Source organism: Streptomyces sp. RGM 3693 (assembly GCF_050471125.1).
Lineage (GTDB): Bacteria > Actinomycetota > Actinomycetes > Streptomycetales > Streptomycetaceae > Streptomyces.
This window is the reverse complement of sequence record NZ_JBMPPQ010000001.1, coordinates 167,565-224,125: the sequence shown is the minus strand read 5'-3', so window position 1 is coordinate 224,125 and position 56,561 is coordinate 167,565. Positions and strand designations below refer to the sequence as shown.

The 56,561-nt window shown below is 72.6% G+C and carries 49 protein-coding genes and 1 pseudogene (2 of these 50 cut by a window edge); 25 read left to right on the top strand and 25 right to left on the bottom strand.

The window, feature by feature from the left end:
- Together ACO0M4_RS01040 and ACO0M4_RS01035 are read right to left on the bottom strand one after the other, a co-directional pair.
- Nucleotides 1-968 carry the 5' portion of a zinc-binding dehydrogenase gene (locus tag ACO0M4_RS01040; RefSeq protein WP_430367610.1) on the bottom strand. Its footprint begins 37 nt before the window's first position, so 968 of the gene's 1,005 nt are visible here — the first part of the coding sequence; its start codon is at nt 966-968; its stop codon lies beyond the left edge, outside the window.
- A 140-nt stretch (nt 969-1,108) separates the two neighbouring features.
- Nucleotides 1,109-3,181, bottom strand: a complete 2,073-nt coding sequence (locus ACO0M4_RS01035) for a thioredoxin domain-containing protein (protein WP_430367609.1) — start codon at nt 3,179-3,181, stop codon at nt 1,109-1,111.
- A gap of 217 nt (nt 3,182-3,398) precedes the next feature.
- On the opposite strand from ACO0M4_RS01035, the gene ACO0M4_RS01030 reads away from it, so the two are divergent.
- Nucleotides 3,399-6,680: a tetratricopeptide repeat protein gene (locus tag ACO0M4_RS01030; protein ID WP_430367608.1), complete on the top strand. Its 3,282-nt coding sequence runs from the start codon at nt 3,399-3,401 to the stop codon at nt 6,678-6,680.
- 180 nt (nt 6,681-6,860) lie between these two features.
- Here the strand turns inward: ACO0M4_RS01030 and ACO0M4_RS01025 are convergent, their stop codons facing one another.
- Both ACO0M4_RS01025 and mca read right to left on the bottom strand, forming a co-directional pair.
- Nucleotides 6,861-7,109 (bottom strand): hypothetical protein, encoded by a 249-nt coding sequence (locus tag ACO0M4_RS01025; protein WP_430367607.1) that lies wholly within the window; start codon nt 7,107-7,109, stop codon nt 6,861-6,863.
- 4 nt (nt 7,110-7,113) lie between these two features.
- Entirely contained in the window at nt 7,114-7,986 is an 873-nt protein-coding gene (mca, locus tag ACO0M4_RS01020; protein ID WP_430367606.1) for a mycothiol conjugate amidase Mca, read from the bottom strand.
- A 130-nt stretch (nt 7,987-8,116) separates the two neighbouring features.
- Between mca and ACO0M4_RS01015 the strand changes: the two genes are divergently transcribed.
- Both ACO0M4_RS01015 and greA read left to right on the top strand, forming a co-directional pair.
- A complete protein-coding gene (locus tag ACO0M4_RS01015) occupies nt 8,117-8,533 on the top strand; it encodes a DUF4307 domain-containing protein (protein ID WP_430367605.1) in 417 nt (138 codons plus the stop codon).
- 249 nt (nt 8,534-8,782) lie between these two features.
- On the top strand, nt 8,783-9,280 hold the full coding sequence (greA, locus tag ACO0M4_RS01010; protein ID WP_430367604.1) for a transcription elongation factor GreA: 498 nt from the start codon (nt 8,783-8,785) through the stop codon (nt 9,278-9,280).
- Nucleotides 9,281-9,398: 118 nt separating this feature from the next.
- On the opposite strand, the gene ACO0M4_RS01005 is transcribed toward greA, so the two are convergent.
- The 3 genes from ACO0M4_RS01005 to ilvA all read right to left on the bottom strand — a co-directional run bounded on the left by ACO0M4_RS01005 (nt 9,399) and on the right by ilvA (nt 13,090).
- Nucleotides 9,399-10,277 carry an ABC transporter permease gene (locus ACO0M4_RS01005; protein ID WP_430367603.1) on the bottom strand — a complete coding sequence of 293 codons (879 nt, stop codon included), beginning with the start codon at nt 10,275-10,277 and terminating at the stop codon, nt 9,399-9,401.
- Nucleotides 10,274-11,368, bottom strand: coding sequence for an ATP-binding cassette domain-containing protein (locus ACO0M4_RS01000; RefSeq protein WP_430367602.1), 1,095 nt, complete (start codon nt 11,366-11,368; stop codon nt 10,274-10,276). Before ACO0M4_RS01000 ends, ACO0M4_RS01005 begins: the two co-directional genes overlap by 4 nt.
- 447 nt (nt 11,369-11,815) lie before the next feature.
- Nucleotides 11,816-13,090 carry a threonine ammonia-lyase gene (gene ilvA / locus ACO0M4_RS00995; RefSeq protein WP_430367601.1) on the bottom strand — a complete coding sequence of 425 codons (1,275 nt, stop codon included), beginning with the start codon at nt 13,088-13,090 and terminating at the stop codon, nt 11,816-11,818.
- Between the two features lie 184 nt (nt 13,091-13,274).
- Between ilvA and ACO0M4_RS00990 the strand changes: the two genes are divergently transcribed.
- Nucleotides 13,275-13,775 (top strand): MarR family winged helix-turn-helix transcriptional regulator, encoded by a 501-nt coding sequence (locus ACO0M4_RS00990; protein WP_430367600.1) that lies wholly within the window; start codon nt 13,275-13,277, stop codon nt 13,773-13,775.
- 520 nt (nt 13,776-14,295) lie between these two features.
- Here ACO0M4_RS00990 and ACO0M4_RS00985 read toward each other — a convergent pair.
- Complete coding sequence (locus ACO0M4_RS00985; protein WP_430367599.1) at nt 14,296-15,456, bottom strand: cystathionine gamma-synthase; 1,161 nt, start codon at nt 15,454-15,456, stop codon at nt 14,296-14,298.
- Nucleotides 15,457-15,675: 219 nt separating this feature from the next.
- On the opposite strand from ACO0M4_RS00985, the gene ACO0M4_RS00980 reads away from it, so the two are divergent.
- On the top strand, nt 15,676-16,818 hold the full coding sequence (locus ACO0M4_RS00980) for a hypothetical protein (protein ID WP_430367598.1): 1,143 nt from the start codon (nt 15,676-15,678) through the stop codon (nt 16,816-16,818).
- A gap of 140 nt (nt 16,819-16,958) precedes the next feature.
- A complete protein-coding gene (gene msrA, locus ACO0M4_RS00975; protein ID WP_430367597.1) occupies nt 16,959-17,627 on the top strand; it encodes a peptide-methionine (S)-S-oxide reductase MsrA in 669 nt (222 codons plus the stop codon).
- 335 nt (nt 17,628-17,962) lie between these two features.
- On the opposite strand, the pseudogene ACO0M4_RS00970 reads toward msrA, so the two are convergent.
- A pseudogene (locus ACO0M4_RS00970) lies at nt 17,963-18,097 on the bottom strand (diaminobutyrate acetyltransferase); the annotation flags it as partial.
- 30 nt (nt 18,098-18,127) lie between these two features.
- On the opposite strand from ACO0M4_RS00970, the gene ACO0M4_RS00965 reads away from it, so the two are divergent.
- Nucleotides 18,128-18,283, top strand: a complete 156-nt coding sequence (locus tag ACO0M4_RS00965; RefSeq protein ID WP_430367596.1) for a hypothetical protein — start codon at nt 18,128-18,130, stop codon at nt 18,281-18,283.
- A 41-nt stretch (nt 18,284-18,324) separates the two neighbouring features.
- Here the strand turns inward: ACO0M4_RS00965 and ACO0M4_RS00960 are convergent, their stop codons facing one another.
- The 3 genes from ACO0M4_RS00960 to ACO0M4_RS00950 all read right to left on the bottom strand — a co-directional run bounded on the left by ACO0M4_RS00960 (nt 18,325) and on the right by ACO0M4_RS00950 (nt 22,103).
- Nucleotides 18,325-19,767: a DUF2786 domain-containing protein gene (locus tag ACO0M4_RS00960; RefSeq protein ID WP_430367595.1), complete on the bottom strand. Its 1,443-nt coding sequence runs from the start codon at nt 19,765-19,767 to the stop codon at nt 18,325-18,327.
- A 277-nt stretch (nt 19,768-20,044) separates the two neighbouring features.
- Nucleotides 20,045-21,352, bottom strand: coding sequence for a L,D-transpeptidase (locus ACO0M4_RS00955; RefSeq protein ID WP_430367594.1), 1,308 nt, complete (start codon nt 21,350-21,352; stop codon nt 20,045-20,047).
- A 412-nt stretch (nt 21,353-21,764) separates the two neighbouring features.
- Nucleotides 21,765-22,103, bottom strand: coding sequence for a hypothetical protein (locus ACO0M4_RS00950; RefSeq protein ID WP_430367593.1), 339 nt, complete (start codon nt 22,101-22,103; stop codon nt 21,765-21,767).
- 108 nt (nt 22,104-22,211) lie between these two features.
- Between ACO0M4_RS00950 and ACO0M4_RS00945 the strand changes: the two genes are divergently transcribed.
- Nucleotides 22,212-22,634: a hypothetical protein gene (locus tag ACO0M4_RS00945; protein WP_430367592.1), complete on the top strand. Its 423-nt coding sequence runs from the start codon at nt 22,212-22,214 to the stop codon at nt 22,632-22,634.
- Nucleotides 22,635-22,727: 93 nt separating this feature from the next.
- Here the strand turns inward: ACO0M4_RS00945 and hutH are convergent, their stop codons facing one another.
- From hutH to ACO0M4_RS00920, 5 genes are all read right to left on the bottom strand, one after another.
- Nucleotides 22,728-24,272, bottom strand: coding sequence for a histidine ammonia-lyase (gene hutH / locus ACO0M4_RS00940; protein WP_430367591.1), 1,545 nt, complete (start codon nt 24,270-24,272; stop codon nt 22,728-22,730).
- Between the two features lie 130 nt (nt 24,273-24,402).
- Nucleotides 24,403-25,515 carry a diguanylate cyclase domain-containing protein gene (locus ACO0M4_RS00935; RefSeq protein ID WP_430371172.1) on the bottom strand — a complete coding sequence of 371 codons (1,113 nt, stop codon included), beginning with the start codon at nt 25,513-25,515 and terminating at the stop codon, nt 24,403-24,405.
- A gap of 167 nt (nt 25,516-25,682) precedes the next feature.
- Nucleotides 25,683-26,477 carry an enoyl-CoA hydratase/isomerase family protein gene (locus tag ACO0M4_RS00930; protein ID WP_430367590.1) on the bottom strand — a complete coding sequence of 265 codons (795 nt, stop codon included), beginning with the start codon at nt 26,475-26,477 and terminating at the stop codon, nt 25,683-25,685.
- Nucleotides 26,478-26,576: 99 nt separating this feature from the next.
- A complete protein-coding gene (locus ACO0M4_RS00925) occupies nt 26,577-27,875 on the bottom strand; it encodes an adenylate/guanylate cyclase domain-containing protein (RefSeq protein ID WP_430367589.1) in 1,299 nt (432 codons plus the stop codon).
- 239 nt (nt 27,876-28,114) lie between these two features.
- On the bottom strand, nt 28,115-28,984 hold the full coding sequence (locus ACO0M4_RS00920) for a biotin--[acetyl-CoA-carboxylase] ligase (protein WP_430367588.1): 870 nt from the start codon (nt 28,982-28,984) through the stop codon (nt 28,115-28,117).
- Between the two features lie 131 nt (nt 28,985-29,115).
- On the opposite strand from ACO0M4_RS00920, the gene ACO0M4_RS00915 reads away from it, so the two are divergent.
- The 7 genes from ACO0M4_RS00915 (at nt 29,116) to ACO0M4_RS00885 (ending at nt 34,758) form a co-directional block, all read left to right on the top strand.
- Nucleotides 29,116-30,705 carry an acyl-CoA carboxylase subunit beta gene (locus ACO0M4_RS00915; protein WP_430367587.1) on the top strand — a complete coding sequence of 530 codons (1,590 nt, stop codon included), beginning with the start codon at nt 29,116-29,118 and terminating at the stop codon, nt 30,703-30,705.
- Nucleotides 30,706-30,731: 26 nt separating this feature from the next.
- On the top strand, nt 30,732-30,947 hold the full coding sequence (locus tag ACO0M4_RS00910; protein WP_430367586.1) for an acyl-CoA carboxylase epsilon subunit: 216 nt from the start codon (nt 30,732-30,734) through the stop codon (nt 30,945-30,947).
- Between the two features lie 109 nt (nt 30,948-31,056).
- Complete coding sequence (gene mmpB, locus ACO0M4_RS00905; RefSeq protein WP_430367585.1) at nt 31,057-31,185, top strand: morphogenic membrane protein MmpB; 129 nt, start codon at nt 31,057-31,059, stop codon at nt 31,183-31,185.
- 212 nt (nt 31,186-31,397) lie between these two features.
- On the top strand, nt 31,398-32,882 hold the full coding sequence (locus tag ACO0M4_RS00900; RefSeq protein ID WP_430367584.1) for a peptidoglycan D,D-transpeptidase FtsI family protein: 1,485 nt from the start codon (nt 31,398-31,400) through the stop codon (nt 32,880-32,882).
- A 179-nt stretch (nt 32,883-33,061) separates the two neighbouring features.
- On the top strand, nt 33,062-33,601 hold the full coding sequence (locus ACO0M4_RS00895) for a tyrosine-protein phosphatase (RefSeq protein ID WP_430367583.1): 540 nt from the start codon (nt 33,062-33,064) through the stop codon (nt 33,599-33,601).
- Nucleotides 33,602-33,614: 13 nt separating this feature from the next.
- On the top strand, nt 33,615-34,118 hold the full coding sequence (locus tag ACO0M4_RS00890; RefSeq protein ID WP_430367582.1) for a hypothetical protein: 504 nt from the start codon (nt 33,615-33,617) through the stop codon (nt 34,116-34,118).
- A 28-nt stretch (nt 34,119-34,146) separates the two neighbouring features.
- Entirely contained in the window at nt 34,147-34,758 is a 612-nt protein-coding gene (locus ACO0M4_RS00885; protein WP_430367581.1) for a Maf family protein, read from the top strand.
- A gap of 33 nt (nt 34,759-34,791) precedes the next feature.
- Here ACO0M4_RS00885 and ACO0M4_RS00880 read toward each other — a convergent pair whose 3' ends face one another.
- The 5 genes from ACO0M4_RS00880 to ACO0M4_RS00860 all read right to left on the bottom strand — a co-directional run bounded on the left by ACO0M4_RS00880 (nt 34,792) and on the right by ACO0M4_RS00860 (nt 41,223).
- Nucleotides 34,792-35,028, bottom strand: a complete 237-nt coding sequence (locus tag ACO0M4_RS00880) for a hypothetical protein (RefSeq protein ID WP_430367580.1) — start codon at nt 35,026-35,028, stop codon at nt 34,792-34,794.
- 81 nt (nt 35,029-35,109) lie between these two features.
- The gene (locus tag ACO0M4_RS00875; protein WP_430367579.1) at nt 35,110-37,242 is read right to left on the bottom strand and encodes a protein kinase domain-containing protein; all 2,133 of its coding nucleotides are present in this window, start codon (nt 37,240-37,242) and stop codon (nt 35,110-35,112) included.
- A 43-nt stretch (nt 37,243-37,285) separates the two neighbouring features.
- Nucleotides 37,286-39,523 (bottom strand): protein kinase domain-containing protein, encoded by a 2,238-nt coding sequence (locus ACO0M4_RS00870; protein WP_430367578.1) that lies wholly within the window; start codon nt 39,521-39,523, stop codon nt 37,286-37,288.
- Between the two features lie 5 nt (nt 39,524-39,528).
- The gene (locus ACO0M4_RS00865; RefSeq protein WP_430367577.1) at nt 39,529-40,596 is read right to left on the bottom strand and encodes a serine/threonine protein kinase; all 1,068 of its coding nucleotides are present in this window, start codon (nt 40,594-40,596) and stop codon (nt 39,529-39,531) included.
- A gap of 171 nt (nt 40,597-40,767) precedes the next feature.
- Nucleotides 40,768-41,223, bottom strand: coding sequence for a hypothetical protein (locus tag ACO0M4_RS00860; protein WP_430367576.1), 456 nt, complete (start codon nt 41,221-41,223; stop codon nt 40,768-40,770).
- Between the two features lie 458 nt (nt 41,224-41,681).
- Here ACO0M4_RS00860 and ACO0M4_RS00855 point away from each other — a divergent pair, with 458 nt between their 5' ends.
- Nucleotides 41,682-43,451, top strand: a complete 1,770-nt coding sequence (locus tag ACO0M4_RS00855; RefSeq protein WP_430367575.1) for an acetyl/propionyl/methylcrotonyl-CoA carboxylase subunit alpha — start codon at nt 41,682-41,684, stop codon at nt 43,449-43,451.
- A gap of 78 nt (nt 43,452-43,529) precedes the next feature.
- Here ACO0M4_RS00855 and ACO0M4_RS00850 read toward each other — a convergent pair whose 3' ends face one another.
- The gene (locus ACO0M4_RS00850) at nt 43,530-44,714 is read right to left on the bottom strand and encodes an alpha/beta hydrolase (RefSeq protein ID WP_430367574.1); all 1,185 of its coding nucleotides are present in this window, start codon (nt 44,712-44,714) and stop codon (nt 43,530-43,532) included.
- 312 nt (nt 44,715-45,026) lie between these two features.
- On the opposite strand from ACO0M4_RS00850, the gene ACO0M4_RS00845 reads away from it, so the two are divergent.
- The 6 genes from ACO0M4_RS00845 (at nt 45,027) to ACO0M4_RS00820 (ending at nt 50,755) form a co-directional block, all read left to right on the top strand.
- Complete coding sequence (locus ACO0M4_RS00845) at nt 45,027-46,292, top strand: hypothetical protein (protein ID WP_430371171.1); 1,266 nt, start codon at nt 45,027-45,029, stop codon at nt 46,290-46,292.
- A gap of 118 nt (nt 46,293-46,410) precedes the next feature.
- On the top strand, nt 46,411-47,679 hold the full coding sequence (locus tag ACO0M4_RS00840) for a DUF4145 domain-containing protein (RefSeq protein WP_430367573.1): 1,269 nt from the start codon (nt 46,411-46,413) through the stop codon (nt 47,677-47,679).
- A complete protein-coding gene (locus ACO0M4_RS00835; RefSeq protein ID WP_430367572.1) occupies nt 47,673-48,566 on the top strand; it encodes a carbohydrate kinase family protein in 894 nt (297 codons plus the stop codon). The genes ACO0M4_RS00840 and ACO0M4_RS00835 overlap by 7 nt, the downstream gene beginning before the upstream one ends.
- Nucleotides 48,563-49,189, top strand: coding sequence for a 2'-5' RNA ligase family protein (locus tag ACO0M4_RS00830; RefSeq protein WP_430367571.1), 627 nt, complete (start codon nt 48,563-48,565; stop codon nt 49,187-49,189). The genes ACO0M4_RS00835 and ACO0M4_RS00830 overlap by 4 nt, the downstream gene beginning before the upstream one ends.
- Complete coding sequence (locus ACO0M4_RS00825; protein ID WP_430367570.1) at nt 49,186-49,992, top strand: inositol monophosphatase family protein; 807 nt, start codon at nt 49,186-49,188, stop codon at nt 49,990-49,992. The genes ACO0M4_RS00830 and ACO0M4_RS00825 overlap by 4 nt, the downstream gene beginning before the upstream one ends.
- A gap of 91 nt (nt 49,993-50,083) precedes the next feature.
- Nucleotides 50,084-50,755 carry a TetR/AcrR family transcriptional regulator gene (locus ACO0M4_RS00820; RefSeq protein ID WP_430367569.1) on the top strand — a complete coding sequence of 224 codons (672 nt, stop codon included), beginning with the start codon at nt 50,084-50,086 and terminating at the stop codon, nt 50,753-50,755.
- 146 nt (nt 50,756-50,901) lie between these two features.
- Here the strand turns inward: ACO0M4_RS00820 and ACO0M4_RS00815 are convergent, their stop codons facing one another.
- Nucleotides 50,902-51,840, bottom strand: coding sequence for a DeoR/GlpR family DNA-binding transcription regulator (locus ACO0M4_RS00815; protein WP_430367568.1), 939 nt, complete (start codon nt 51,838-51,840; stop codon nt 50,902-50,904).
- A 317-nt stretch (nt 51,841-52,157) separates the two neighbouring features.
- On the bottom strand, nt 52,158-53,603 hold the full coding sequence (locus ACO0M4_RS00810; protein ID WP_430367567.1) for an NAD(P)H-quinone dehydrogenase: 1,446 nt from the start codon (nt 53,601-53,603) through the stop codon (nt 52,158-52,160).
- A gap of 140 nt (nt 53,604-53,743) precedes the next feature.
- Between ACO0M4_RS00810 and ACO0M4_RS00805 the strand changes: the two genes are divergently transcribed.
- From ACO0M4_RS00805 to ACO0M4_RS00795, 3 genes are all read left to right on the top strand, one after another.
- Nucleotides 53,744-54,181, top strand: a complete 438-nt coding sequence (locus tag ACO0M4_RS00805; protein ID WP_344577018.1) for a gamma-glutamylcyclotransferase — start codon at nt 53,744-53,746, stop codon at nt 54,179-54,181.
- A gap of 129 nt (nt 54,182-54,310) precedes the next feature.
- Nucleotides 54,311-55,126 carry a purine-nucleoside phosphorylase gene (locus ACO0M4_RS00800; protein WP_430367566.1) on the top strand — a complete coding sequence of 272 codons (816 nt, stop codon included), beginning with the start codon at nt 54,311-54,313 and terminating at the stop codon, nt 55,124-55,126.
- A 152-nt stretch (nt 55,127-55,278) separates the two neighbouring features.
- On the top strand, nt 55,279-56,561 hold the 5' portion of the coding sequence (locus tag ACO0M4_RS00795) for a phospho-sugar mutase (RefSeq protein WP_430367565.1). It continues 400 nt past the right edge of the window; only the first 1,283 of its 1,683 coding nucleotides appear in the window; its start codon is at nt 55,279-55,281; the stop codon falls past the right edge of the window.

The window sequence follows — 56,561 nt, the reverse complement described above, 5'->3', positions numbered from 1 at the left end:
GCGATCAGCTCCTGGAGTGCCCGCGGGGCCTGTTCGATGCCGTGCAGCCGGGAGTGCGGGAAGGCAAGGGTGCCGTCGCGCAACCCCTGACCGAACAGCGCGTGCCACTCCGGGATCAGGTCCCGGTGGTCGTAGAGGGCGACGCCACGCAGGGTGATGCTCCGGGCCAGCAGCGACAGGGTGTCGATCGGCGTGGTGGACACGGACCCCTCGGACAGCTGGGTGGCGAGCGCACCTACGAGGGCGAGTCGGGCACCGCGGTTGGCGACGGCGATCGCGGCCTGGAGCTGCTCGCCGCCCACGTTGTCGAAGAGCGCGTCGATGCCGTCCGGGGCGGCCGCGCGCAGTTGCTCCTCGATGGGCCCGGCGCCCCGGATGACCACCGCATCGTAGCCGAACTCCGTCAGCAGCCGGTCGGCCTTCTCCCGCGAGCCGGTACTGCCGATGACCCGCGCGGCGCCGCGCAGCTTGGCGATCTGGCCGGCCAGCGAGCCGACGCCGCCGGCCGCCCCGGTGACGAACACCGTGTCCCCGGGGCGCACTTCGGCGCCGCGGTCGATGCCCATCAGGGCGGTGGGCCCCTGCGAGAGGTAGCCGGCCGGGTCGGGCAGCAGGCCGGGGGCGAGGCGCTGGACCTCTGCGGCGTCCAGTAGGGCGTACTCGCGCCAGCCGAGGCGGTGCTCCACCAGGTCGCCGGGCTTGAGGTCGGTCCCGGGGGCGGCGACCACCTCGCCGACGGCCTCCCCGTAGAGCGCCTCGCCCACCCCGAAGGACGGCATGGGGACGGTGGTGACCTCGTCCATCAGGGTGCGCATCACGGCGGCGACGGCCATCAGGGAGTTGCGTACCAGTACCTGGCCCGCCGCCGGTTCCGGGACGGGGACCTCCACGATCTCGAAGAGGTCATCGGTGACCGGGCCCTCGGGACGGGCGGCCAGGCGGACTTCGCGGTGCGTGCGGTTCTTCATGCCCCGAGGCTAGAACTTGACGCGCGCGTCAAGGTCAATCCGGTCGCTGGTCCTAGGACTTGAGACGGGGCGGGGCCGGCCGGGCCCTCGGCGCCGAGGAGGATGCGCCGCCCTACGGGCCGCGGCCCCGCCGCACCGCCTCAGGACCGCAGCCGCTCCGCCAACTCCTCCGGGTCCGTCGTCGGCCGTTCACAGGTGAAGTGCCGGCATACGTAGGCGGCCGGCTTACCGTCGACCAGGGGGCGCGCCCTCAGCAGCGGCACCTCGGCGGCGGCGTCCGCCCCGGGGGCGCCCAGTGCCACCACCGCCCCGGGGGCGGTGCCCAGCAGCGCGGCGCGGTGCAGCGCACGGGTGGCCGGATCGTCCGGCGGGCCGACCACCGCGACCTCGCGCGGCCCGTCCAGCGCGGCCTCGGCGACCGCCAGCCCCCAGCCGATGAAGCGCGGCACCCGGCCGCCGAGGGCGGTGACGATGCCCAGGGCACGCTCCGCGGCGTCCCGGTGGAGCGCACTGCCGGTCAGCGCCGCGTACGAGAGCAGCGCCCCGGCCGCGGCGGTCCACCCGGAGGGCGTGGCGTTGTCGGTCGGGTCCTGGGGGCGGCGGATCAGCCGCTCGGCGTCGGCGGCGGTGTCGTAGAGCGTGCCGTCGGGGGCGGTGAACTGCACCAGGACGGTGTCCAGGAAGAAGCCCGCGAACTCCACCCAGACGCCCTCTCCGGTGGCCGAGGCCAGCGCGAGGAAGCCCTCGGCGACGTTCGCGTAGTCGTCCAGGACGCCGGCGTTGCTGCCGGCCGTGCCGTCCCGGGAGGTGCGGTGCAGCCGGGCCTGCCAGTCCATGTGGACGCGGACCAGCAGGTCGGCGGCGTCGGTGGCGGCCTGCACCAGATCGGGGCGGTCGAAGTAGACGCCGGTCTCGGCGAGCGCGGCGATGGCCAGCCCGTTCCAGGAGGCGACGACCTTGTCGTCGCGCCCCGGGCGGGGACGCTCGGCACGGGCCGCGAGCAGCCGCTCCTTCACCGAAGCCACCCGGTCGACATCCACCGGGCCGTGGGTGTCGGGGAGTTGGAGTACGGAGGCGCCCTCCTCGAAGGTGCCCTCCTCGGTGACGCCGAAGTACGTGGCGGCGAACTCGGCGTCCTTCTCCCCCAGGACGGTGCGCAGCTGCTCCGGTGTCCAGACGTAGTACGCGCCCTCGGTGTGCCGGCCCGTCCCGTCGTCGCTGTCGGCGTCCAGTGCGGAGGCGAAGCCGCCCTGGTCGGTCCGGAGTTCCCGGACCATGAAGTCGGCGGTCTCCAGGGCGATCCGCCGGGCCAGGTCGCCGAGTCCGTCAGCGGCTCCGTCGCGGGCGGTGGCGCGCCACAGGTGGGCGTAGGTGCGGCACAGCAGGGCGTTGTCGTAGAGCATCTTCTCGAAGTGCGGAACGACCCATTCCCGGTCGACGGAGTAGCGGGCGAAGCCGCCGCCGAGCTGGTCGTAGATCCCGCCGCGGGCCATCGCCGCGCAGGTCGCCTCGGCCATCTCCAGGGCGCCGGTGGAACCCGTCCGGGCATGGTGGCGGAGCAGGAACTCCAACACCATGGACGGCGGGAACTTCGGCGCGCCGCCGAACCCGCCGTGCACCGCGTCGCAGTCGCGGGTCAGCGCCATCAGGGCGGCGTGCAGCTCCTCGGGGCGCGGGGGCCGCTGGTCCCCCTCGGGCAGCGACTCGGCCAGCGAGCGGCCCGCGAGGTCGGCGACGATCCGGCCGGCGACCTCGCCGACCTCGTCGCGCCGGTCGGTCCAGGCCCCCCGGACCCCTTCGAGGACCTGCCCGAAGGAGGGCATGCCATGGCGCGGCTCGGGCGGGAAGTACGTGCCGAAGTAGAAGGGTTCGGCGTCGGGGGTGAGGAACACGGTCATCGGCCAGCCACCCTGGCCGGTGGCGGCCTGCACGGCCTCCATGTAGACGGCGTCGACGTCCGGACGCTCCTCGCGGTCGACCTTGACGGCCACGAAGTGCTCGTTGAGCAGCGCGGCGACGGCCGGGTCCTCGAAACTCTCGTGGGCCATGACGTGGCACCAGTGGCAGGAGCTGTAGCCGACGCTGAGCAGTACCGGCACGCCGCGCCGCCGGGCCTCCTCGAACGCTTCGGGGGACCACGGCCACCAGTCGACGGGGTTGTCGGCGTGCTGGAGCAGATATGGGGAAGTCTCATGAGCCAGGCGGTTCGGCATGAGGCCATCCTCTCCCAATGGGGCAGCGGTTTCCGGGAGAGGCGGGAGTTATCCACAGCCCTGCCGGAAACCGCCCGGACGCGAAACACTGTGGGTGCGGCGGTGATCACGCCGGGGCGGGCCGTGCGAGGGCGCGGGGACGCGCCGGTGGGTAGGGGTGATCCGCCGGTGACCGCTGGACCGCCAGGACTGCTGGCGACTGTTGGAGGGGGAGGGCATGCCGGGCGAACTGGCTGGACTGCGGGACGGCCACCGGAAGGAAGCGGACGAGCTGCTGGCGCGGACCGTCGAAGAAGAGGCGCGCCGCGCGGGGGGCCGGCTCGACGGGCCGGCGCTGCTCGGCAGGGCCCGGGCGGCGCTGGACGAGCTGGCCGCCCCCGCGGCGGAGGAGTACGGGGCGTACGTCCGCGCGCTGGACGAGGCGGCGGCCGGCCGGCGACCGCTCGCGCAGCGGCTGTCGCGCAAGGAGCTGGGCACCCCGGCGGTGGCGTCGGCGGTGGCCGCGGTGGCCGCGTTCGGTGTGGACCTGGCGTACGGCACGGGCGGTGGACCGGCGCTCGGGGCGGGTGCCGCGGCGCTGGTCGCGGGCGCGGCGGCCACGGTCGTGAAGCTGACCGCCGGTCATCTTCCGGCGGCGCACCGCCAGGCCGGGATGCGGGGCCAGCCCGGCGGGCCGGAGCAGCTGCGGCTCCAGTGGTTGACGGCGCTGGAGGTGCGCGGCATCCGCCCGTTCCTGGACCAGCAGCGGATGCTGAGCGCGGCGGCCCGGGGCGGCAGCGCGTCCTCCGCCCAGCCCGCGGGGAAGGGCTCCCGGGGTCCGCAGCTGCGCGGTGCGGATCGCAGCGCGGCGGCCCGCCGGCGGTCGGTCCTGGAGCGGTCGTTCGCGCAACTCCCGCAGCCGGACGGCCCGTTCGCCGGGCGTCGGACGGAGCTGGCACAGATCGTCCAGTGGGTGCAGGCCGGCCGGGCGAGCACGGAGACCCGGCCGATCGTGGTGGTGCTGCACGGCGAGCCGGGCGCGGGCCGGACGGCACTGGCGGTGCGGGCGGCGCATCAGCTGCGCGATCAGTTCCGCGGCGCGTGTCTGGTGGATCTGCGGGGTGACACCCCCGGCGAGGTGCCGCTGCCGACCCGGGACGCGCTGTTGCACCTGCTCAACCGCCTGGGCGCGCCGCGCGAGCAACTGCTCTTCCGCGAGCGCCCCTCGCAGGAGCAGCACGTCAGGAGGCTCACCGAGATCTACCACCAGCATCTGTCCGGGCTCCCGGTGACGGTGCTGCTGGACGACGCCTCGGATGCGGAGCAGGTGCGGGCCCTGGTTCCGGACCGCTCCGACAGCCTGATCCTGGTCACCTCCCGTACGCCGCTCGCACTGCCCGCGGATCTGGAGGCGCGGGTGCACCAACTGCCAGTGGCGGCGCTGGACACGGCGGGCACCGAGGAGCTGCTGCGGTCGGCGGCGCCCGCCGGGGCGGAACCGCCGGACGGCGCGGGCCCGTACGACGCGCAGTCGATCGACCGGATCTCCGAGCTGTGCGCCGGGCTGCCGCTGGCACTGCGGGTGATCGGCTCCGCACTGGGCAGCCGCTCCCCCGCCACGCTGGCGCGGGAGCTGGCGGCGGTCGACGGGACGGCACCGGTGGAGCGGGCCCTGACGCTGCGCTACGCCGACCAGCCACCGCAGGCCCGGCAGCTGCTGCGCCGGCTGGCCCTGGTGGGTCGGGCGAGCCTGGGGGTGGCCGCCGCGGCCGCGCTGCTGGGGGTCCCGGACGCGGAGGCGAAGCGGCAGCTGACCGCGCTGGCCGAGGCCGGCTTGATCGAGCACGTCCGCGGCGCGCGCTACCGCCTGCACCCCCTGGTGCACCGCTTCGCGCACGACCGGCTGACCGACGAGGAGGCGCCGGCCGAGCGCGCAGCGGCCCAGGAGCGGCTGATCCGCGGCTATGCGGAGCTGGCCGACGCGGTGATCCGGCTGGTCGACGGCAATACGTCCACCCGCGCCGACCGCTTCGGCCCGCACGGTTTCGCGTCCCTGGACGCGGCCCTCCAGTGGCTGGACGACGAGACCAGCTTCATCACCGCCGCCCTGCGCCACGCCGATCAGGACGTGGACCAGGACACCGTCTCGCACCTGCTGGGCGCGCTGTGCGACTACTGCCTGCTGCGCGGCGACCTCTACCGCCTGGGTGAGTTGAGCGAGCTGACCCGGGCGGCCGGCCAGGGGATGCTGGTCCGCTCGGTGCAGTGGCGGACGGGCGTCGCGGCCCGCCAGTTGGGCGAGCTGGACCGGGCCCGGACGACCCTGTCGTCGGTGGTCGACCTCTATTTCGAGGCGCAGCACCCGGTGGGCGCGGCCCGTGCGCTGCGCGACCTGGGCATCACGCTCCAGCAGCAGGGCAGTCTGACCGAGGCCGCGGCCAAGCTGCGGGAGGCGCTGGACCTCCAGGCCGGCCCCGAGATGCGCGGCGACCGGGCGTGGACGCTGCACGCCCTGGCGGCGGTGGAGCGGGATCGGGCCCGGCTCCCCGAGGCGCTGGAGATGCTGCGGGAGTCGCTGGTGCTCCATGAGGAGAGCGAGAGCCTGCACGGCCAGGCGTGGGCACACTTCCAGCTCGGCCAGGTCCATCTGCGGCAGGGCGACGTCCCGGGCGCCGAGGCCGCACTGCACGCCGCCCTGGAGCTGTACGGCCGTACCCACGACGATCGCGGCACGGCCTGGGCGATGACCCAGCTGGCGCGGGCCCGGCTGGTGGACGGCGACCCCGGCCCGGCCGTGGACCAGTTGCGCCGGGCGCTGCCGCTGCACCGCCAGCACGAGGACGCCCGCGGTGAGGCGTGGACGATGTACTACCTCGGCCAGGCGCTGGAGGAGCGTGGGGAGCGCGATGAGGCGCTGCGCCAGCTGGAGCGCTCACGGAACATGTTCAGTCGGATGCAGGACGGCTACGGCCTGGCCTGCGCCCGGCACCACGCGGGCCGGGTGACCCGGGATCTGCGGGCCGAGCAGACCGGTTCGCTGCGCAACAGCGGCTTCGCCCGACAGCTGCTCCAGGACGCCCGGAAGGACTTCCAGCGGATCGGTGTGGTGCACGGCGAGGCGTGGTCCGTGCTGGAGCTGGTGATCATCGACGCCGGCAACGGACGGACGGCCCAGGCACTGGCGCTGGCCGACGAGGCCGGTCAGCTCTTCGCTGGTTACGGCGACCGGCGCGGTGCGGACTGGGCGCGGTTCCTGCGGTGCACGCTGCTGCCGTTCGCCTCACCGGGCGGTTCGGTGGTCGGCACGGCGGTGGCGCAGGAGGAGCTGTCGCAACTGGTCCGGGAGCGGCACGACGACCGGGACGCCAAGCTGGAGGACTGCGCGCAGACGTTCGGACTGCTGTTGGAGCGCGGGGTGGAGCCGGAGACGGGGTGGCAGGCATGGCGGCTCGGCATGGTGCCGGATCGGCACGCCCGGGAAATCATGGGCGTGCCGACGGCACCGGCCACCGCGGAGTGACGGTGCCGGCGTGTGCCGCCGGTACGGAGCCGGGGCGTCCGGCCCGCGATACGGCTCGCTGACCGCTTGGATCAGCGAGCCGCCGGGCCGGTCGGCCGACCGCTGCCAGACGGCCGGTTCGACGACCGCCACCCGGTCTGTACGCCCGCGCGCCGTGCACCGCGGCCCGGCGCCGGGCCGTCAGCTGGTCTTCGGCTTCGGAGCCGCGGCGGCCGGGGCGGTGGTGCCCGCCTGGCCGTCCTCCGTGGGCTCCTCGAAGTCCACCTTCCGCATGTGCTTGTTCATGGACTTCATCAGCAGCCACACGGCGCCGCCGATGACCGCGAAGACGATGAAGCCGAGGACGCCGGGGGTCACCTTGTCCTTGTCGAAGCTGTCGGCAAGGGTGACGAAGTGCGTCAGGGCGAGGGTGCTGGTCGCGCTCATCATGGACTCAATTGTTGCGGATGCCCGCGAAGAGGTCGTCCTCGGGGAGCGAAGTGTCCACGAGCGACTTCGCGAGCTCGTATTCCTCGGTCGGCCAGACCTCGCGCTGGATGTCCATCGGCACCCGGAACCACCCGCCGTCGGGGTCGATCTGGGTGGCGTGGGCGATCAGTGCCTTGTCGCGGATCTCGAAGAAATCGGCGCAGGGGACGTAGGTGGTCAACGTCCGCTCGCGCCGCTCGAACTCCTTCCACCGCTCCAGCCACTCGCCGTAGGGCGATTCCATGCCGCGCGCCAGGAGCGCCTCGTGGAGGGCGAGGGTGCGCGGCTTGTTGAAGCCCTGGTTGTAGTAGACCTTCTGCGGCTGCCAGGGCTCGCCGGCCTCCGGGTACTTCTCCGGGTCGCCGGCCGCCTCGAAGGCCACCATCGTGATCTTGTGGGTCATGATGTGGTCCGGGTGCGGGTAGCCGCCGTTCTCGTCGTAGGTCGTGATGACCTGCGGCTTGAATTCCCGGATCAGCTTCACCAGGCGCCCGGCCGCGACCTCGACGTCCTGGAGGGCGAAGCAGCCCTCGGGCAGCGGCGGCAGCGGGTCGCCCTCGGGAAGCCCGGAGTCGACGAAGCCCAGCCACTCCTGCTTGACGCCCAGGATCTCCCGGGCCTCGTCCATTTCCTTCTTGCGTACCTCGTGGATGTGCTCCTCGATGTACGGGTCCCCCTGGAGTTTGGGGTTGAGGATGGACCCTCGCTCGCCCCCTGTGCAGGTGACGACCAGCACGTCCACCCCCTCGGACACGTACTTGGCCATGGTGGCCGCACCCTTGCTCGACTCGTCGTCAGGGTGGGCGTGGACCGCCATCAAGCGCAGCTGCTCAGTCAAGACTCGATCCTCAGTGAAAAGCCGGAGAAGATGCCTCCTATAGTGACCGAAGCGAGGGGCGCTGTATTCCCTGGGGCGGGGACCCCCCTGGGTCCGCTTCTTCCCCGGTCCCCTACCAGGAGGATGGATCATGACCGCGGTGCGCGAAGGGCTCCCGGACGGACGCTACGGCCGTTCCGCCGACCAGCGCGCGGACCGCAAGCTCAAGATCATCGGGACGGTGCTCGGCGCGGCCCTGCTCGGCGTGGTGGGCTGGCTCGGCGTCTCGTACGTCTCCGGGCAGGACCTCAGCGGCCGGATCATCACCTGGGACGCGGTCTCCGACCACGCGGTCAAGGTCCACCTCGAAGTCGTCAAGGGCACGGACGACACCGGCGTGTGCACGCTCCGTTCGCAGGCCACCGACGGTTCCGAGGTCGGCCGCAAGGACGTCACCATCGACCAGCGCACGGGACAGGTCGACACCGAGGTCACGGTCCGGACGACCAAGCGCGCGACCAACGCCATCCTGGTCGGCTGCACGGGCGCCCCGGCCGGCAACGGCTGACCTCACGGGACGCGCCGGCGGGGTCCGGCGCTGACCGTCCGGAAGGGCCCGGTGACTCGATCGGCCCCACGCCGGCGCGCCGCCTGATCGGCTCTGATCAGCGATGATGCAGTCCTGTGCGACCACTGTGAAATTCCTCTTCCCCCTTTTGTGCCGGAATTGTTAGGCTCGTGGTTTCGCCCACCTGTGAAGGCGCAAACCTTCCTGGTAGGGCGTTTGATTTATCCCCAGTACCGACGAGGAGCACCTGTGACCCAGACCAGCGAGAACGTCACCTGGCTGACCCAGGAGGCGTATGACCAGCTCAAGGCCGAGCTGGAGTACCTGTCTGGTCCCGCACGCGCCGAGATCACCGAGAAGATCCAGGCGGCCCGCGAGGAAGGTGACCTGAAGGAGAACGCCGGGTACCACGCGGCCAAGGAGGAGCAGGGCAAGCAGGAGCTGCGCGTCCGCCAGCTCACCCAGCTGCTGCAGTCCGCGAAGGTCGGCGAGGCCCCCGCGGCCAACGGTGTGGTCGCTCCCGGCATGGTCGTCACCATCGCGTTCGACGGAGACCCGGACGACACCCTGTCGTTCCTTCTTGCCTCGCGGGAGTACGCGAGCTCGGAGATCGAGACCTACTCCCCGCAGTCGCCGCTGGGGACCGGCGTGAACGGCAAGAAGGTCGGCGCCGACGCCGAGTACGAGCTGCCCAACGGCAAGAAGGCGTCGGTGAAGATCCTCGACGCCAAGCCCTACAACGGCTGAGCCGCGGTACGCGCGGAGATCAAGCGCAGCGGAAGCGGCCCGGAGCATACGGTTCCGGGCCGCTTCCGCATGTGCGGGGCGGGTGCCGGCCGGGCCGCGGTGCGGCGCCGGCCGGACCTCAGGCGGTCGCCGAGCGGTACTTGCGGACCGCCAGGGTCCGGAAGATCGCGATGATCAGGATGGACCAGATCACCGAGGCCAGCACCGGGTGTTCCATCGGCCAGGCGCCGGTCACCGACCGGGGCACGCTCGCGATGGTGTTGCCGAACAGCTGCCGGGCGCCGGCGACCGTGGCGCTGAACGGATTCCACTCCGCGATGTGCTGGAGGAACGCCGGCATGCCGCTGACCGGGACGAAGGCGTTGGAGATGAACGTCAGCGGGAAGAGCCAGATCAGCCCGCCGGAGGTGGCCGCCTCGGGGGTGCGGACCGAGAGGCCGATGAGCGCGCCGATCCAGGAGAAGGCGTAGCCGAGCAGGAGCAGCAGCGCGAAGCCGGCCAGCACGCTCGCCGGGTTCTCGTGGCTGCGCCAGCCGATCAACAGCGCGACCACGGCCAGCACCACCAGCGTCAGCGCGGTCTGCACCAGGTCGGCGAGAGTGCGACCGGTGAGGACCGCACCACGGGACATCGGCAGCGAGCGGAACCGGTCGATCAGCCCCTTGTGCATGTCGTCCGCGATGCCCGCGCCGGCGCCGGCGGTGGCGAAGGTGACGGTCTGCGCGAAGATCCCGGCCATCAGGAATTCCCGGTACGCCTGGGCGTCACCGGCCTGGGAGCCGGGGAGCGCGATGGACCCGCCGAAGACGTAGGTGAAAAGCACCACGAACATGATCGGCTGGATCAGCGAGAAGATCACGACCTCGGGGATGCGCAGCATCCGGATCAGATTGCGTTGGGCGACCACCAGCGCATCGCGCACGGGCCGCATGAGGCCGCCGCGCGGCCGTGGGTTCCGGGCGGGGGCCGCACCGGACGTGTGGCCGACCGCACTCATCGCACACCCTCCTTGGTGGTCTCCGCGCCGGCCCGGTCGCCGTCCGCGCGTGCGATGCCTTTCCTGTCGGCTTTCCCGTTCCCGTTCCCGTTCCCGTGGCCGTTCCCGTTCCCATGGCCTTTCTTGTTGCCGTTCCCGCTGTCCGCTTCCGTCGCGGCGGTGTGGCCGGTCAGCGCGATGAAGACGTCGTCGAGGGTCGGGCGACGCAGTCCGATGTCGTCGATCTCCACCCCGCGGGCGTCCAGTTCGCGGATGACGTCGGCGAGCAGCTTGGCGCCGCCGCTCACCGGGAACGTGAGCTTGCGGGTGTGCGGTTCGACCGCGCCCTCGCCCTTGGCGACCGCGCGCAGGACGCCCTCGGCCACCGGGAGCTGCTCGGGGGCGTGCACCACGACCTCGATCCGCTCGCCGCCGGTGCGGGCCTTGAGCTGGTCGGAGGTGCCGCGGGCGATGACCCGGCCGTGGTCGACGACGCAGATGTCGTGCGCGAGCCGGTCGGCCTCCTCCAGGTACTGGGTGGTGAGCAGCAGGGTGGTGCCGCCGGCGACCAGCTCCTGGATGACGTCCCACAGCGCCTGGCGGTTGCGCGGGTCCAGGCCGGTGGTCGGCTCGTCCATGAACATCACGGGCGGACTGACGACCAGGGCGGCGGCCAGGTCGAGTCGGCGGCGCATCCCGCCTGAGTAGGTCTTGGCGGTGCGGTCGGCGGCGTCGCCGAGGTTGAACCGCTCCAGCAGTTCGGCGGCCCGGCGCTTGGCGTCGCGCCCACTCATCTGGTAGAGCCGCCCGACCATCACCAGGTTCTCCCGGCCGGTCAAGTACTCGTCTACGGCGGCGAATTGGCCCGAGAGGCCGATGGCGCGACGCACCGCGTCGGGGTGCGCGAGGACGTCGATGCCGGCCACCCGCGCCGTCCCCCGGTCGGGCCGGAGCAGGGTTGTCAGGACCCTGACGGCGGTGGTTTTGCCGGCCCCGTTCGGGCCGAGCATTCCGAGGACGGTTCCTTCGGGAACGTCGAGATCGACGCCGTCCAGTGCCCTCACCTCGCCGAAGGTCTTCACCAGACCTTCGGCATAAATGGCGCCTGGCATATGGGTACCCCCATGGCTTGGATCAGTTCTGGGTCGAATGCGATAGATGTGCCGAATAGTACGTTTTGGGGCGTGCAGTGACCCTGTTGGCGACGCCCCCGCTCCCGTCGTTCCACGGGGCGCGGGTGCGCTTCAGGGCGTGCGGGCGACTCACGGGCGCTGGTCCGCGGCGGGGCGTCATGGCGTAGCGGCCCTCGCGGCCGCAGCGATGATACTTCAGACGCGATACATCGCGATATGGATGAGCAGGGACGAAAACTCGCCATCGCGCGGCATGGGAGGGCAAGGGCGGCGATCCGGCAGTGCGGCGAGGCTCCGACGGCCCGGAGCCCACAACAGCGCGGACAGCGGCTGCCCACAACAGCGCGGGCGGCGGCTGCCCACAACTGAGCGGGGCGGCGGCTGCCCGCCACCGCCCCGCTCATACTCCGCCCCGCGCCGCGTCGTTCAGACCGCGACCACGTCGTACCCCGCCTCGCGCAGCGCCGCGGTCACCTCGGAGCAGTGCTCCGGCCCCTTGGTCTCCAGGTGGAGTTCGACCTCCACCTCGGTGAGCCCGAGCCGGGGATCGATGCGCACATGCCCCACGTCGAGGACGTTGGCGTCCACCACCGTGAGGACGCCGAGGAGGGTGGCCAGCGCACCCGGGCGGTCGGTGAGCCGGACCCGGAACGAGAGGTAACGGCCGGCGGCGGCCATGCCGTGACGGAGGATCCGCTGCATCAGGAGCGGATCGACGTTACCGCCGGAGAGCACCGCGACCACCGGCCCCTCGAAGGAGCCGGGCGACGACAACAGTGCCGCCACCGGGCTCGCCCCGGCCGGCTCCACCACCAGCTTCGCCCGCTCCAGACACAGCAGCAGGGCGCTGGACAACTCGTCCTCGGTGACCGTACGGACCTCGTCCACCAACTCCCGCACGATGCCGAACGGCACGTCGCCGGGCCGCCCCACCTTGATGCCGTCCGCCATCGTGGCCAGCGGCTCGATCGCCACCGGGTGCCCCACCGCCAACGACGGCGGATAGCAGGCCGCGGCCGCCGCCTGCACCCCGACCACCCGCACGTCCGGCCGCAGCCCCTTGACCGCGAGGGCGACGCCCGCCGCGAACCCGCCGCCGCCCACCCCGACGACGACGGTGCGCACCTCCGGACACTGTTCGAGGATCTCCAGGCCGACCGTGCCCTGGCCGGCGATGATGTCGCGGTGGTCGAAGGGGTGGATGAAGACCGCACCGGTCTGCCGTGCGTACTCCTGGGCGGCGGCCAGCGTCTCGTCGACGACCTGGCCGTGCAGCCGCACCTCGGCGCCGTACTCGCGGGTCGCGGCGACCTTCGGCAACGGGGCGCCGACCGGCATGAAGACCGTCGAGGCCACTCCCAGCAGGGACGCCGCAAGGGCCACCCCCTGGGCGTGGTTGCCGGCGCTCGCCGCCACCACACCGGCGGCCCGCTCCTCCGCCGAGAGGCCGGCGATCCGCACGTACGCGCCGCGGATCTTGAACGAGCCGGTGCGCTGGAGGTTCTCGCACTTCAGGTGGACGGGGGCGCCCACCAGCTCCGACAGATAGCGGCTGCCCTCCATGGCGGTGGTCCGCGACACCCCGGAGAGCAGCTTCTGCGCCTCGCGCACCTCGTCGACCGTGATCCCGGCGAACGCCGCCGACGCGGTGGTCACGGAGCCCGCGGACGGGTGCGGCGGATGCGGCGTGTGCTCGACCATGCGGCCAGTCTCGCAGTTCGGCCAGGAGCGGGCCTTTTCCGGCCGGATGGCGGACACCGGCGGGTCGGCCGGGCCGCTCGCCAGGGCCGGAAGAGCCGTACGCGACAGCACCGGCACAGTCTGTGCCGACGCCGCGTACGCTGTCTTCCCCACCGTACCCACCCCGATTAAGCGAGCCCCGGCCATGCCCACGCCTCCGGACATGACGACCCACCCCGACACCGCTCACCTCGACGCGCTCCAGCACCAAGTGGCCGTCTTCGCCCGCCGTGCCGAACAGAGCCGGCTCGGTGGCGTCGGACAGGCGCGCAACTCCATGGACCGCGCCGCCTATCTGCTCCTCAACCGCCTGGACCAGGAAGGCCCGATGGGCGTCAAGGCCCTGGCCTGCGGGATGGGGATCGACTCCTCCACGGTCACCCGGCAGGTCGCGCCGCTGGTCGACGCCGGACTGGTCGACCGCGCCACCCACCCCGAGGACGGCCGCGCCGTGGTCCTGGAACTGTCCGAGCGGGGCCACGCCCGGCTGGACGAGGTCCGGGCCTCGCGGCGGGCGCTGATGGCGATGGTGACGGAGAAGTGGACCGATGCGGAGCGCGACGCCTTCACCGCGCTCCTGACGCGCTTCAACACCTCGCTCGCCGAAATCACCGCACTGTCGCCGGCCGGACCCCCGACGTCCTGACGGCATAGCTCCGGCGGCGACGTCTGACGGCGCCGCCCGGACCGTGTGGTCCGCGGATCGGCGGGCCGGCCCGGGCCGTCGTGCGGGGGGGGGGGACGGCACCGGGACGCGCGGCGGGAGAGCGGCGGCGGGCGCGGGAGCGGCGCCGGGTCCGGGAGTTCGAGGCGCCCACCGCCGGCGCCGCCGGACCTGGCCGTACGCGCCACCGCCCGCGGTCGCCGGCCCGGCGCCGCCTGCTGCGCCGCACCGGATGACCGCTCGCCCTCCTGGCGCGCTACTGACTCTCGTCCTCTGGGCGGGAGTTGAACAGCGCTGGCGCCCACCGCCGGCCCGCACCGCCCCTCCCGTAGCGGGGTACTGAGGGGCGCGAAACGGACCGGGGTGACCGGGGCGGACTACCGGGGTGACCGGGGCGGGCCGGGGTGGACTGCCGGGGCGGGCCGGGTGGACTGCCGGGGCGGGCCGGGTGGACTGCCGGGGCGGGCCGCCCGAGGAGCGGCCCGGCCGCGGGCAAAGTGGCTCAGCCCAACGCCTGCGCGAGGTCGGCCAGCAGGTCGTCGGCGGACTCGATGCCGACCGAGAGGCGCACGAGGTCGGCGGGGACCTCCAGCGCCGAACCGGCCGTCGAGGCGTGCGTCATCCGGCCCGGGTGCTCGATCAGCGACTCCACGCCGCCCAGCGACTCCCCGAGCGTGAACAGCTTGGCGCGGTTGCAGACCTCCACCGCCGCCTCTTCGCCGCCCGCCACCTGGAACGACACCATGCCACCGAAGGACCGCATCTGCTTGGCGGCGATCTCGTGGCCGGGGTGCTCGGCCAGCCCCGGGTAGTAGACCCGGGTGACCTTCTTGTGGGAGGTCAGCAGCTCGGCGACGCGCGCCGCGTTGGCGCTGTGCCGGTCCATCCGGACGGCCAGCGTCTTGATGCCGCGCATCACCAGCCAGGCGTCGAACGGCCCGGCGATCGCACCCATCGCGTTCTGGTGGTAGGCCAGTTCCTCGCCGAGGGTGTCGTCGTTGACGACCAGCGCCCCGCCGACCACGTCGGAGTGGCCGCCCATGTACTTGGTGGTGGAGTAGACCACCACGTCCGCCCCGAGCGCGAGCGGCTGCTGGAGGTAGGGGCTGGCGAAGGTGTTGTCGACCACCAGGCGGGCGCCGGCGTCCCGGGCGACCCCGGCGAGCGCCGCGATGTCGCTGATGCCGAGCAGCGGGTTGCTGGGCGTCTCCACCCAGATCACCTTCGTACGGGGGCGCAGCGCGTCCCGGACGGCCTGCGGGTTGGAAGTGTCGGCCACCGACCACTCCACGCCCCACCGCTCGACGACCTTCGCGAACAGGCGGAACGTGCCGCCGTAGGCGTCGTTGGGGATCACCACGTGATCACCCGGGGCGAGCAGGGTGCGCAGCAGGCAGTCCTCGGCGGCGAGGCCGGAGGCGAAGGCGAGGCCGCGGCGACCGCCGTCGAGGGCGGCGAGGTTCTCCTCCAGGGCGGTACGGGTCGGGTTGGCGCTGCGGCTGTACTCGTAGCCGCCGCGGAGCCCGCCCACGCCGTCCTGCTTGTAAGTAGAGACCTGGTAGATGGGCGGTACCACCGCGCCGGTGGCCTGGTCGGGCTCCTGACCTGCGTGGATGGCAAGGGTTTCGAAGTGCTGGTGGCGCTCGTCGCGCTGTTCGCTCATGTCTGCTGAGGGTAGTCGGCCACCGGACCGAACTTTCCGGAACTTTCTGGTTCGCTGGATAGTGGATACATACGAGAACGAGGGACCGGGAGAACGGGAGACCACCGGGCAGGCCGTCACGCCACCGCCCGCGGCCCCCGCCTCCGCCCCCTCCACGCCCAGCCCCAGCCCTGGCGCCTGCCCAGCCCAGCCCCTGCCCCTCCGACCGGGACACACCACATGGACGTACTGCTGCTCCTCTTCGCCGCGATCGCGCTCGGCGGTCTGGTCTTCCTGCCCTGGATGCGGCGCCGGAAGGCCGTACAGCACGCCGAGCGGGGCTTGGCGGTGGCCACCGACCCGATGGCCGGCTACGGCTTCGTCCCCCTGGAGCACCTCGACGTACGGCTTCCCGGCCCCGACGAGCAGCTGGCCGAGGCGCTCGTCGAGATGCGCCGGACGCACGACTGGCGTCCGGCCGCGGAACTGCTCCGGTCCACCGGCGACAACTGGGAGCTGCGCTGGCAGCGGGTGCAGACGCTGGCCGGCGCGGCCGCGTTCGAGCTCGCGGAGACCTCCCACGGGCCGGCGGCCCCCGCCGCCCCCGGTGGCACCCGGACCGGCGGCATCTGGCTGCGCACCTGGCGCGCCGAGGCCCCCAAGGACCCGGGCGGCGCCCAGACGCACGCCCAGTTCCTGGTCGTCCAGGCGCTGCGCGACCCCGGCTCGCAGGACTTCCGGATGATCCTGGAGGAGGCCCGTACGGTCTGCCGGGAGGCGGCGCTGCTGGCACCGGGCAGCCCGATCCCGTACATCACCGAACTGGCCGTCGCCCGCGGCCTGCGCGAGCGCCCGGCCGACTACGAAGAGCTCTGGTCCAAGGTCCGCCAGCGGGCGCCGCACCACATGGGCGCCCACCTGGCCGCGCTCCCGTACTGGTCGGAGAAGTGGCACGGATCCCGCGACCAGGCCGAGGAGTTCGCCGGGCGCGCGGCCGCCGACGCCCCGGCGAAGAGCCTGCTGCCGGCCCTCCCGCTCTTCGCGGTCTACGAGCACCTCCCCGAGGCCAACATGGTCCGCAACCTCTTCCAGAGCGCGGTCGTCGAGCGCGCCATAGAGGGCGCCCACTTCGCCCTCCGGGAGGCCCCCGCCGACCACCCGATGGCACCGCACGTCCGCCACCTGCTCGTCTGGTTCCTGGTCCGCGCGGAACGCTACGCCGAGGCGATGGAGCAGCTCCGCCTCGTCGACGGCCACGTGGGCGCCGTCCCGTGGTCCTACGGGCGCAGCCCGGCCGCCGAGTACGCCGCGTACCGCGCGCTGGCCATCGCCGGCTGGGAGCAGCTGGGCGGCACGTCGGCGGGATTCCGGGCCCAGGGCTAGGCGGTGCGGTGCGGGTTCTCACCGCGGTCCGGGCCGGCTGGCCGGAATGCCGGCCGGCGCCCGGACGTTGGACGGAACGGATACCGCACCCGACCCGCCCCACACCCGTCCCTCGCCCCCTCCCCTGGAGCACGATCCTGATGCTGTTCTCCCGCTTCAAGACCCACCTCCCCACACCCGAGGAAGCGCTGAAGGGACGCCCCGAGCGGGACTTCGCCGTCCCCGACCGGCACACCGTCCTCGGCAACCCACTGCTCGGCCCGTACCCGGAGGGCCTGGAGGTCGCCGACTTCGGGCTGGGCTGCTTCTGGGGCGCCGAGCGGAAGTTCTGGCAGGCCGACGGCGTCTGGACCACCCTCGTCGGATACCAGGGCGGCCTCACCCCGCACCCCTCCTACGAAGAGGTGTGCAGCGGCCACACCGGCCACACCGAGGCCGTCCGCGTCGTCTTCGACCCGACGGTCGTCCCGTACGCCGCCCTCCTGAAGCTCTTCTGGGAGTCCCACGACCCCACCCAGGGCTTCCGCCAGGGCAACGACGTCGGTACCCAGTACCGCTCCGCGATCTACACCCACTCCGCCGCCCAGCAACAGGCCGCCGAAGCCTCCCGCGACGCCTACCAGAAGGTCCTCCAGTCCTCCGGCTACGGCGACATCACCACCGAGATCCTCCCCGCCGACACCTCCCGCCCCTTCTATCCGGCCGAGGCGTACCACCAGCAGTACCTCGACAAGAACCCCGCCGGGTACTGCGGAATCGGCGGGACGGGCGTCTCCTGCCCAGTGGGCGTGGCCAAGGCGGACGGCTGAGCCCTTGGACTGCGGCGTCCGAGAGTGGGATGGCTGACGCACTGAGCGCGCTCGACGTCGCCTCGGAGCGTCGGCGATCCGTCGCGTCGGCAGAGGTGCCCAGAACGCCTCTGCCGACGCGGGGGTCCCTCGAACGTCCGCTCCGAGGTGGGAGCGCACCCGGACCGCGGCCGCCTGCTTGCGGCTGATCGGGGTCTTGTGAGTGGCGGCGGGCCTTTCGCGTGACAACAGCGTGGCTTTCAGGGGCTGTCGGAATGTCCTCTGCCACCGTGATGCTCGTGACCAGTCACCCCCTACTTCGAGTCCTCCGCGCACTTCGAAGGACTCGTCCAAGGGCCCGAGACGAAGCCGCACAGGGTGGCTCCGTCGCGGGCGACAACCGAGGTGGCGGCGAAGTCCCGGCACCACAGGAGATACGAGTAAGGGCAGTTGGTGTCCAGGTCCCGGGCGTCCCGTACGCGGCGCCACATGGCGGCTGCGTCGGCGCGGTACGGCGGCTGTTGGAGCAGAACCGGGAGCGGTACGCGCAGCGGCTGACCGGCTTTCTCGACCACGCCGACCCGGAACTGCGGGAGATCCTGCGCCCGCTCTGGCAGCGGCTCGGGGTGACCCGGCACTTCCACCCCGCGTCCTTCTGGTGGCGCCACCAGGGCTGACGGCGCGGATGGCGGGGGCCGCCCCTCGTGGCCCCTCGCCGTCAGCCGGGGGTGCCGGGCTCGGGGTGGCCGAGGTGGGCGCGGTCGGCAGCGGCGGTGCCCTGGTGCCAGCCGGCGGCGTCGCGGATGCCGCGGAGCCGGACCGGGGCGGTGTCGGGGAAGAGGGTGCCGGTGGTCTCCTCGACGGCGAGTTCGCGGGCGGCGAGGACCGGGAGGAGTCGGTCCGGGGCGGTGGATTCGGCGGTGGCCGCGGCGGTCGCGGCGGCGGTGGCCGCGGACAGGCGGGTGCGGATGCGGTCCGCGTACGCCACGAGGAAGGTCTGGCGGAAGTCACGGGTGCGGCGGGAGCGGCCCCGGGCGTGGTGCTCGTCGCCCGCGCGGTTCATCGCCGAGGTGGCCTGGAGCAGTAGCGAGGTGTAGAGGAGTTCGGTCGCCTCCAGGTCGGGCGGGAAGCCGACGACGGTGGAGAAGGCCAGGTCGGCGGCCCAGACGGCCTGGCAGCGGTTGGCGGCCGCGACGGCGTCGAGGAGCAGTGCCTTGCCCTGTTCGTAGGGGCCTTCGATGCCGATGCGGATCGCCGAGGGTCCGTCGGCGGGCCGGCCGCCCTCGGGGCCGTGGGCGTGTGCGAGGAGGGCCTCGTCGATGCTGTGCCGGGCCATCAGTTCCTGGGCCTTGGCGGACAGCGCTTCGGCCTCCTCCGGGAAGGTGGTCGCCTCCGCCTTGGCGAGCAGGCCACGGATCCGGCCGAGGGCCCGGGTCGCGGAGGCGCCGCCGCCGGCCCCGCTCCCACCGGCCGCGTCGGACGTACCGGGGACACTGGAGGCGCTGGACGGGGGCGGCAGCGGGGTGATCCTGGGGAGTCGGGAGATCAGGCGCAGCGCGGTCAGCACGTCGTAGGCGGTCTCGAAGCGGGAGGTGCGGCGACGGGCCGCCAGGGCGTCCAGGTAGGCGGGGTCGGAGTCCCACCAGACGCGGGCGTCCAGGCCGTCCAGCTGGGCCTGCCAACGGGGGTCCGAGGCGGCGTCGGACGACCGCGGCCGGCGGGCCTCCGCCGCGGCGACGGCGTCGATCACCAGGGCCGCCGGCGCGTCGTCCGGCGCCGCCCGCCGAACGATCCGTTCCAGGTCGGCGGGGTGCCAGCCGCCCGCCCAGCAGCGCCGGACGGCGTCCACGGCGGCCGCGACCACGGCCGCGCTCATCGCCTCCCAGCCGGGCGCCGCGGCGGCCAGCATCGAGGCGCCCGCCTCGATGGCGTCCTCGGCGGCCGCCCCGTCCGCCGCGTAACGGACCCGGCCGAGGACGGTACCGAGCAGGTCGGCGGCCTGACGGGCGTGGTCGGCGGTGCGGGCGCGGTCGGCGGTGCGGGCGCGGTCGGTGTCGCCGCCGGGCCGGGCGCCACCGCCCGTGGCGCCGCTGCGTCCGCGGCCCTTCCCGCGGTCCTCTCCGCTGCGCTTCCCGCCGGCGTTTCTCGTGTGCTCACTCACCCGGCCACTGTACGGACGGCCGTCGGTGCCGCCGCCGGCGCCGGCCGGCAGGTCCGCGCCCGCCCCGTACGTCCGGCGCGTTCGCCCCCTCGGCGGCGCGCTCCGTCCCCCCTGCGTCAGCGCGAACCGCTGGGCCGCGCCGCCCTGTTGGGCCGACGCGGCCACCGAGGTCCGGCCGTCGGGGGCCGGCAGGGCGCACCCGTGGACAGCAGTCGGCGCCCGGTGCCTCGCGTTCACCGCAAGGCACCGGGCGCCGTCGTGCCGGGGTCGCGCCGGGTCAGACCGCGCTGCCGGCGACCCACTGGGTCCAGGACATGTTCCAGCCGTTGAGGCCGTTGTCCGGCTTGATGGTCTTGTCCGGGGAGTTGATCACCGTGACGACGTCGCCGATCTGCGAGTTGTTGAAGAACCACGCGCCGTCGGTGGACGCGTCCTTGGCGCCCTTGACGTCCTTCAGACCGATGCAGCCGTGGCTGGTGTTGGTCTTGCCGAAGATGCCCTTGCCCCAGTAGTTGCCGTGGATGAAGGTGCCGGAGTTCGACAGCCGCATGGCGTGCGGGACGTCGGGGATGTCGTACTCGCCCTTGCCGTCGTTGTTGGTGAAGCCGACGGTGGAGCCGTCCATCCGGGTCTGCTTGAACTTCTCGGAGATGACCATCTGGCCGTTGTAGGTCGGGTGGTCGTCGCTGCCCGAGGAAATCGGGATGGTCTTGATCGTCTTGCCGTCGCGCACCACGGTCATCAGGTGGGTCTTGGTGTTCACGGTGCTGACCTGGGAGTGACCGACGGTGAAGCGGACGGTCTTGTTCTGGATGCCCTTCACGCCCGGTGACGCCTCGACGCCGTCCAGGGCGAGCTTCAGGGTGACCTGGGAGTTCGGCTTCCAGTAGCTCTGGGGGCGGAAGTCCAGCCGCTTGTTGCCGAACCAGTGGCCGACGACCTGCTGGTTGCTGCTGGAGGCGACCTTGATCGCGGACTGGACGGCCTGACGGTTCTTGACCGGCTTGTCGAAGTTGATCGACACCGGCATGCCGACGCCGACCGTCGAGCCGTCCTCGGGGGTGAAGCTCCCGAGGAAGCTGCTGGTCGGGGAGACCGTGGTGAAGGTGGAGTTCTCCACCGCGGTGCGGCCCTGGGCGTCCACGCCGTGCGCGGTGATCTTGTAGGTGGTCGCGCGGGACAGCGCCTGCCGGGGCTTCCAGGAGGAGCCGTCGGCGGACAGGGTGCCCGCGACGGTCTTCTGCTGGGTCTGCTGGGTCTGGTGCGCGACGACCGTGGTCATGGTGACGTCGGTGAGCTTGCCGCCACTGGCGGTCACCCCGACGTCGTTGAGGCCGGTGTCCGTCGAGCCGTCCCTCGGCGAGATGGTGATCTTCGCCTGCGAGGCGTCCTGGGCCGCCGCCTCGTCCACCTGCTGGGTGTTCTCGTGCTGGGTGCCCTCCTGGCGTCCGGTGTTCGCACCGCCGCCGTGACCGGTGGCGCTGCTGGCACCACAGGCGGCGACCGTGAGAACGCCCCCGAGCAGCGCGGCACTGGCTATGAGGCCCTTGCGGCGCTTGCGGTCCGTCATCACACGCTTCTCCATTGCTACCGATTGTGGGAAAAATCCCCGAGCGAGCCGCCAACTGAACGCAGGCATATCTGGACGCAGGCATTCCGGCCGACTCCATTGGAACGCCTTATCCCTTTCATCCGCTTCATTCCTGGCGTAAATGTGGGGAAGGACACGCAATGGCGCCAAAACACCCATCAGCCAAATAATGACGCAGATCACGCATATGACTGCGGAGTGCTGTATGACGTACGGCTTACGTCATGACGGGTGGCGGACGGCGTGAATCCCGCCGCCCGACGGGCGTCGCGGCCTTTTCCCCGCGTCGCCCGAGAAAGCGGCCCGGCTGCATAAACGACCCGGCGTCGTAGACGTATCGGCCCCCGTGCGGCACGGAACCGCACGGGGGCCTCGACGGGGGTGAGTGGGGGTGACGGGACCGCGGTCAGCCCTCCTCGTCCGCGTCGTCCGCCAGGTCCCACTCCGCCGCGTCCCACTCGGCGTCCGGGTCGTAGTCGGTCATCTCCTCGCTGCTCCAGGACGCCTGGGCGAGTTCGGTGCCGGGTACCTCGGCGACCAGGTCGAAGGGGTCGATGAGGTGGGCCAGCGCCTCCGCCGGGTCGTCTCTGACCGTTTCCAGGGACTGCCTGCGCTCATCGTCGGGGAGCGCGGGGTCGGCGTTGATACGGCCGACGGCGGCGCCGGTCAGCTCGGCGGCGTCGGTGACCTCCATGACCAGTTCGACGTGAAGCCGTACAAAGCGTGATGTCTCGCCATTGCTCATGGACGGAGGGTAAGCACCTCCGGGTCCCGACTACCGCGCGACCCGCGGCGGTCACTAACATCTGCGGTCAACGGCCAATTCGCCGAACCCACAAGGGGGATAGCTTTCGTGACCGCACGACGACCACTACTGACCGCCGCTGCCGCGGGATCGGTGCTGTTCGCCCTGTGGTTCGTGCCCTCCGCGAATGCGATCGTGGGAGAGGGCGGAGCGCCGCATTCCGGCCTCCGGGCGGATTCCGCACCGGTCAGTCCCGGGCGGGCGAATGTGTCGGACGCGGCCCATACCGACGATCACGCCGGCGGCCCGGCCGCGGAAAAGCAGAACTCCGGTGCGCGCGGCTCCGACAGCGGTTCCACCACGACCCGGCCCGGCGGCGATCCGGCCGAGGGCGGCGGGGTGACCCACTACCTCGCCGACACCGGCAGCCTGGACACCACGCCCTACGTGGTCGGCGGCGCGGGCTGCCTCGCGCTCGGCGCCGCACTGGTCGGCTACTCCGTACGCCGCACCCGCGACGAGACCGCCTGAGCCCGGGACGCATCCGCGACGGGGGCGTCGGGCCGTGCGTCGATCGGCGCCGGCCGCCACCGATGCGGGCGGCCGGCGCCGATTGACGGAGCGTCAGGCCAGTTCGCCGGTGACCGACTCCGCCGCCGCCACCAGCTTCCCGTCCCGGACGAAGACGTACGCCGCCTCCAGGTCCGGCGCCAGGAAGCGGTCCTCGCCCGGGCCCTGGACGCCCGCGGCGCGTATGGCGTCCAGCACCGCGCGGGTCGCCGGAGCCGGCGTCAGGCCCTCGCGCAGCTCGACGGCGCGGGTCGAGGCGTAGAGCTCGACGGCGATGACCCGGGTGAGGTTGTCCACCGCGGTGCGCAGCTTGCGCGCCGCCGACCAGCCCATCGAGACGTGGTCCTCCTGCATGGCGGAGGACGGGATGGAGTCCACCGACGCCGGGGCGGCCAGCCGCTTCAGCTCGCTGACCAGCGCGGCCTGGGTGTACTGGGCGATCATCAGGCCGGAGTCGACGCCCGGGTCCCCGGCGAGGAAGGCCGGCAGCCCGTGCGAGCGGTTCTTGTCCAGGAGGCGGTCGGTGCGGCGCTCGGCGATCGAACCCAGGTCGGCCGCGGCGATGGCCAGGAAGTCCAGGGCGTAGGCGACCGGCGCGCCGTGGAAGTTGCCGTTGGACTCCACCCGGCCGTCGGGCAGTACGACGGGGTTGTCGACGGCGGCGGCCAGCTCCCGCTCCGCGACCAGGCGGGCGTGCGCGAGGGTGTCCCGGCCGGCGCCGGCGACCTGGGGGGCGCAGCGGATGGAGTAGGCGTCCTGGACCCGCGGGGCGTCGTCCTGGTGGTGGCCGGTGAAGCCGGAACCGGCCAGGAACGCCAGCATGTTGGCGGCCGACGCGGCCTGGCCCGGGTGCGGCCGGATGGCGTGCAGCTCGGGTGCGAGGACCTTGTCGGTGCCGAGCAGCGCCTCCATGGAGAGCGCGGCGGTGATGTCCGCGGAGGTGAACAGCCGGGCCAGGTCGGCGCAGGCCATCACCAGCATGCCGAGCATGCCGTCGGTGCCGTTGAGGAGCGCCAGCCCCTCCTTCTCACGCAGCTCGACGGGCTCGATGCCGTGCGCGGCGAGCAGCTCGCCGGACGGCCGGACGACGCCGTCGGGGCCCTCCGCTTCGCCCTCGCCCATCAGCGTCAGCGCGCAGTGCGAAAGCGGCGCCAGGTCACCGGAGCAGCCGAGCGAGCCGTACTCGTGGACGACCGGGGTGATGCCGGCGTTCAGGAGGGCGGCCATGGTCTCGACGACCAGCGGGCGGACCCCGGTGTGCCCGGAGGCGAGGGTCTTCAGCCGCAGGAACATCAGGGCGCGGACCACCTCGCGCTCGACCCGCGGGCCCATACCGGCCGCGTGCGAACGCACGATGTTGCGCTGGAGCTGGGCGCGCAGCTCGGGGCTGATGTGGCGTACGGCGAGGGCGCCGAAGCCGGTGGAGACGCCGTAGACCGGGTCCGGTTTGGCGGCGAGCTCGTCGATGAAGGCGCGGGCGGTGGCGACGGCCGCGCGGGCCTCCTCGGACAGCTCGATCCGGGCCGCGCCGCGGGCCACCGCGATGACGTCCTGTGCGGTGGTGCCGGACGTCCCCAGCACCACAGTGTGCATATCCATATTCAGGCACCCTAGAGACTGAATCGCCAGATGTCACCACCGGATTTCGGGATCACCCCTTACCGATCGTCACTGCATCTGCTACCGATCATCGCCCGAGCCGGCCGCACCCGTCACCCGGCGCCCGTGCTCACCTCCGGAACTTCCGCCGCTCCGGCCCCGGCGGCGGCTCCGGCGCATCCGCCAACCGCACGACCGGATCGTCCGCACCACCGTGCCGCCCGGCCACCACCGGCTCGCCCGACTTCGCCGCCTTGGCCCGGTACTGGGCGGCGTCCGCCAGCCGGAACAGCCGCCGGGCGCTGTGCACCGGGCCGATCGGATCGCCGGTCGAGGCCACCCCCACCGCGACCCCCTCGCCGAGGTCCAGCTCCGCGGCCCGCCCGCACAGCTCACCGGCCACCTTGACCACCTCGTCGGACACCGGGCCGACCGCCAGCAGACAGAACTCGTCCCCGCCCAACCGCGCCGCGAGCGTCCCCGGCAGCATCGCGCCGCACAGCGACAGCACCGACCCGAAGCGCTCCAGCAACCGGTCGCCGACCGCGTGCCCACGCGAATCGTTCACCTGCTTCAGCCCGTTCAGATCGCACACCACCAGGCTGACCACCGCCCCGTCGGCACGGTGCTGTTCCAGCGCCTCGTCCAGCCGCATATCGACGGCCCGGCGGTTGGCCAGACCGGTCAGCGCATCGGTGAACGCCAGCCGACGGGCCTCCGCCAGCCGCTCGGTCTGGGCGATCCCGGCGGCCGTGACCGCGGCGAGCACGGTCGCGAAATCGGCGTCGGCCCGACCGAACACCGGCTCCCCGGGCCGCCGCGCCACATACAGCTCACCCCACGCCCGGCCGTGCAGCACGAGCGGCGCCACCACACAGCAACCCCGCCCCCGCCGACGCAGCGCGGCCACCCGCCCCCGACTGCCGGGCGGCACCTCCGGGCCGTCGGCAGGCTCGCCGCCCGACTCCCCCTCGGCCACGTCCACCCAGGCACTCGGCGCCCCGCCGCCGGCCCACTGCTCGTGCAGGAACCCGACGATCTCCGGGAACTCATGCACCGGATACGCCTCGTCGTCCGGGAACTCCCGCTCCCCCGGGGCGAGTTCGCCGACGTTCACCAGTACCCGCAGTTGCCCCCGCTCGCGCTCCCACTTGGAGAGCGCCGCGAAGGAGCCCCCCAACGCCTTCCGCACCCCCTGCGCCGCGGCCCGGGCCGAGTCGCGCAGCGCCGGCGCGGCCGCCATCGCCTGCGCCAGCTCCACTACGGCCCGCAGCCTCGCGTCACCCTCGCCCGTCACCGGATCCTCACATTCCGTAGCCGTGCGCACGCTCTGTATTACAGCGTAGGAATGATCGGCCCAATGTGCCCCTTCCGCTGGTCAACGACCACCGGAAGGGGCGGATGGGGCCCTCACTCCCCCGGCCACTCCGGGTCCCGCTTCTCGTTGAACGCCGCGACCCCCTCGGCCCGGTCCCCCGAGAACGCCACGCTCCGCCACGCACCGTCCTCAAGATCCAGTCCGGCCCGTAGGTCCAGGCCCTGCCCGAGCCGCATGGCGCGCTTGGCCGCCCGCAGCCCGACCGGCGAATTGCGGGCGATCGCGGCGGCCAGCGCCAGCGCCTCCGCCCGGTCCTGCCCGTCCGCCACGACCCGGTCCACCAGTCCCAGCTCGCCCGCCTCGGCCGCCGGCACCCGGCGCGCGGTGAACACCAACTCGGCGGCCCGCGCCGCCCCCACCCGGCGCGGCAGCAGCTGCGTGCCGCCCCCGCCGGGAATGACGCCCACCGACACCTCCGGCAGCCCGACCACCGCGGTCCCGTCCGCCACGATCAGATCGCAGGCCAGCGCCAACTCGTAGCCGCCACCGAGCGCGAACCCGTGCACGGCGGCGACGGTCGGCATCGGCAACTCCAGCACCCCGGTGTACGCGGCCCGGGTGCGCGGACGCTGCCGCATCAGATCCGCATCCGTGAAGGAGTTCCGCTCCTTGAGGTCGGCGCCCACGCAGAACGCCCGCTCATGGGTGGAGGTGAGCACCACCGCCCGCACGGACCGGTCGGCGGCCAGCGCGGCACACGCCTGTGCCAGCGCGTCGGCCATCGCCGTCGACACCGCGTTCATCGCCTTCGGCCGGTCCAGGACCAGCTCCGCCACGAAGCCGTGGCGCGCCACGCCGACCCATTCCTGTGCACCGAACCGCTGCATGCCGCCCTCCCGATCCCCGGTTAACGCTCGTTGACCTGACGACGAGGATCATGTCAGCTCACGACCGATTCCGGCAGGGCCAGCGCGGCCTCGCCCGCCTCACCTGCGGCGGGTCAACATCCACGGCTCGACGACGCCCAGCCCGCGCACCGGCCGCTGCCACATCGGCTGCAACGCGAAGCGGTACGGGGGCGGCGGGCTACCGGTGCCCTCCTGGGCGGCCTTCTCCGCGGCCGCGGCGTCCGCCTCGGAGACCGGTGCGTCGCCGGTACGCCCCAGCTCCACCGCGAACGCCTCGTCCACCAGCACGGTGTCCTTCGGCGCTATCGAGGTCAGCCGGCTGGCCAGATTGACCGTCGTCCCGAAGACATCGCCCATCCGGGTCGTGACCGTGCCGAACGCGATGCCGACCCGCAGCTCGGGCATCGTCTCGTCGTGGCCCATGGTCTCGATCAGCCGCAGCCCGATCTCGGCGGCGATACCGGCGTCGTCCGCCGAGAAGAGCACCTCGTCGCCCAGCGTCTTGATGAGCCGGCCACCGTGCGCGGCGACCAGGTCGGCGGCGGTGGTCTCGAACGCCTCGACCAGCTCGCCCAGTTCCTCCTCCTCCAGCCGCCGCGTCAGCCGGGTGAACCCAACCAGATCGGCGAACCCGACGGCCAGCCGCCGGTCCACCATCTCCACGTCGTCCTGCGCCTGGACGACCCGTCCGGTGGCCGCGGCGAGCTGCCGCCGCCAGACGTAGACCAGGAACTCCTCCAGCTCCGGGAGCAGCAGCTCGACCAGCGGATAGGTGATCTCCGTACGGGTCAGGCCGGAGTCCTGGGGCTCCGTCAGCCCCTCCAGGAAGGAGTCGATCTGCCAGTCGGCGAGCCGGGCCGTGGTCTGACCGGTGGAACGGGCGACCTGCACGGCCATCGCCTCGCTCAGCAGCCCCGCCTCGACGAGGCCGGCGAGGCGGCGCAGGGCCAGCACATCGGCCTCGGTCAGGGCCTTGACCTGGCCGATGTCGGCAAAGCCCATGGCCCGCCAGAAGCGGGCCGCGAGATCCATGGAGACGCCGGCGCTGCGGGCCGCCTGGAACGGTGTGTAGCGGCGCTCGGCGCCGAGGATGAGCTGTTCGAGCTTGACGGCGATGTTGTTCTCGCCGTTCTCCCCGCCGTTCTCCTCGTCGCCGCCGTCGCTCTCGTCACTGGCGTTGCTCTCGTCGCCGCCGTTGCCCTCGCCGCTGCCGTCGGAGCGCTCGTTGCCGCGCTCGACGCCGCCGCCGTTGGCCCCCTCGGGGCCGCCGTCGCTCCTTGCGGGGTCGCCGGTGGGCTCGCCCGCAGGCGCCTCGCCCACCGCCTCACCCTCGGCGTCCGCGCCGCGCGGGGTGGCCCCCGGCTCGTCGGCGGTCACCGACCGCTCCCTGTCCGTTCCCTGCGCACGGCCCTTCCGATCTTGCTGCTCGCCCATGATCCGCTGCCTGCCGACGGACCGCCTCAACGATACGGCAGGTGTGCTCTGCCTCACGTAGTTGCTGCGCCCGGCTCGTGGCCCGCGGTGGGGTTCCGGCCGGTGGCACCTGCCGCCGGGCCCGGCCGGTGGGTGGGTCCGGCGGCAGGGCGCCCGCCGGAACCGCACCGCGGGAGGCCCGATTACGACGCCGGTCGGAGGTGGACGATGTCGCCGGCGTCCACCGCTCGTTGGGTGCCGTCCGGGGTGGCGAGGACGAGGCGGCCCTCGGCGTCGAGGGCGAGGGCCTCGCCCTCGACGGAGCTGCCGCCCGGGAGGTCCGCCCGCACGTTCCGCCCCAGGGTGGCGCAGCCCGCCGCGTACGCCTCCTGGAGGCGGCAGGTGGCCGGGTCGCCGTTGGTCACCTGCCATGCGCCGTACCAGTCCTCCAGCGAGCGGAGCACGGCCCGCAGCAGGGGGTCCCGGTCGAGGTGCTGGGCGCCGGCGAGGGCGAGGGAGCCGGCGGTGGCGACGGGGAGTTCGTCGGCGGTGAGCGAGACGTTGAGGCCGATGCCGACGACGACGCCGTCGCCGACGCGTTCGGCGAGGATGCCGCCCGTCTTGCGTTCGACGCCGTCCACCGTGACCAGCAGGTCGTTGGGCCACTTGAGTGCGGTGTCGACACCGGCGAAGCGGGCGATCGCGGCGGCCGTGGCCACCCCGGTGAGGAGCGGGAGCCAGCCCCAGCGGGCGGGCGGCACGGTCGGCGTGAGGTAGACGGAGAGGAAGAGGCCGGAGCGCGGCGGCGCCGACCAACGGCGGTCCAGGCGACCGCGGCCGGCGGACTGTTCCTCGGCGACGAGGACGGTCCCCTCGCGCAGGCCGCCGGCGGCCGCGCGCTCGACGAGGTCGGTGTTGGTGGAGCCGGTGGCGGGGACGACGTCCAGTGCGGACCAGAGCGAATCGGGGCGGATCAGGGCCCGGCGCAGCGCGTTGGCATTCAACGGCGGGCGGCTCAGATCACTCCAGCGACCGGCGTCTTTGTCCCGGTTTTCCGGTGGTTGAGGCGTCATGGCCCCAGCCTAGGTGTGGTCAACGACGCAGTGCCGGAGAGCAGTCCCGCCGATACGCTACGAGTCGGTAGCCACACCCGTACCTCCCCGAGTACGAGTGCCAGTCCAGGACGAGCAGGAGCCGCATCCCGATGTCCGAACCGGAAGCAAACATCCACACCACCGCGGGCAAATTGGCGGATCTACAGCGACGGGTCGAGGAAGCCACTCATGCCGGCTCTGCCCGTGCGGTGGAAAAGCAGCACGCCAAAGGGAAGTTGACGGCGCGTGAGCGTATCGACCTCCTTTTGGACGAGGGCTCGTTCGTCGAGCTCGACGAGTTCGCCCGGCACCGGTCGACGAATTTCGGGATCGAGAAGAACCGGCCCTACGGAGATGGCGTCGTCACGGGGTACGGGACCGTCGACGGCCGTCCGGTGTGCGTGTACTCGCAGGACTTCACGATCTTCGGCGGGTCGCTCGGCGAGGTCTACGGCGAGAAGATCGTCAAGGTGATGGACTTCGCCCTGAAGAACGGCTGCCCGGTCATCGGGATCAATGACGGCGGCGGTGCCCGGATTCAGGAAGGGGTGGCCGCCCTCGGGCTGTTCGCGGAGATTTTCCGGCGCAATGTGCATGCGTCGGGAGTGGTGCCGCAGATTTCCCTGATCGTGGGTCCGTGCGCGGGCGGCGCGGTGTATTCGCCGGCCATAACGGATTTCACAGTGATGGTCGACCAGACGTCGCACATGTTCATCACCGGGCCGGACGTCATCAAGACGGTGACGGGCGAGGACGTCGGCTTCGAGGAGCTGGGCGGGGCCCGTACGCACAACACCACCTCGGGCGTGGCGCACCACATGGCGGGTGACGAGAAGGACGCCATCGAGTACGTCAAGGGGCTGCTGTCGTACCTGCCGTCCAACAACCTCTCGGATCCGCCGGCCTTCCCGGAGGAGGCGGACCTGACGGTCTCCGACGCGGACCGCGAGCTGGACGTGCTGATCCCGGACTCGGCCAACCAGCCGTACGACATGCACACGGCGATCGAGCACGTGCTGGACGACGGCGAATTCCTGGAGACCCAGGCGCTGTTCGCGCCGAACATGCTCACCGGGTTCGGGCGGGTCGAGGGGCATCCGGTCGGCGTGGTGGCCAATCAGCCGATGCAGTTCGCCGGGTGTCTGGACATCAACGCGAGCGAGAAGGCCGCGCGGTTCGTGCGCACCTGCGATGCGTTCAACGTCCCGGTGTTGACGTTCGTCGACGTCCCGGGCTTCCTGCCGGGGACGGACCAGGAGTACGACGGGATCATCCGGCGCGGCGCCAAGCTGATCTACGCCTACGCGGAGGCGACGGTTCCGCTGATCACGGTGATCACCCGGAAGGCGTTCGGCGGGGCGTACGACGTCATGGGGTCCAAGCACCTGGGCGCGGATCTGAACCTCGCGTGGCCGACCGCGCAGATCGCGGTGATGGGCGCGCAGGGCGCGGTGAACATCCTGCACCGCCGGACGCTGGCCGCGATCGACGACCCGGCTCAGCAGGAGTCCCGGCGCCAGGAGCTGATCCAGGAGTACGAGGACGCCCTGCTGAATCCTTACGTCGCGGCGGAGCGGGGCTATGTCGACGCGGTGATCATGCCGTCCGAGACCCGGCGGCACATCGTCCGCGGACTGCGCACGCTGCGCAACAAGCGGGAGGCGCTGCCGCCGAAGAAGCACGGCAACATCCCGCTGTAGTCCCCGCCGTAGGAGGTCGGTCGACGATGATCAAGGTCGTACGGGGCAATCCCACCCCTGAGGAGTTGGCCGCCGCACTGGCGGTGGTGCAGGCCCGGGCGGCGGCGGTGGCCGCCGGTGCCGCCCCGCAGGAGGGTGGGCACGGCAGCCAGTGGTCGGATCCGGCGGCGACGGTTCCGGCCCGGTCCCGGCTGCCCCATCCGGGGCCGCGGGCCTGGCGGACCAGCTTCTGGCCGCGGTGACCTGGCGAAATCCGGTCGGTGCATAGTGCACTGACTAGTCCTTCGTGGTGCGGCGCCTGAGTACGCGTACTCAGGCGCCGTTGCCGTGGGGGGCGGGAGGATCGACGCCATGCTGTGGTCCGATCCGCCCGATGAACCGCCCGAGGAGCTGCACGAGGTGCAGGCGAAACTCCGTCGGGTGGGCTTCGTGCTCGCCACGGCGATCATGGTGGGGACGCTGGTACTCCTGATGAGGTGACGTCCGTTCCGGGGGCTCCGGTTCCCGGGGCCCGGGTGGGATGTGGTGCCCCTCGCCCTCCCGCCCCCTCGCCGGGGGGCCTCTTCACTCCCCACAACTTCACTCCCTGCAACCGCAGCGGCCTAAATTGCCTCTTTCTCTCTCGACAGTGCAATTCGGGCATGCGGCGGTGCGGTGACCGGCCGGCCGCCTGCCGGGCTGGAGGGGAGACCATGAACAGGCCGCTCAGACACATAGCCGTCTTCTGCGGGGTGTTGGTGCTCGCCCTGCTGGTCCGGGTGACCTGGGTGCAGTTCGTACAGGCGGATCAGCTCGCGAACGACGACAACAACCGGCGGGTCAAGATCGAGGCGTACTCGTACCCGCTCGGCAACATCATCGTGGACGGCAAGCCGGTCACCGGGTCGGTGGAGACCAGCGGTGACTTCAAGTACAAGCGGACCTACACCGACGGTGCGATGTACGCCCCGGTCACCGGATACGCCCGGCAGGCGGCGGGCGAGACCATGTTGGAGGGCATCTACAAGAAGGTGCTCAGCGGCAAGGACGACCGACTGTTCTTCAACCGGGCGCGGGGGGTGCTGACGGGCGAGAAGCCGCGCGGCGGCGACGTCCTGACGACCATCAGCGAGAAGGCGCAGAAGGCCGCGTACAAGGGGCTGACCGATCTGCACGCCAACGGCGCCGTGGTCGCCCTCGACCCGCGGTCCGGCAAGATCCTGGCGATGGCCAGCACGCCGTCGTACGACCCGTCGACCTTCGCGGGGCTGTCGGACGCGGAGGGCAAGAAGTACCTGGCGCTCGACGCCGACAAGAGCAAGCCGATGAACAACCGGGCGCTGCGCGAGATCTACCCGCCGGGGTCCACCTTCAAGGTGCTCACCGCGGCCGCGGCCCTGGAGCACGGCACCGTCACCGACATCAACGCCTCGTCCGGCGCCCCGGCCCCGTACACCCTTCCGCAGACCCGTACCCAGGTCGGCAACGACGTCGTGGGGGCGCCGTGCGACAAGGCGTCGCTGAAGACCGGTATGCAGTGGTCCTGCAACAACGTTTTCCTGGATGCCGCGCACAAGCTGGGCACGGACAAAATGCGGGAGACCGCGGAGAAATTCGGATTCAACGCGGAGCAGTTCATTCCGGTGCGTTCCGCGGTGAGTGGATATCCGAGCAAGTTGGATCAGCCGCAGACCGCGCTGACCGGTATGGGGCAGGGCAGCGTGACCAGCACTCCGTTGCAGATGGCGATGGTCGCCGCCGGTATCGCCAACAACGGCAAGGTGATGAAGCCGTATCTGGTCGAGGAACTGCGCGGTCCGGACCTGTCCACGATCGAGAAGTTCGATCCGACGCCGCTGAACCCGAAGGATCCGCAGGCGGTTTCGGAGGGCACCGCGAAGAAGGTGCAGGAAATGATGGAGTACACCGTTTCGGACGGCACCGCCTCGAAGGCGAAGATCGACGGGGTGACGGTCGGCGGCAAGACCGGTACCGCGCAGCACGGTGCGAATGTGAACGATGAGCGGCCGTACGCCTGGTTCGTCTCCTACGCGAAGTCGCCCGACGGGAGTTCGCCGGTGGCGGTGGCGGTCTTCGTCGATCCGAAGGACATGGACATCCCGCGGTCGGAGATCGCCGGTGGAAAGTTGGGCGGGCCGATCGCGAAGTCGGTGATGGAGGCCGTGCTCAAGAAGTAGGGAATGTCGGACGCGGAATACGGCGGGCCGGGCGGCCGGGAAAAGGGGGAAATGATCTCCCTTGAGTACCGGGGCCCGGCCCGTTTCCTGTGGGTTTCCTGTGGCGCCGGCTGTGCGTTCGCTGTGCCCGCCGGCAATGCTTACGGAGGATTTACCGCGGGCACCCCTACCTTCGCCTAATGGTCACCATTAATACGTTCCCGGTGCGGCGGCCCGCGCTCCGACTCCTCGTCGCGGCCACCGGTCTCGGTGTCCTCGCCACCGGCGCCGTCGGCTGCTCCGCCCGGCCCGCGCAGGACTCCCCCGGCGGCCGGTCGAGCAGCGCCGCCCAGGCCGCCGCCCCCACCCCCCGCTCGATGGGCCTGCGGGACGCCCCCAACGCCCGCGACCCCCAGGGCAAGGACCGCACGGGCTGGATGAGCGCCGTCCTGCTGACCGCGGCGGGCGTGCCGCGGGCCACCGTCGACCAGGACTACCTGGCGTCCAACCACTACCTCCAGGCATCCAACGACCGTCAGATGGCGCAGCTCCGGGCGGCCGGCAAGGTCAAGGACCCGGCGTTGCTGACGCCGGTGCTCGGAGTGCGGGAGAGCTATCTGGACGCGGCGTTCAACGAGGTCACGACCGCATACGGGTCGTTCGACGGCTATCTGAGAAAGGGGCTCGGGCTGGACCGGGCCACGGAGCTCAAGCTCCGGCAGCGACTGACCGGCACGTGAGGGGGCCGCGGAGATGTCCCCGAAGCTGCCCGCCCCCGTCATGGCCGCCCTGTGTGCGGCGCTGGTCCTGGTCGGACTGCTGGTGTGGCGCCCGCTCGTCCGCCGTCGCGGATGGCCGTCCGTCCCGACCCTGCTCTTCCTGGTGAGCTGCGGTCTGTGCGTCGGGATCACGCTCCCCGACCAGATCGCGCCGGGCGTCCTCGCGCGGCTGCACGAGTGCGTCGTCGAGGACGGGGCCGGGGTGCGGACGCTGGGCGCGGGCGCCGGGCACCAGGCGGTCAACGTCCTGTTGTGGATCCCGCCGGCGCTCTGCGGAGTGCTGGCGACCCGGCGGGCGCTGCTGGTGCCGCTCGGCATCTCCGCCACCTGGGCCGCCGTCGAACTGTTGCAGACCCTCGACCCGGTGCGGGACTGTCAGCCAGCGGACTGGGCGCACAACACCCTGGGGGCCGCGCTCGGTGCGCTCGTGGGGTGGCTGGCGCTACGGGTCGCCCGGCACCGGGCCCCGGCCCGCTGACCGCCGCCGGCTCCGTACGATGGCGGGCATGACCGAAGCTCCCCGCCCCCGCCGTCTCGTCCTCGCGTCCCAGTCCCCGGCCCGTCTCGGCCTGCTCCGGCAGGCCGGGTTGGTGCCCGAGGTCGTGGTCAGCGGGGTCGACGAGGACGCGCTGACCGCCGCCACCCCCGAGGAGCTGGCCCGGGTGCTGGCCGAGGCGAAGGCCGCCGCGGTCGCGGCCCGGCCGGAGGCCGCGGGGGCGCTGGTCGTCGGCTGCGACTCGGTACTGGAGCTGGACGGGCGGGCGCTCGGCAAGCCAGCGGACGCCGAGGACGCCACGGCCCGCTGGAAGTCCATGCGCGGCCGGTCCGGGATCCTGCGCACCGGCCACTGCGTGATCGACACCGCGACCGGCCGGCAGGTGTCGGCCACCGCGTCCACCACGGTCCGCTTCGGCGAGCCCAGCGACGCCGAGATCGCCGCGTACGTGGCCAGTGGTGAACCGCTCTACGTGGCGGGCGCGTTCACCCTCGACGGCCGCTCGGCGCCGTTCATCGACGGGATCGACGGCGACCCGGGCAACGTCATCGGCCTCTCGCTGCCGCTGTTCCGGCGCCTGCTGGCCGATCTGGGCATCGCGATCACGGAGTTGTGGGCCTGAGCCCGACCCACCCTCGGGACTGCCCGGTGGAGTTCAGTGGAAGCCCAGCATGCCGGGCGAATCGATGCCGACGGTGACCACACCGGGCGGGTAGGCGTTCTCCTCGCCGGTCAGCAGGATCGGCATGCCGGTGACCTCCGGACGCGGCAGCGCGCAGTACAGCGCATGACAGGTGTCCGGGCCCCCGTAGCCGTCGCGGATCATGGTTCCGACGCTCACGGCGGCGGTGGTGTCGAGAGCGTCGACGGCGACGGCGGAGAAGGCGAGCACCCGGCGGGGAACGATGGCCCCGAGAAGGGGCGCCGGACCTCCGCCTGCCCGGCCCTGATCCACCGGAGCGGCCCCAAGCGGTCAGAACACCGGTAGCGCCCACAGGTTGCCGTCGTTCATCACGAAGACCCGGTTGCCGTCGGCGGACAGCCACTGGCGGCCCTGCGAGTCGGGCAGTTTGTAGCTCCAGATCGGCATGCCGCTGTTCTTGTCCATGGTCTGCACCTCGGCCTGCATGCCGACGCCGACGGTGTAGACGGTCCAGATGCCGCCGCCCTGGACGACGATCGGCGTGGTGATGCCGGCGGCGCCGCGGACCTGGAAGATCTCCTTGCCGTTGTCGGGCCGGCGTTTGAGCGGCAGGGTGGATTCGGTCCCGTCGTCGTGTTCGAGGTTCTCGAAGGCCGCGTAGACCGCGTCGGGGTAGGCGGTGACCACGCCGTAGCGGGAGGGGCGGTTGAGGTAGTCCTTCTCCTTGACCTGCCACAGTTCCTTGCCGTCGGTGATCCGGCGGGCGGTGAGCGTGTGGCCGCCGAAGTAGACGGTGGAGCCGGAGAGCGCCGGGCGGACGTAACGGTCGGACTGGTTGCGGATGTCCCAGACCCGGCGGCCGGTGGCGGTGTCCACGGCCAGGACGTGCCCGTCGAGGGTGGCCAGGACCAGTCGGCCCTCGGCGATCACCCCGGGCGGATTGGCCTTGGCGCGGAACGGCGGGTCGATCGGCGCGGTCCAGCGGATCTTGGCGTCGGACCGGCCGATGGCGCGCAGCCGGTGGTCCTTGGTCAGCGCGTAGAGGGTGTGCTCGTCGGCGGCGAGCAGGGACTCGGCCTCGGCGGGCGCGGTCCAGCGGGGCTCGCCGGTGGACGCGACGAAGGTGCGCACGGTGCCCCGGGCGTCGACCGCGGCGATCAGCCGGTCGGAGAGCGAGAGGTAGCGGCCGGTGGCGCGGACGTCGGGCGCGGCCCAGCGGCGTTTGCCGTCAACGACGTTGTGGGCCGCGATGCCGCCGCCGCGGGCGCCGAAGACGAGGACGTCGCGGACCGGCAGGGGGGCGGGGGTGTCGTCGGCGAGGACGTCGAACGGGCCCCAGAGGGCCTTGGGGGAGCCGCCGACGAGGTAGTCGCCGTCGTCGGCGGACAGCGGGTGGGCCTCGGGGGTCCGCGCGGCCGGCGGGACGGCGAACGGGTCGGCCTTCCGCACCGGTGAGTGCGCGCGGGGCCACCAGAGGGCGGCCGCGCCACCGCCCGCGGCGAGCACCGCCCCGCCGGCGGCGGCGCCGAGCAGCAGCCGGCGCCGCGACACCGGGGTGCCGGGCTCCGGGGCCGCGGTCAGCGTGGTGAGTGCGTGGATGCCGCTCTCCCGCTCCTTGATCTCCTGGGCGACCGGACCGCGCCGCCAGGCCCGGTCGGCGCCCCGGGGCGGTGCGCAGGCGGCCGCGAGGGCCGCCGGGGTGGGGCGGGCCGCGGCGTCCTTGGCCAGCAGCGGTTCGATCAGCGGGCGGAGCGGTGCGGGGACGCCGCTGAGGTCGGCGGCGTCGTGCACGACGCTGTACTGGACGGCGGCGATGTGGCCGCCGTCGAAGGCGCGCCGGCCGCTCGCCGCGTACACCAGGACGGCGCCCAGCGAGAAGAGGTCGGCGGGCGGCGCGACCCGGCGGCCCAGGACCTGTTCGGGGGCGCCGTAGCCGGGGGTGACCGGGATCTGGCCGGTGGTGGTGAGGGTCAGGCCGTGCTCGGGGCGGGCGATGCCGAAGTCGATGATGCGCGGACCGGACGAGGTCAGGACGATGTTCGGCGGTTTGAGGTCGCGGTGGATCAGGCCGGTGGCGTGGATGTCGGCGAGGGTGCGCGCGAGGGACGCGGCCAGCGCCCGTACCGCCGCTTCGTCGAACGGGCCGTGTGCCTCGACGGCCTGGTCGAGCGTCGGCCCGGCGAGGAACTCGGTGGCGATCCAGGGGCGGCCGCCTTCGGTCTGGGCGCCGAGGACGTTGGCGACGCCGGTGCCGGTGACCGCCCGGGCGGTCTGCGCCTCGCGGACGAAACGCTGGGCGAGTTGGGTGTCGCCGGCGAGTTCGGGCCGCAGCACCTTGACCGCGGCGACCGTGCCGGCCGCGTCCTGGCCGACGTAGACCTTGCCCATGCCGCCTTCGCCGAGCACGCCGAGCAGGCGGTACGGGCCGAGCCGGAGCGGGTCTCCGGTGTCGAGAGGTGTCATGGGGCGGGAGCTTTCTGACGGAGGGCCGGCGGGGTGCGCCGGGTCACTGGAGCGGGAACCCGGCGAGGAAGTGGCCGCCGAGCGCGAGGACCACCTTGCTCGCGTCGTGGGCGGCGAAGCGGTCCGCGGTGGTCGTGTAGGTGTGGGCGGTGAGGTGGGAGGTGAGGCTCACGGCGCGCAGGACGCCCTCGCTCTTGCTGTGGACGTAGACGTGGCCGGGGCCGACGACCGGCGGGTCGTAGACGGCGGACCGGCCGGCGTCGCCGCCCTGTTGGGTCCAGCGCACCTTCCCGGTGGCCGCGTCGAACGCGACGGCGCCGAGGCCCTTCTCCACGGCGTAGAGCACGCCGTCCTTGAGGGTCGGCGGCCCGTAGGTCTTTCCGGCGCGGGCGGTGGAGGTGTCCCAGGCCGGGGTGCCGTCGGTCAGGCGGAGGGCGCGCAGCGGCCCGTTGCCCAGGTAGACGTGGCGGGCGTCGGTGGCCAGTTGGGGGCGTACCAGGTCGCGGTGGGCGGGGAACGGCCGGTCCCAGGCGAGGGCGCCGGTGCGGGTGTCCCGGGCCTGGGCGCGGACGGTCCCGTCGTTGGCCTCGAAGAGCAGGACCAGGCGGTCGCCGACGGCCTTGGCGGCCAGGTAGTACAGGCGCGTGGAGCCGACGTACTTGACCTTGGGCGGGCGCTCCGGCAGCGGCTGCCGCCAGCGCACCGTGCCGTGTGTGCGGTCGACGGCGATGACGTACCAGCTCTGGCCCGGCTGGAAGTAGATGTCGCTGCTGCGCCCGACGCAGCCCGCCAGGTAGAACGTGTCGGCGGTGACGCAGAGCAGCTGGTTGAGCCACATGCAGCCGTTGAAGTCGGCGAGTTCGACGGCGGCTTTGCCCGGCTTGCCGGTGACCGGGTCGAGCGGCACGATCCGCAGCGGGGCGCTGGCGCCGTGCTCGACGGGGAGGCGGTAGAGGTGGGTGGCGTCCCAGGCCGTCTGCCAACTGCCGTGCTCGGCGTCGGTCGTCCAGGCGACGCTGCCGGTCGGCGGGTCGATGCCGGCCAGGCCCGCGCCGGCGAACACCAGCCCCAGGTCCTCGAAGGCGGCCGGCGGGGCGGGGTTGCCGGGCGTGACGTCGGTCTCCGGCTCGGCGACCTGCTGCTGCCAGAGCGAGTCCAGTTTCTTCTTCGCCAGCGGGGGGACGGTGGGGCCGGCGGTGGGCTTGGGGTACGGGGGTGTGCCGGGGTCGGGGGCGCCGGAGGAGAGCCAGGACCACAGTCCGGTGCCGGCGCCCGCCACCCCGAGGGCGGCGCCGGCCCCGGCGGTCAGCAGGCCGCGGCGGGACAGCCGGCCCTTGGCGGGGGTGTCGGTGGGGGGCGGCAGCGTCGGGGTGCCTTCCGGGGCGGGCAGCCGCTCGGGCGTGAGCTGCCAGACCTCGCTCGCCCGGGCGCCGATCAGGGCCAGCAGCGGGTCCGGCAGGTGATCGGCGAACTCCCCGCTGCCGTCGTGGAGTTGGCCGGCCAGTTCGGTCGTGGTGGGGCGGACGGCCGGATCCTTGGCCAGGCAGCGGGACAGCAGCGGGACCAGGGCGGCCGGGGTGCCGGTGAGGTCGGGGTCGGCGTAGCGGACCCGGTAGAGCAGGTCGGCGGGTTGTCCGCCGCCGAACGGGCCGCGTCCGGTGGCGGCGAAGACCAGGACGCCGGCGAGCGCGAAGACGTCGCCGGCCGGGGCGTGTTCCTGTCCGGACGCCTGCTCCGGCGACATGAAGGCCGGGGTGCCGACGGCGGAGCCGGTGTGGGTGAGTCGTTCGTCGCCGAGGGCACGGGCGATGCCGAAGTCGATGACCTTCGGGCCGTGCGCGGTGACCATGATGTTGGACGGTTTGAGGTCGCGGTGGACGACGTCGGACCGGTGCAGCTGGCCGAGCGCCCCGCACAGCGCCGCCCCCAGGGCCCGTACCGCGGCTTCGGGCAGGGGGCCGCACTGCTCCACCGCGTCGTCGAGCGGCGGGCCGAGGACGTACTCGGTGGCCAGGTAGGGGGTTTCGGCGGCCGGGTCGGCGGCGACGACCTGGGCGCCGTAGCGGCCGCCGATGACCCGCGCGGCGTCCGCCTCCAACCGGAACCGGGTGCGGAACTCCGCGTCCCGGGCGATCCGGGCGTGCATCGTCTTCAGCGCCAGAGTGCGGCCGCCCGGCGAGCGGGCCAGGTAGACGGTGCCCATGCCGCCGCTGCCCAGCCGGGCGATCAGGCGGTACGGGCCGAAGCCGGGCGGGTCGTCGTGGGTGAGCGGGAGGGGCACGGGCGTCAGTCCTGGCGACGGGTGGGGGCTATCGGGAGGGTGGCGCCGGCCGGCACCGGGGTGGGCGGCGCGGCGGCCGCGGGCGTGGCGGGGGCCCCGGCGGCCGGGGCGTCGGCCGGGCGCTTGCCGGCGGGGACGTCGGCGGCCAGCAGGGACGCCGATTGGCGGGCCAGCGCCGCGATCACCCGGCCGGGCAGCCAGCCGGGGCCGAGCCCGGCGGTGCCGCGGCCGGCGGGCCCGAAGGCGGCGTCCAGCGCGGTCGGTACGGGGGCGGCGGCGGGCACCGGCGCCGGGGTGCCGTCCGCGGCCGGGGCGAGCGCGTCGAGGAGTGCGGCGGGCTGCGGGCGGGCGGCCGGGTCCCTGGCCAGGCACGCGGAGATCAGGGTCCGCAGCCCGGCGGGCAGTTCCTCCCGTTCGGGCACGGTGTACCCGGTGGCCGCGTACGCCAGCGTCGCGCCCAGTGCGTAGACGTCGCCGGCCGGTTGCGCGGGCCCGCCGGCGGCCTGCTCCGGCGGCAGGCTGCCGGACTCCAGGCCGGGCAGCCCGGAGCGCGGGGTACCGTCCGCGGCCGCGGCCCGGACCGCGCCGAAGCAGCTCAGCCGGGGCCCGTCGGCGGCCAGCAGCACCGCGGCCGGGGAGACCCCGGCGTGGCTGAGGCCCTGTCCGTGCCCGACGATCAGGGTTTCCGCGAGGGCCGCGCCCAGGGCGCGAACGGTGCGCTCGGGCAGCGGGCCGCCATGCACGTCGAGGGCGGCGGGCAGCGGCAGCACCGGCAGGTAGGGGCGGGCGTGCCAGGGGGCCTCACTCGGCGCGGAGACCTCGGTGGCCGGGGCCGCCCACGGTCCGAGCAGATAGCGGGAGGTCTCCGCCTCGGCGCGGAAGCGTCCGGGGTCGGCGTCGGGCAGCGGCAGGCCGAGCAGTACCGTCCGGTCGCCGTCCGCGCTGCGCGCCACGTAGCGGCGCTCGGGTACGGGTACGGGGGACGCCGGGTCGTCCAGTCGACTCAGCACGAGATAGGGACCGACCGGATCGAATCGTTCCGGTTCGCTGGCCCCCGTGGCGTGCGCCCGCATGGGCCCCTCCCCCGTGTCTTCTCCTGTCGGACGCCGCCCCGCCGCCCGGCCCCGCCGCCCGACCCCGGTGGCGTACGGCCCGAAGAGCCTACAAGGGCGGTCCGGGCGGCCCGGGGGCGGTGTCCAACGGGGGCCGCGGCGGCCGGAGTTCAGGACGAGGGGGCGCGGGGCTCAGGCGGCGGCGCCGCCCGGGGCGGTGTCCTCGGCCGCCGGGGACGGGCGCGCCTCGCCGTAGGCCACCAGCGTCAGCACGAGCAGCGCCAGCACCACCATCGCCGCGCCGAACGCCGGCCAGCCGACCAGTCCGACGGCGAGCGCCCCGAGGACGCCGTGCACCACGGCGCAGCAGATCAGCGCGATGCGCGAGAGGCGTCCTGGGGCCCGGTCTCGTAGTGCGCCGCGCAGCAGTACCGCGGCGCAGAAGAGGAGGAAGAGCGCGAAGACCGCGCCGCCGGCCCAGGTACCGGCGGACATGGCACCCGGCCGCAGCCCGGCCAGGGACATCTGTTGCCGGTCGACCACGATGCTCAGGATCCAGTTCAGCAACAGGATCCCGGCCGCTTCGAGGATCAGGACCACCGCCGCCGCCAGGGCCACCGGTCTGCGTGCCGTCACCACCCCACCCACCCCACTTCCACCGTCATGCACCGTCGCGCGCTGTCCGCGCCACCGTGCGCCGCCGTCACAAGCCGTTACCAGGAGTACAGAAGGCATCACGCACGCTACTAATGGGTAACAGCCACGGCAAGGGGTCTGCACCACCGCATGCAACCCCCTTCCGGCACGCCCCCGCCCGCCGCGCTCACCCGAAAACTTTCACTCGCCCATTCGTAGGGACTCCACAAAGAATTGACGGTCCGCCGGACGTCCGCAGTTCGAGACCTAGGCCACACCGGGCCGCGAGCCGGAGCCCAGGAATCCGGGCCTACCCTGGGATTCCAACGGACTTTGGTCCCTCACCATCGCCGCGTGCACGCTCTGTGTGGGCAAGCTCACCCCAGGGAACGGGTCGGCACGCGGTGTCGCCAGTCCCTAAACTCGCTGCGTTCATTGTGTTGCGGCGTAGCGCCCAGGAAGGACCCATCGTGCGCAAGGTGCTCATCGCCAACCGTGGCGAAATCGCTGTCCGCGTTGCCCGTGCATGCCGGGACGCCGGGATCGGGAGCGTAGCCGTCTACGCCGACCCGGACCGGGACGCCCTGCACGTGCGTGCCGCGGACGAGGCATACGCCCTGGGCGGTGACACCCCTGCCACGAGTTACCTGGACATCGCCAAGGTCCTCCAGGCGGCCGCCGATTCCGGCGCCGACGCGATCCACCCCGGCTACGGCTTCCTCTCCGAGAACGCCGATTTCGCCCAGGCCGTCCTGGACGCGGGCCTGACCTGGATCGGCCCGCCCCCGCACGCCATCCGCGACCTCGGCGACAAGGTCGCGGCCCGGCACATCGCCCAGCGCGCCGGCGCCCCGCTGGTCGCCGGCACCCCGGACCCGGTCTCCGGCTCCGACGAGGTCGTCACCTTCGCCCAGGAGCACGGTCTGCCGATCGCCATCAAGGCGGCGTTCGGCGGCGGCGGCCGCGGCCTGAAGGTCGCCCGCACCCTGGAAGAGGTCCCCGAGCTCTACGACTCCGCCGTCCGCGAGGCGGTCGCCGCCTTCGGCCGCGGCGAGTGCTTCGTCGAGCGCTACCTGGACCGCCCGCGCCACGTCGAGACCCAGTGCCTCGCCGACAAGCACGGCAACGTGGTCGTCGTCTCCACCCGTGACTGCTCGCTCCAGCGCCGCCACCAGAAGCTCGTCGAGGAGGCCCCCGCGCCGTTCCTGAGCGACGAGCAGAACGCCGAGCTGTACCGCGCCTCCAAGGCCATCCTCAAGGAGGCCGGCTACGAGGGCGCCGGCACCTGCGAGTTCCTCGTCGGCCAGGACGGCACCATCTCCTTCCTGGAGGTCAACACCCGCCTCCAGGTGGAACACCCGGTCACCGAAGAGGTCACCGGCCTGGACCTGGTCCGCGAGATGTTCCGGATCGCCGACGGCGAGGAACTGGGCTACGACGACCCGGCGGTGCGCGGCCACTCCTTCGAGTTCCGCATCAACGGCGAGGACCCGGGCCGCAACTTCCTCCCCGCGCCCGGCACGGTCACCACGTTCGACGCGCCGTCCGGTCCGGGCGTCCGCCTGGACGCGGGCGTGGAGGCCGGCTCGGTCATCGGCCCGGCCTGGGACTCCCTGCTGGCCAAGCTGATCGTCACCGGCGCCACCCGCGAGCAGGCCCTCCAGCGGGCCGCCCGCGCGCTGAACGAGTTCCAGGTGGAGGGCATGGCCACCGCCATCCCGTTCCACCGCACGGTCGTCAAGGACCCGGCGTTCGCTCCCGAACTCACCGGCTCCGCCGCGCCGTTCACCATCCACACCCGCTGGATCGAGACCGAGTTCGTCAACGAGATCACGCCGTTCGTCGCGCCCGGCGGCGAGGAGACCGAGGCGGATACCCGCGAGACGGTCGTGGTCGAGGTCGGCGGCAAGCGCCTGGAGGTCTCGCTGCCGGCGTCGCTCGGCATGCCGCTGGCCCGCGCCGCGGTCGCCGGGGGCGCCAAGCCCAAGCGCAAGGCCACCAAGAAGACCGGCAGCGCGGCCTCCGGTGACACCCTGGCCTCCCCGATGCAGGGCACCATCGTCAAGGTCGCCGTCGAGGAGGGCCAGCAGGTCGCCGAGGGCGAACTGGTCATCGTCCTGGAGGCGATGAAGATGGAGCAGCCGATCAACGCGCACCGCTCGGGCACCGTCAAGGGCCTGACCGCCGAGGTGGGCGCGGCCCTCACCTCCGGCGCGGTGATCTGCGAGATCAAGGACTGAACGGTCCACGGACCGGCATAAGGGGCGGGCTCCCGGTACCTCGCGTACCGGGAGCCCGCCCCTTTTTCCGTCCGCTGGCTACGACTTCCCCACGACCTCCTCCGGGAACACCAGCGTCCGGCTCATCCACTGGAGGGCGGCGGGCAGTTCACGGCGCCAGGTGGCGAAGTTGTGGCTGCCGTGGTCGAGCACGATCGAGTCCGCCTTCATGGGCGGGCGGACCGCGGCCAGGAACGCCTGCGCCGCCGGATAGTTCTTCTCCCCGCTGCGGCTGGTGCCGATCAGCACGTTGACGTCGGGGGCCGGCAGGTTCTTCAGCCGCCACATCAGGTCGTGCTCCGCGCGGCGCGCGCCGCGGTCCTTGCCGTCGCCGAAGAGGTTGCCCGTGGTGGGGTCGGTGGAGACCTTGTAGTCGGGCGAGAGGGCGGCCGCGGCGGCGTACGTGCGGGGGTGGCGCATGGCGAGCTGGAGGGCGCAGCTACCGCCCGAGGAGTAGCCGAGCACGCCCCAGGCGCCCGGGTCGTGGCCCACCCGGTAGTGCGACTTCAGGGCCTCCGGAACGTCCTGCGCGAAGAACGTCTCAGCCTGCGGGCCACCGGGGACGTCGACGCACTCGGTGTCCCGCGGCGGCGCGATGGTGGGCCGCAGCATCACGATGACGGACGGCTGGAGGGTGCCGTCGCGGACCAGCTTCGCGGCGGTCTCGGGGAGTCTGAGGTGCTGGCCCAGCAGGAATATCCCGCCCGGATAGCCGCTGAGCGCGACGATGACCGGGAAGCGCTGGCGGGCGTACTGCTTCTGGAAGTACTGCGGCGGCAGGTAGACGTACGCCGGGTCCACCACCCGGGTCCGCTTGCCCACGATGCGTACCGTCTCGACCTTGCCGTTCTTCTCCGGCGGCCCCTTGGGCACCCCGTGCACCTTGTCCAGGCCCTCCGGGCCGGACGCCTGCACCAGCCCCTTCGACGGGTCTCCGGCGGGCCCGGCGGCGCCCTCGGCGCCCCACTTGCCGACCGCGGCGGGCGCCCCGTCGTACAGCCCGAGCAGCTCGTGCCAGGAGGCGTAGAACTGGAAGTTGGTGTTCACCACCAGACCGAGCGCGGCCACGACGGCCAGCTGCGTCGCGGCGATCACGCCCAACCGCCCCAGCACCGCCCGCGGCCCGCGCCGGGCGAACCGCGGCCAGAGCCACACGGTGAGCCCCACACAGGCCACGGAAAGGGCGATCATGGCGTACAACAGTGGCCGGCTGGTCAGTCCCATCGATGTTCCCCAGACTTCCTGGACGGCCCCCGGACGTCCCCGGAAGCCCTCTTTGCGCCTGGTTTGATGACCCTTGGACGGGTGACGTTGCCGCCTTTCCGAGGTGTTCGCCGCCCCGACGGAAGCGGTACCCCACCCCGTCACCGACCGGCCGCCGCCCGTCCACCTCCACCGCCGGCCGCCGCCGGCCGCAGGAACTACCGCCCGGGACTACGCGTCTCGCCCTGTAGGCGACACCAACCGCTCGTCCTGCCCCACCCGCGGCACACCGGATCCAGGCGGCGTGCAGAAGGAGGCACCGCGCGCGTGACCATGGAACTCAGCTCCCTGACGGGCGTCCGACAGGCCATCACCGTGATCCTCCCCGTGCGGCTCTCGACGCCCCCTTCCTGGGACGAGGGCCCCCTGCCGTTCGCGCTCGGCAGCCGCCGCACCGACACGGCCACCCGGCAGACGTACTTCACCCGGGCAGCCGCCCGCGTGCTCTACGGGACACCGGAACGCCCCTGCAGGTGGCACCGCTCCGCAGACCTCGCCCACGGCCCACTGCACCTGCACGGCCTGGAGCTGCTGCGCACGGCAACCGACCGCACCCACCGGGACGCGCTGGCGATCCTGCACTTCACGGTCGAGGGGCCGACGCTGCTGGAGACCTTGCGGGCGATCAGCCACCGCCACACGGCGGGCGACGACCCGCTGAACGGCCCGCTGGCCCCGGACGCCCTCCTCAGCGGCGTGGCAGGGCCCAGGACGGCCGAGGCGCCGTTCGCCATCGCCCGGCCGTACACCATCGCCTTCTTCACGCCCGGCTCCGAGCACACTCCCGCCCTGCGCCAGGACCGCCGGTTGCCCGACACCGCCGACCGTTGGCTGTGGCACCTGGCCTCCCGCTCCACCGACGCCGACTTCCCCTCGGCGCCCGAGCACCTGTCGTCCCAGACGGAACACACCGTCCGGATATCGGCGGACTGGAGCGCCCTGGTGCTCCGTCACGGAGCGGCCTTCCTCGGGCACCGCCCGGACCGGGGCGACGGCGACTTCTACGACTTCGCCGCCCTGCACCACCGCACCATCTACCTCGACGCATTACTCCTCGGCACCGTGCAGCGGGACCACATCGACGAACTCACCGACGCCCTGTCCGGTGTCTTCGACGCCCCCAATCTCGGCCCGCGGGTCGCCACCCTGGAACAGCGGATCGCCGGTTTCCGCAGCACGTACTGGCGCCAGCACCTGACCGCCCACGGCCCGGCCAACGAACTGCTCCTCGCCTACCAGGCGCAGTACCGCCTTCCGGAGCGCTTCGCGGAGATCCTCGCCGAGGCGGCCGACTACTCCAGGCTCGTCCAGACACAGGACAGTCAGCAGATCGCCGGCGCCCTCGGCGTACTGACCATCCTCGGCCTCCCCTTGGGCACCGCCCTGAGCATCCTCCAGGTGCTCGACGACCACGGCCCCGGCCATCTGTTCCTCGCCCTCGGAGCCGCCGCCCTGGCCACGGCCGTCGCCTTCACCAGCCGCTACGGCCGGCTCGTCCTGGCGTCCCTGCGCGACCGGGTCCGCAACGGTCCGGACTGACGGACCGAGGGACCGCGAGCACCCCGCCGCACCACCAACTCGCTGACGCAATCCGGTAGTTGATGGCAACAAACCTCGATACAATCAAATAAAAACCGCCGAAGAGGACACGGACGACGTGACAGTCAACGAGGGCGAGTCACTCCGGCTGTACAAAAAGGCTTTAAGGTACGCCGAGTCGGACCCGGAGGTCTTTCTCAGTACCGCGAGGAGAGCAGCGGAGTCGATCCTCTTGGATATCGCCATGCAGGAAGCGGTCGGCTCGAAGCCGACACTCGAATCCTTATTGACTGTTCTGGCGGCCAAGGGCCTGGTGCCACCGAAAGTGGTATTGGCCGTACGGACGATCCAGAACTACGGCAATTACGGCAGTCACGCACAGCAGGACTCGGACGACGAGATCTCCAGCGAGGACATCCGCCCGTGCCTCGACGCCCTGACGCAATTGGCGGTCTGGTACGGGCGCACCAGCAAGGCGCTGGCCGAGGACGAGGCGCAGCGGGGCCTGGCCGACATCCAGCGCACCGCGCACACCACGCGCCTCGCCGATTCATCGCTGATCGTGGTGAAGGCCCTGCTGCTGGGCTGCGGCTTCGAGCACCTGCTGAGACAGCGCAACCACCGTCTGGTATACGTCCAGTTGCCCTGGTCCGACCATCTGGTCAGGGACGTGTCACGACGCCTGCTCGACCTCGCGATCTACAACGAGCGGCGAGTGCTCCGCCTACTGGAGGCCGATCCGAAGGTCCGGGACCAGGTCGTGCCGCTCGGCCGGGTCGGCTACTCGATGGGCGGCCGCAATTTCTATCTACTGGCGACCCGCGCAGGCCGCTGGGGAAACACCACTGCGGCGGAATTCCTGGCACATCCGGCCGGGGCGCAGATCGCCGTACCGAAACTCAGCGACATGTTCGACAACATCCTTGCGGCACTCTCCACCGACGAGGCCGGCCTGCGTGACATGGGCGTGACCATTCTGGACGTGCCGCACCATCTCGGCCTGGAACTCTTCCATTTGAACCAGGACGTGCTGGCCGTGGGTGGGCAGAACCTGCGCATGCACGCACGCGACAACAACGGCTATTTCGAACTGCTCAACTCCGAGATGCTGCCGGCCCGGGCCCAGGCACGCCTGCGCTCGGCAGCCGCCAACATCCTCATCGCCAACCGGGCCTGGCTCGCCGACACGGGCGCCGAACCGGCCGGTATCCACCGCGAACTGATGCGCCGCTTCCATGACCTGGGGGCGGAGAAGGGCCGCTTCGAGGAACTCGTCCAGGATCTCGTCACGCACGCCTCCTTCCCCCAGGAGAGCAGCGACGCGGGGCGGGAACGGCTGGTGCGCCACGTGCTGTTCGAGAGCTACCGACTGGGAGAGCCGTGCTAGGGCGCGGCGCCGCAGCCGCTCCGGACGGCACTGGGCCCGCGCGACGGGTACTCGTCGCCGGCGGCACCAACTTCGACATCATCGTCCAGGCGGCGCGGCTGCCGGAGGAACACGAGAAGCTCCGGGGCGGTACGTTCTCGGCACTGCCGGGCGGCTCCGCGGCCAACACCGCCCTGGGCCTGGCTCGGCAGGGCTGCGCGGTCCGGCTGGCGTCGGCAGTGGGAGACGACGCGCTGGGGCGGGCCTGCCTCGACGGCCTCCGGGCAGGAGGAGTGGACACCTCACGGGTCCGCGTGGACACCACCGCCCGCACCAGCATGGCTCTCGTCTTCTCGTCGGGCAGCGGCAAGCGGATGATGACGTTCGCGGGCGCGGACCGCGAGGCCGCGATCAGCGCGGTCAACGAGGAAGACGTCCGCGCCGTGGACCATGTGCATGTCGTCGGCGAGCCCACTCGGCCGCTGATCCGGCTGGTGGCCCTCGCCCGGCGCCACGGCCGGTCGGTCTCGGTCGAATGGAACGGCCGGGACATGAGCCCGCTCGCCGGGGGCCCGGCCCTGAACCTGATGAACGCGGACGAGGCGCGGGGCCTGCCCGGCGCGTCACCGGACGACCCGGCCGCCACCGCACAGCGCTACGCCGAAACACTCACGGGTGAGGTGATCGTGACGCTGGGGCCCCGCGGTGCACTATGGGCATCGCCCGGCCGGCCGCCGCTGCACGTACCCACCCGCCCCGTCGAACCGGTCGACCGCACCGGTGGGGGTGACGCCTTCAACGCCGGAGTCATCGCGGGGTGGCTGAGCGGCGGATCAAGGGAGCACTGCCTGCGCCGGGGCCTCGACGCGGCGCTGCACGTCATCACGAGGAGAGGAGCACGACCATGACCAGATGGCTCGGCATCGCCCTGCTGCCGGACGCGGCTCACCTGCAAGCCGCGATCCGCCTACAGCGGGAGATCGGCGGCGAGCACCCGTTGCGCCCACCCCTGACGCCGGACGGCAATCTTCCCCATGTGACCGTCTTCCAGGGGCCGTTCAACGACGCCCTCGACCCCAAGGCGGAGCTGGAGAAGCTCGGCGACTCGGTGCCCCTGCCCAGCGCGGTGCGGCTCGCCGCCAGCGGCATCGTCTACCAGCCCACCGGCTGGGTGTTCCTCTCCCTGGCCAAGCCCCGCCTGCTGATGAGCCTGCAGGAAGCGGCGCTCGATGCACTGGACGGCCATCTCGACCGTGCGGCATTCGACCGGACCAAGGACACGTCGCGGTTCTCGGAGCCCGAGCGCACCAGTTTCGCCCGGTACGGCTACCGGTACACCGGCGAGGCGTACGCCCCGCACATCACGCTCGGCCGCGCCGAGGAGGACGTCGCCCAGGAATTGGTCCGCACCGCTCCCGAGCGCGCCTCCATCCCCCCGGAGTGGGTGTTCGACCGGCTCAGTTTCTACGTGATGGGCGAGCACGGCGCCCATGCGGAGACGCTGGCGGAGCGACCGCTGGGCCCGGCGTGAGCGAGGCTCCCCCGCTCCTCGCGGTGGCCGAGGAGGCCGTCGAAGCCGGGATCGCCTACCTGGCCCAAGCCGGGCGGGACGCGGCGACGAGGCAGCTCAAGCCGTCGGGCGAAGAGGTCACCGCCGCGGACGTCGAGGTCGAGCGAGTGATCTCGCAAACCCTGCGGCGGCGGGCTCCCGGCATTCCGATCGTCGGTGAGGAATCCGCCGGCGCCCAGCCGACACCGTCCCGGTGCTGGCTGCTGGACCCCATCGACGGCACCATGAACTTCACCCGGGGCGCCCCCTTCTACGCCGTCTCGCTGGCGTACGTGGAAGCCGGTCGGCCCCGGCTCGGAGTCATCGACGCCCCGGCCCTCGGCCGCCGTTGGCGCACGGGACCGCAGAGTGCGCGGCCTGGGGGGCCGGCCGCCGCCCCTCGCGTCCAGGAGGTGCACGAGGCGATCATCGGCATCACGGGGACCGGCTCCGACGACGCCCGGCTCGGCGAGCGCATCGCCCTGTTACAGAGTGCGGCGTACCGGGTGAGGATGCAGGGTGCCATGAGCCTGGACCTCGTTGGAGTGGCGGAGGGCTGGCTGGACGCCTGCGTCTGTCTGCGCCCCAAGCCGTGGGACGTGGCGGCCGGCACGGCCCTCGTCCGGGACCGGGGCAAGGCGGTCCTGGGTGCGGACGGCCGCGACGTCACCTTCGGCTCCCCGCTCCTGGTGGCGGGTGACCGGCAGCTGGCACAGCGGGTGCTCGACGTGGTGGAACGGCGCTTCCCTAGGACGACCCACCGGGGCGGGGAGCACCCCCGGTAGATCCTTGCGCACCGCACCGGGACGCCCTCTGACCGGGCAATGGCATCCTGGAGCCACCGGCCGCAACCGGCCGGTGTGAGGAAGGACGGCGATGGCGACCGAGACGGCAGGGCAGCGGCGGGCGGAGCGGGCCGCGGCGGCGCACGCACCGGCAGGGACGCCCGCGTCCGTGGGAACGCCCGCGGCGCGCCCCATGCGGGCCGACGCGCGTCGGAATTACGAGCGGCTGCTGACCGAGGCGCGGACGGCCTTCACGGAGCACGGCACGGACACCTCGCTGGAGGACATCGCGCGTCGGGCCGGCGTCGGCATCGGCACCCTCTACCGGCACTTCCCCAACCGCACCGCCCTGATGGGCGCGGTCTTCCAGGGTGAGGTGCACGCCCTGGTCGGCTATGCACGGGAGTTGGCCGACGCACCGCAGCCGTGCACCGCGCTGGTCGACTGGCTGCGTGCGCTGATCACGCACGCCAGCACCTACCGGGGCCTGTCGCGGGCCCTGATGACCGCGTCGGCGGACGAGAGTTCGGGGATGGCGCGGTGCAGCGTGCCGCTGGGCGAGGCCGGCGCCGCGCTGCTGACCCGGGCCCAGCAGGCCGGTGCGGTGCGCCGGGGCGTCGTCATCGGCGATCTGCTCCAGCTCACCAACGGCATCGCGCTGGCCGCCGAGGAGTCCCCGGACGATCCGGAGCTGGCCGACCGGCTGTTGACGCTGACCCTGCGCGGGCTGAAGGCGGGCGCGCCGGACCAGGCGGGGGCGTAGGTCCGGCGGGCCGGTGCGGGCCCCGGCGTCCGGGGCGGACGGCACCTGCCCGGTTCAGGGGCGGACGGCACCGGCCTCCGGGTCCGGGGCGGGCGGCGCCGGGCCGGACTCTCCGGCCCGCCCGACGCCCGCTCTCCCGTCCCGGCTCAGCGCCGCCGGGGCGCCAGGTCGGCCACCCGGCCGTCTCCGAGCCCGCCGGCCGAGCGCAGTTGCGGCGCCCCGGGCGCGGCGCCCGGGTGACTGCGTCGCTGGCCCGGCAGCGGCACGTCCCGCCGTGGGCCCCGGCGCTCCGGCGGGGCGGCTTCCAGGCCCGGCTGGGCCGGTGCCTGCCCGGGGAGTGAGCTGCTGGCGACGGCGATCTGGACGCCCTGGTCGGCCAGCGCCTGGAGTTCCGTGCCGGCCCGGTCGTCGTGGGCGGGTGGTTCGTCCGTCACGAGTCGGGTGATGACGTCCGTCGGCACGGTCTGGAACATGGTGTCGGAGCCGAGCTTGGTGTGGTCGGCGAGCACCACCACCTCCCCCGCCGCCTGTACCAACGCCCGGTCGACGCTGGCGGAGAGCATGTTGGAGGTGGACAGCCCGCGCTCGGCGGTCAGGCCGCTGCCCGACAGGAAGGCGCGGGAGACCCGTAGGCCCTGGAGCGACTGCTCGGCACCGCTGCCGACCAGCGCGTAGTTGGAACCGCGCAGGGTTCCGCCGGTCATCACCACCTCGACGCGGTTGGCGTGGGCCAGCGCCTGGGCGACCAGCAGGGAGTTGGTGACGACGGTCAGGCCGGGGACCCGGGCGAGCCGGCGGGCCAGCTCCTGGGTGGTGGTCCCGGCGCCGACGACGATGGCCTCGCCCTCCTCGACGAAGCCGGCGGCGAGGTCGGCGATGGCTGTCTTCTCCGCGGTGGCGAGGTGGGACTTCTGTGGGAAGCCGGACTCGCGGGTGAAACCTCCTGGTAGGACCGCACCGCCGTGCCGGCGGTCGAGCAGTCCCTCTGCCTCCAGCGCCCGCACGTCGCGCCGTACGGTCACTTCGGAGGTCTGGACGACGCGGGCGAGCTCCCGGAGCGACACCGCTCCGTTCGCACGCACCATTTCTAGGATCAATTGGCGACGTTCTGCAGCGAACACGAAACTGACAGTAACGCCAACGACCGTCTGTTTTCAGCAGGTTGCACCAATTAGCAGAAGTTGTTCACACCGCGTCGGTTCTCGTGGTATGCGGCATGCACATGCCCCGATCCTGGTCACCGTGCGTGCCCAAATCCGCTCGATGCCTGGTCAGTTGCGCTCTTCGGCAACCCACCGCCGGCCCGTGGAACGAGGTGCCGGTCCCGACCATGCAGGACCGTTTCACCCCAAGTGCCCATCGTGGGCACAAATATTCCATGGGCCCGCTTCCGGGGCGCCGCCTAGTCGCCGGCGGCCTTCCGGGTGTGCAGCTGGCGGGCGACCTCGGCGATCGAGCCGGACAGCGACGGGTAGACGGTGAAGGCGCTGGCGATCTGTTCGACCGTCAGGTTGTTGTCGACCGCGATCGAGATCGGGTGGATCAGTTCGCTGGCCCGCGGCGAGACCACCACACCGCCGACGACGATGCCCGTGCCGGGGCGGCAGAACAGCTTCACGAAGCCGTCGCGGATGCCCTGCATCTTGGCGCGCGGGTTGCGCAGCAGCGGGAGCTTGACCGCCCGGGCGTCGATCACGCCGTTGTCGACGTCGGCCTGGGAGTAGCCGACGGTGGCGATCTCGGGGTCGGTGAAGACGTTGGCGGAGACCGTCTTGAGGTTGAGCGGGGTGACCGCGTCGCCGAGGAAGTGGTACATCGCGATCCGGCCCTGCATGGCGGCGACCGACGCCAGCGCGAACACGCCGGTGCAGTCACCGGCCGCGTAGACACCGGGGGCGGTGGTCCGGGAGACCTTGTCGGTCCAGATGTGTCCGGAGTCCTTGAGCTTGACCCCGGCGCTCTCCAGGCCGATCCCCTCGGTGTTCGGGATGGAGCCGACCGCCATCAGGCAGTGCGTGCCGGAGATGGTCCGGCCGTCGGCGAGGGTGACCTCGACCCGGTCGCCCACCCGCTTGGCGGACTGCGCCCGGGACCGCGCCATGACGTTCATCCCGCGGCGCCGGAAGACGTCCTCCAGCACGGCGGCCGCGTCCGGGTCCTCACCCGGCAGCACCCGGTCGCGGGAGGAGACCAGGGTGACCCGGGACCCCAGCGCCTGGTACGCGCCGGCGAACTCGGCACCGGTGACGCCGGAACCCACCACGATGAGTTCCTCGGGCAGTTCGGTGAGGTCGTAGACCTGCGTCCAGTTCAGGATCCGCTCGCCGTCCGGCTTGGCGTCCGGGATCTCGCGCGGGTGGGCGCCGGTGGCGATCAGCACGGCGTCGGCGATCAGGCCCTCGGTCGAGCCGTCGGCGGCGGTGACGGTGACCTTGCGCGAGCCGTCGGGTGCCTGGCCCGGCTCCAGTCGGCCGCGGCCGCGCATCACCCGGCCGCCGGCACGGGTGACCGACGCGGTGATGTCGTGGGACTGGGCCAGCGCCAGCCGCTTGACCCGTCGGTTGACCTTGCCGAGGTCGACCCCGACCACCCGCGCGGGACGCTCGTTGTAAGGGGTGTCGTCCTCGACGATGATGCCGAGCTCTTCGTAGGAGGAGTCGAAGGTGGTCATCACCTCGGCCGTGGCGATGAGGGTCTTCGACGGGACGCAGTCGGTCAGCACCGACGCTCCCCCTAGACCGTCGCAGTCGACGACGGTCACCTCCGCGCCGAGCGAGGCGCCCACCAGGGCCGCTTCGTATCCGCCGGGTCCGCCACCGATGATCACGATCCGAGTCACGTACTCCATTGTCCCGCACGCCCGACCGTGGCTCTCCCCCGGGGGCGCGGAGACGGCCGGGCGGGCGCCGGGCGTGTGCTCTCGACAGCCGGTTGTACGAATCTCCGGTACCACGAGCCCAACGGGGAACCTCCCGTACCCTCGGAAGCATGTCGCTCTACGCCGCGTACGCCGGCAACCTCGACGCGCGGCTGATGTCCCGCCGCGCACCGCACTCCCCGCTGCGCGGCACCGGCTGGCTGAACGGCTGGCGGCTCACGTTCGGCGGCGAGCAGATGGGGTGGGAGGGCGCCCTGGCGACGGTCGTCGAGGACCCCGGCTCCCAGCTCTTCGTCGCGCTCTACGACATCGCGCCCATGGACGAGGAGTCCATGGACCGCTGGGAGGGCGTCGGCCTCGAGATCTACCGGCGGATGCGGGTCCGGGTGCACACTCTCGAAGGCGACGAGACCGCCTGGATCTACGTCCTCAACGGCTACGAGGGCGGTCTCCCCTCGGCCCGCTATCTGGGCGAGATCGCCGATGCGGCCGAATCCGCCGGCGCCCCGCACGACTACGTGATGGAGATCCGTAAGCGCCCCTGCTGACCGGAGCGCTCCCGCCCGGCCCGCCGCCGCACCCGGGGAATCCTTTGGCAGAAAACACAAACCGGCACCTGCAGGCCCGTGGGCAGCGACATCTACGCGCGTAGGGCATTACCGGCTACCCTCGTCCGCGTGAACGCATCTGTTACCCCGGACATCGACCCGAAGGGCGCTGCGGACGCCGCGGCCGCCCGCCTGCGCGAGCTCACCGGCGCCGAGAACCACGACGTCGCCCTGGTCATGGGCTCCGGCTGGGCCCCGGCCGCCGAGGCCCTGGGCGCCCCCGAGTACGAGTTCCCGGTCACCGAGCTGCCCGGCTTCCCGCCGCCGGCCGTCGCCGGCCACGGCGGCACGGTCCGCTCGTACCGGATCGGCGAGAAGCGCGCCCTGGTCTTCCTCGGCCGCACCCACTACTACGAGGGCCGCGGCGTCGCCGCGGTCGCGCACGGCGTCCGCACCGCCGTCGCCGCCGGCTGCCAGACCGTGGTGCTCACCAACGGCTGTGGCGGCCTGCGCGACGGTATGCGCCCCGGCCAGCCGGTCCTCATCGGCGACCACCTCAACCTCACCGCCACCTCCCCGATCGTCGGCGCCAACTTCGTCGACCTGACCGACCTGTACTCGCCGCGGCTGCGCGCGCTGTGCAAGGAGGTCGACGCGAGCCTGGAGGAGGGCGTCTACGCCCAGCTCCCCGGCCCGCACTACGAGACCCCGGCCGAGATCCGGATGCTCCGGACGATGGGCGCCGACCTGGTCGGCATGTCCACCGTCCTGGAGGCGATCGCCGCCCGCGAGGCCGGCGCCGAGGTGCTGGGCATCTCGCTGGTGACCAACCTCGCCGCCGGCATGACGGGCGAGCCGCTCAACCACGAGGAGGTGCTCCAGGCGGGCCGCGACTCGGCGACCCGGATGGGCGCGCTCCTCGGCCAGGTCCTCAGCAAGATCTAGCCGGCACCGGCCCCGGGCGGGCCGGGCCGCCGTACCGGACGGCAGGATCCCGTCGCCGAAGCGAATCGGCGACGGGACCGGCGGCCGCCGCGCGCCCGGCCGGCCGGCCCGTTGCGCATCCCCCACATCGCATCCACAGGCAGGAGCATCACGTGGCTACCGTTCCCGCGGAGCTGATCAGCCGGGCACAGGCGTGGCTGGCCGAGGACCCCGACCCGGACACCCGGGATGAGCTGGCCAAGCTCATCGAGACGGACCAGCACGACGAGCTGGCGGTGCGGTTCGCCGGCACCCTCCAGTTCGGCACCGCCGGGCTGCGCGGCGAGCTGGGCGCCGGCCCGATGCGGATGAACCGTTCGGTGGTCATCCGGGCCGCGGCCGGGCTCGCCGCGTACCTGAAGGACAGCGGGCAGGGGGGAGGGCTCGTCGTCATCGGCTACGACGCCCGCTACAAGAGCGCCGACTTCGCGCGGGACACCGCCGCGGTCATGGTCGGCGCGGGCCTGCGCGCCGCGCTCCTGCCGCGTCCGCTGCCGACCCCCGTCCTGGCCTTCGCCATCCGGCACCTGGGCGCGGTGGCCGGCGTCGAGGTGACCGCCAGCCACAACCCGCCGCGCGACAACGGCTACAAGGTCTACCTGGGCGACGGCTCGCAGATCGTGCCGCCCGCGGACGGCGAGATCGCCGACCGGATCGCCGCGGTCCGGTCGCTGGCCGACGTGCCCCGCCCCAAGGCCGGCTGGGAGACGCTGGACGACAGCGTCCTGGCCGCCTACCTGGAGCGCACCGACGCGGTGCTGACCCCCGGGTCCGCCCGGGACGTGGGCGTGGTCTACACGCCGATGCACGGCGTCGGCCGGGACACCCTCGTCGCCGCCTTCGCGCGGGCCGGCTTCCCGGCCCCGACGGTCGTCGCCGAACAGGCCGAGCCGGACCCGGACTTCCCGACGGTCGCCTTCCCCAACCCGGAGGAGCCGGGCGCGATGGACCTCGCGTTCGCCACCGCCCGGTCCGCGGCCCCCGGCAGCGTCGACATCGTCGTCGCCAACGACCCGGACGCGGACCGCTGCGCCGTCGCCGTCCCTGCCCCCGGCACGCCGGAGGGCTGGCGGATGCTGCGCGGTGACGAGGTCGGCGCGCTGCTCGCCGCGCACCTGGTGCGCAAGGGGGCCGCCGGGACGTTCGCGACGACGATCGTCTCCTCCCAGCTGATGTCCCGGATCGCGACCGGCGCCACGCTCCCCTACGAGGAGACCCTGACCGGCTTCAAGTGGCTGGCCCGCGTCGACGGCCTGCGCTACGCCTACGAGGAGGCGCTGGGCTACTGCGTCGACCCCGAGGGCGTCCGCGACAAGGACGGCATCACCGCCGCGCTGCTGATCACCGAGCTGGCCGCCGAGCTGAAGCAGGCCGGGCGCGGCCTGGCCGACCTCCT

Bases quoted from the DNA above. Each gene is read 5' to 3' on its own strand.
- ACO0M4_RS00900 (WP_430367584.1), top strand. From the start codon at position 31,398: ATGAACAGGCCGCTCAGACACATAGCCGTCTTCTGCGGGGTGTTGGTG.
- ACO0M4_RS01025 (WP_430367607.1), bottom strand. From the start codon at position 7,109: ATGATGAGCGCGACCAGCACCCTCGCCCTGACGCACTTCGTCACCCTT.
- ilvA (WP_430367601.1), bottom strand. From the start codon at position 13,090: ATGGTCGAGCACACGCCGCATCCGCCGCACCCGTCCGCGGGCTCCGTG.
- mmpB (WP_430367585.1), top strand. From the start codon at position 31,057: ATGCTGTGGTCCGATCCGCCCGATGAACCGCCCGAGGAGCTGCACGAG.
- ACO0M4_RS00910 (WP_430367586.1), top strand. From the start codon at position 30,732: ATGATCAAGGTCGTACGGGGCAATCCCACCCCTGAGGAGTTGGCCGCC.
- ACO0M4_RS00875 (WP_430367579.1), bottom strand. From the start codon at position 37,242: ATGACACCTCTCGACACCGGAGACCCGCTCCGGCTCGGCCCGTACCGC.
- ACO0M4_RS00845 (WP_430371171.1), top strand. From the start codon at position 45,027: ATGGAACTCAGCTCCCTGACGGGCGTCCGACAGGCCATCACCGTGATC.
- msrA (WP_430367597.1), top strand. From the start codon at position 16,959: ATGCTGTTCTCCCGCTTCAAGACCCACCTCCCCACACCCGAGGAAGCG.
- ACO0M4_RS00950 (WP_430367593.1), bottom strand. From the start codon at position 22,103: ATGAGCAATGGCGAGACATCACGCTTTGTACGGCTTCACGTCGAACTG.
- ACO0M4_RS00980 (WP_430367598.1), top strand. From the start codon at position 15,676: ATGGACGTACTGCTGCTCCTCTTCGCCGCGATCGCGCTCGGCGGTCTG.
- ACO0M4_RS01030 (WP_430367608.1), top strand. From the start codon at position 3,399: ATGCCGGGCGAACTGGCTGGACTGCGGGACGGCCACCGGAAGGAAGCG.
- ACO0M4_RS00930 (WP_430367590.1), bottom strand. From the start codon at position 26,477: ATGCAGCGGTTCGGTGCACAGGAATGGGTCGGCGTGGCGCGCCACGGC.
- ACO0M4_RS00935 (WP_430371172.1), bottom strand. From the start codon at position 25,515: ATGGCGGCCGCGCCGGCGCTGCGCGACTCGGCCCGGGCCGCGGCGCAG.
- ACO0M4_RS01000 (WP_430367602.1), bottom strand. From the start codon at position 11,368: ATGCCAGGCGCCATTTATGCCGAAGGTCTGGTGAAGACCTTCGGCGAG.
- ACO0M4_RS01005 (WP_430367603.1), bottom strand. From the start codon at position 10,277: ATGAGTGCGGTCGGCCACACGTCCGGTGCGGCCCCCGCCCGGAACCCA.
- ACO0M4_RS00885 (WP_430367581.1), top strand. From the start codon at position 34,147: ATGACCGAAGCTCCCCGCCCCCGCCGTCTCGTCCTCGCGTCCCAGTCC.
- ACO0M4_RS00895 (WP_430367583.1), top strand. From the start codon at position 33,062: ATGGTCACCATTAATACGTTCCCGGTGCGGCGGCCCGCGCTCCGACTC.
- ACO0M4_RS00920 (WP_430367588.1), bottom strand. From the start codon at position 28,984: ATGACGCCTCAACCACCGGAAAACCGGGACAAAGACGCCGGTCGCTGG.
- ACO0M4_RS00805 (WP_344577018.1), top strand. From the start codon at position 53,744: ATGTCGCTCTACGCCGCGTACGCCGGCAACCTCGACGCGCGGCTGATG.
- ACO0M4_RS00990 (WP_430367600.1), top strand. From the start codon at position 13,275: ATGCCCACGCCTCCGGACATGACGACCCACCCCGACACCGCTCACCTC.
- hutH (WP_430367591.1), bottom strand. From the start codon at position 24,272: ATGGATATGCACACTGTGGTGCTGGGGACGTCCGGCACCACCGCACAG.
- ACO0M4_RS00985 (WP_430367599.1), bottom strand. From the start codon at position 15,456: ATGAGCGAACAGCGCGACGAGCGCCACCAGCACTTCGAAACCCTTGCC.
- ACO0M4_RS01035 (WP_430367609.1), bottom strand. From the start codon at position 3,181: ATGCCGAACCGCCTGGCTCATGAGACTTCCCCATATCTGCTCCAGCAC.
- ACO0M4_RS00890 (WP_430367582.1), top strand. From the start codon at position 33,615: ATGTCCCCGAAGCTGCCCGCCCCCGTCATGGCCGCCCTGTGTGCGGCG.
- ACO0M4_RS01015 (WP_430367605.1), top strand. From the start codon at position 8,117: ATGACCGCGGTGCGCGAAGGGCTCCCGGACGGACGCTACGGCCGTTCC.
- ACO0M4_RS00830 (WP_430367571.1), top strand. From the start codon at position 48,563: ATGACCAGATGGCTCGGCATCGCCCTGCTGCCGGACGCGGCTCACCTG.
- ACO0M4_RS00820 (WP_430367569.1), top strand. From the start codon at position 50,084: ATGGCGACCGAGACGGCAGGGCAGCGGCGGGCGGAGCGGGCCGCGGCG.
- ACO0M4_RS00815 (WP_430367568.1), bottom strand. From the start codon at position 51,840: ATGGTGCGTGCGAACGGAGCGGTGTCGCTCCGGGAGCTCGCCCGCGTC.
- ACO0M4_RS00865 (WP_430367577.1), bottom strand. From the start codon at position 40,596: ATGCGGGCGCACGCCACGGGGGCCAGCGAACCGGAACGATTCGATCCG.
- ACO0M4_RS00955 (WP_430367594.1), bottom strand. From the start codon at position 21,352: ATGGAGAAGCGTGTGATGACGGACCGCAAGCGCCGCAAGGGCCTCATA.
- ACO0M4_RS00915 (WP_430367587.1), top strand. From the start codon at position 29,116: ATGTCCGAACCGGAAGCAAACATCCACACCACCGCGGGCAAATTGGCG.
- ACO0M4_RS00850 (WP_430367574.1), bottom strand. From the start codon at position 44,714: ATGGGACTGACCAGCCGGCCACTGTTGTACGCCATGATCGCCCTTTCC.
- ACO0M4_RS00810 (WP_430367567.1), bottom strand. From the start codon at position 53,603: ATGGAGTACGTGACTCGGATCGTGATCATCGGTGGCGGACCCGGCGGA.